A 57671-nucleotide genomic window follows, 5' to 3' on the forward strand; every position below is an offset into this window, starting at 1 on the left:
CTTAACTTCATATATTACTTCGCCTATTTCTTCATGGATTTTATCCACAACAGGCCCAAGTTCTGCCCAATCGAAGCCAACTCGAGCAACACGTTTTTGAATTTTGACAGAGCGAGATAGTGCAGGTAAACCAACGGGTATATTATCCAATACAGAGTGCAGATCTTTATCGCTGCGTTCTTTAGCCTTAATCTGCTCCCAGTTATCTTTTACCTGCTCTGCACTCGCATCGATTAGGGAACCAAATACATGAGGATGGCGAGAGGTCAGTTTATTACAGATTTTGTCTACGACATCGCCAAAATCAAACAAACCAGCTTCTCTACCTAACTGACAATAGAATACTATCTGAAACAGCAGATCACCCAATTCATCGGGCAGCTCATCCATCGCCATTCTCTCTATGGTATCAGCCACTTCATAGGCTTCTTCCAAGGTGAATGGAACGATTGTCTCAAAGCTCTGAGCTTTATCCCAAGGGCAACCCGTATGGGGGTCCCTAAGCTTAGCCATAATATCGAGCAGAGGTTTAATATCATTACTGTGCATAGCTAAACCTTAAAATAGTGTTTTGGAAAATGAAAATGACGACCAAGGTCGTCATTCTTTTTATAATAGTTAGATTATTAAAGCCTTCTAGCTTCGCTCACACCTTCGATTTGAGTAAGCTTAGCCACCACACGAGAAAGCCCATCTAAATTATACAGCTCGAGTTCAAGTTCTATCGTAGCGGTCTGAGTTTTTACATCCGATGTGGAACTCATGGCCATCACATGGGACTTTTCTGCTGCTAAAACTGATGTTAAATCTCTGAGTAAACCCGAGCGATCGTTGGCAATAATGCGTAAGCGGATCTTATAACCGCCAGAGTAATGCTCGCCCCACACCACATCGACGGTTCGCTCAGGGTGGACTCGCATCAACTCTTTCACCTGTTCACAGTCGGCTCTGTGTACCGAGATGCCTCGACCTTTAGTGATAAAACCAAAAATTTCATCACCCGGTACTGGCTGACAGCAACGAGCTATATGACTCATCAGGTTACCTACACCGTTAACCTCTACTTGACCTTTATTCTCTTTCTTAGACTTAATCCCACTCTTCTTGACTAACTCTTCAACAGCCGTTTCATCATCCACTTGGTTAATGCGCATTTGGCTCTGTACATGGTTAACCACTTGATTAAGCCGTACGTCACCGCCTCCGATACTGGCCAGAAGATCATCCATACTCACAAGATTGAAACGCTCGACCGCACTCTGAGCATCTTTAAGCTTAAGTCCCGCTCTAGCTAGCTCAGCCTCTAGCATCTCTTTCCCAGCAACAATGTTTTTATCTCTATCTTGCTGTTTAAACCAATGCTGTATTTTAGAGCGTGCACGTGAAGTGCGGATATAACCTAAATTAGGGTTTAACCAATCACGCTTAGGATTCGGATGTTTAGAGGTAATGATCTCGACGCGCTGACCCGTCTCAACCTGATAGGTAAAGGGAACTATCCGTCCATCGACCTTAGCACCGATACATTTATGTCCCACATGAGAGTGAATATAGTAGGCAAAATCGAGCACACTCGAACCCGATGGTAGATCAACGACCTCACCACTCGGAGTAAAGACATAAACCCGATCTTCAAATACCTGACTGCGCACCTCTTCGACTAAATTACCACTTTCGGCCACATCTTCCTGCCACTGCAGAATTTTACGTAGCCAGTTTATTTTCTCTTCATAACCACTCTGCTTGCCGCCGCTCGCGCCCTCTTTATACTTCCAGTGTGCCGCAACTCCGAGTTCGGCATCTTCATGCATCTGCTCAGTACGTATCTGAATCTCGACCGTTTTACCCTCTGGCCCCACGACAATGGTATGAATTGACTGGTAACCATTAGGTTTAGGATTGGCGACATAATCATCAAACTCACGTGGGATGTGGTACCAAAGTGTATGGACAACACCGAGCGCGCCATAGCAATCTTGCAATCTATCGGTCACGATCCGCACGGCGCGGACATCAAACAACTCATCAAACTTGAGATCTTTGCCCTTCATCTTTTTCCAGATGCTATAGATATGCTTAGGCCGACCATAGACTTTTGCCCTGATCTGATCTTTATCTAGTCGGGTCTGAAGTTGCTCGACAAACTCATCAATAAAGGTCTCACGATCCAATCTTTTACCATCGAGTTGTTTCGCTATCTCTTTATAAATTTTCGGGTGCAAGTAGCGAAAAGAGATATCTTCAAGTTCCCATTTTAGCTGACCAATACCAAGCCTGTTAGCTAGAGGTGCGTAGATATCGGCGATTTCACGCGCCAATAATACCCGCGTCTCCTCATCGGCATTTTTAACTTCTCTAAGCAGGCAAATGCGCTCGGCCAGTTTTATGACCACTGCACGGACATCTTCCACCATAGCCAGTAGCATGCGACGAATATTATCTATTTTAACATCACTGGTTCGGGACTGATTATCGACTTTGAGTGCACCGATGGCATTCATGGTCTCGACACTCATCACTAATTTGGCTAACTCACTACCGAAACTATCCTCTAGCGCCTCTTTAGATATAATCCCTGCCTCGAAGACGACAAACAGCACTGACGCCTGCAGGGTTTCTATATCCATGTTCAGTGGTGCTAAGATCTCAATCATCTCTCTGGCACGTTGGAGTGTTAGCGCTTTGTGCTCTTTGCTTCCAGCAAGCATGATCTCGATACAGCTGATCAGTTCGAGTAGTGTTTGAGCTTCATCCGTGTCACTAATGTAGCGGTTTACCCACTCTTCTAGTTGAAAATTAGGATCGCTAAAGTGCCCTTCTCGAACTGATACCATCTCAATTTCGTCCTTAACTTTGAAACAAAATAATAATATAGCCACCTATCTTCAACATTATGATCTTATTGTCAATTAACAAGAGCTGAATATTATTTATTTAGTTATTTTTTCATCAATTAGGTGAATTAACCTCAACTCAGGCTAATTCAAATAGTGCCATAGCTTCAATATGGTGTGTTTGTGGAAACATATCGATTAAACCTAGCTTTTTCAATTTATAGCCATGCTTAAGTAAAGGTTCACTATCTCTAGCTAAACTTGATGGATCGCAAGAAACATAAACGATAGATTTAGGTTTCATCTTCTTCAACCATTGCAGACTCTCAAACGCCCCAGCTCTTGCAGGATCGAGCAACAACTTATCCACTTTGCCTAACCAGGGCTCTTTTGAGAGATCAGCACTTAAATCCGTGTGGAAAAATGTCACTTCTGGCAAACCACTTTGTTTGGCATTATTTCTGGCCTGAGACACCATTTCAGGTACACCTTCAACGCCAATCACCTCGGCACCGGATTTTGCTAGCGGCAAGCTGAAATTCCCCACACCACAGAAAAGGTCCAGTACTCGTTCATCGGCTTTCACTTCAAGCCATTGGACCGCTTGCTCCACCATAGCCGCATTAATCTCACCATTCACCTGTACAAAACTACCCGGCGTGAAACTCAGCTTAATTTCATGATCTAAGGTATAAAAAGGCAGTTCATTAGGCCCTTCAAGCACAGCAAGCTCACCTTCATTACCTTGAACAATCAGATTTACGCTATGTTCTTTTGCAAACAGAGTCAATTTATCACTATCTTTTTCCGATAGCTCTTTAGTCATTCTGACGACGATAAACTGACCATTATCAACATCTATGAGCTCTACATGCCCTAACGCTCTTCGACCAGACAACTGATTTAAGACCTTAGATAAAGGAAAGATTAACCGAGACAATGAGATCGATAAAACAGAGCACTCAGCAATATCTATCACCTCTTTACTCGACTGGGCTCTAAAACCTAACGTGGTTTTTTTAGTTGCTTGATGGTAATAAGTCGCTAAACGCGCACGACGACGATAAGCCCATTGTTCACCGATGATTGCTGGTACTAAAGTGTCCACTTTGGTATGACTCAATTTCGCCATTAAGCCTACCAGCACTGATTCTTTATGGTCACGTTGCTTGTCTAAGGCAAGATGCTGTAGATCGCAACCACCACATTCTCGATAATGAGCGCATTTAGGCTCAATACGATCCGGTGAGCGACTCTCAATTTTAAGTAGTTTAGCCCTCGAGTGACGCTTCTTCTGCTCAGTCACCTGAACCATCACTTTCTCTTCAGGTAGGGCTCCGGGGATAAAGATAATTTTGCCTTGGTGTTGAGCAATGCCAGCTCCTAGATGATCCAAGCGGGTCACGTCGAGTAACACTTTGGCAGAGAGTTGCTTTGAACTGTTTGGTTTTGCTTTAAAAAACTGTGCCATTCTAGGCCTCTAAATCAATAATAATACTGGCCAAGACTGCATAACTTCTGGCAGTCTAGTGATACAAGTATAAGAATCGGGCAGATCAGCGGACCTAATGAATAAAGCCGACAGCATGACCAAATATAGCCTTAGATCATGGGTGCTCGTATTGGCATTAGCTCCGACCATTCTTATTGGGATCTTATTAGGCAGTTATTTTACCATAAATCGTTTCTATGAACTCGAAGAAACACTCATCGAGCAAGGAAGCAATATTATTGAGCCCTTAGCCATCGCTGCTGAAATAGGTCTCAAAAAGCAAGATTTTGAAACAACCAAAAAATTGATCACTGCAGCTCAACTCAATAAATCCTCTCTAGTCCAGTTTATCGCTATTTTCGACACTGAAAATCGTGTCATCGTCACCTCTCATCACTATAAAGATCATGAATTGATGCGCTACGACAAGTCATTAACGAGCCTGATGAGAACAGAGCTGCAACAAGTGGGTGATAGTTTAATTCTGCGCAGTCCCATTTTCTCATCGGATCACGAGCTAAAACTCAGTACCTTTGATGAAAGGGATCCTCAACACCTTGTCGCCACTAAACTTGGTTATATTGCAATACTGGTCAATAAAGAGAATTCATTGCTTGAGCAGCATAGAGCTGCTGTTGCCGCCTTTATCATCGTCTTGATAGGGGTTCAACTTAACTTACTTTTTACTTTCCGTCTGGTTAAAAATGTAACCCAACCCATCACTGACATGGTGAAGGTGGTGGCCAAAATTAGGGAGGGGAAACTCGATACCCGTGTTGATGGTAATTTGATTGGTGAACTGGATCTCCTTAAGCGCGGTATCAATGCTATGGCGAGTTCGCTGTCTGAATACCATGATGAAATGCAACAAAACATTGACCAAGCGACCTCAGATCTCAGGGAAACCTTAGAGCAAATTGAGATCCAAAACGTTGAATTAGATTTAGCAAAAAAACGGGCACTAGAAGCGAGTCGAATCAAATCTGAATTTCTAGCCAATATGTCTCATGAACTCAGAACCCCACTAAATGGTGTGATCGGCTTCGCTAAACAATTACTTAAGACACCACTGCATTCAAGCCAGCAAGACTACATTAATACCATAGAAAAAAGTGCAACAAATCTATTAGAGATCATCAATGACATCTTAGACTTTTCTAAATTAGAAGCGGGAAAATTAGTCTTAGAGAACTTACCTTTTGCTTTGCGTGAAGTTATCGACGATACCGTAACCTTGTTATCAAATAGCGCGCGCGAGAAGAATATTGAGCTGGTTATTGACATCGAGCCGTCGATCCCTGAAGCCCTTTGCGGTGATGCGATGCGGATCAGTCAGATTCTTACTAACCTCATCGGTAATGCGATCAAATTCACCGATAAAGGCAGTGTTCAGCTCAACCTTAAACTCAGCGAAAGCTCAAAAGAAAGAATACTGCTCCGATGTGAGATAACAGACACTGGTATTGGCATCGATATCAAACAACAAGAGATACTATTTCAAGCTTTTGGACAAGCAGACACCTCAATCTCGCGTCGATTCGGTGGTACCGGTCTTGGCTTGATTATCACCAAGCGCTTAGTAAATCGAATGGGGGGACAGATTAGTTGTCAATCCGAAGCTAACATTGGATCCACCTTTAGTTTTACCTTGCCACTAGAAACAAGCCAATACCCGGTTGGTCAGTTTTTACCTACAAAGAAACTCCTGAACAAAACCGTATTATTAGTAGAGCCTAGAGAGCTGTCTAATAATGCCTTGGCAAGACAGTTCGACCATTGGGGCATGAGAGTCACAAACCTGCATTCATCGACACAGCTCGAAGTACATATAAGGCAAAACTCTACCATATATGATTATGGTGTCGTCAGCTGTAAGGGGTTAAACCCAAATAAAGACTCCTCAGAACAGTTAAAGATAATTAAAGCCTCTTGCCATTACTTAATCTTCCTTTCTGGTACCAATGAACAAAACTTACACATAATATTTGGTTCCGTTGATAAGATTTTCCCCGCACCAGTAGGCACAAATACATTAGCTAAAATACTTATTGATCCTAAGCCTGATACCGATAGCTCATACCAACATGTAGTTCATAGCCAAGCCGAACCCGTCGCCAGAGAGGCATTGAGCGTACTTGCCGTCGATGACAACCCTGCAAACCTTAAGCTAATTGATACGCTACTAAAGGAACTTGTCACTCAAGTTACTGTGATAAACAATGGCAAAGGCGCGGTTAAGGTCGCTCAGGAACGTAGTTTTGATCTTATATTTATGGATATTCAAATGCCAGGCACAGACGGGATCAACGCGACTAAGCAGATACGTCAGCAATCCTTAAACCGCAACACTCCCATTATTGCCGTAACAGCTCATGCTATTGCCGAAGAGAGAGAGCTTATTCAACGAAGTGGAATGGACGGTTACCTGCCCAAACCTATTGATGAAGCTGCACTTAAGAGTGTTATTCATCGTTGGAAGACGCGACCTAAATTTACCCATTTCGATCCCTTTACCCTTAATTGGGAACTGTGTTTAGCACAAGCGAACCAAAAACAAGATTTAGCATTGGATATGCTTAAAATGTTAGTAGCCTCTATTCCTGAAACCACAGAGCTGATAAAAACAGCACTAGAGGAGTTTAATCTGGAGTCGATGCTCTCATCTATACATAAACTCCACGGAGCATGCTGTTATTGCGGCGTACCTACGGCACAGAAGCTTTGCCAGCAGATTGAGTCATATTTAAAAGATGACTCTGCAGTTGCCGATGTCGAACCTGAAATACTTGAGTTACTTGACGAGCTAACTAAGGTAGAATCAGCCGCAATTCAAGTGATATCACAGTTATCAACGGACGTAATAGATGACAACCAAACTAGGCTTCTTTAAACGAGTAAAAGCATTAGATTTTCAGCAGAAAAAAGTGTTTGCTATTGCCTTATGTCAACGCATGCTACCCAACTATAAACTTTTCTCCGAAGTCTGTGAGTTTGGTGACCCTCAGGTATTAGACACGGTACTAAACCTGTTATGGCAATCAAGCTATGATTCAAAGCTAAAACTTAATATTGATATTTACTTAGAAAGACTGGAGCTTATCACCCCAGATCCGGCTAATTTTGATGTATATGGTGTTTATCCTGCCATGGATGCAACCACAGCTTTGATTGCGCTCTTAAGTGCACTTCAAAGTAAAATTGAAGAAGATATTGTCAATATTAGTAAATTGTCATCCAGTACTGTGGCAAATTACATTGAAGCCATCTCAGATGTAGATCTCGATGAAGATGCGTTCGATGACTACATCTTCAATCATGAAGTTATGCTCGATGAGAAAGCACTGCAAGAGAGCTTGTTAACGCTTATTGAAGATAACCCTAAACTCAATGCTGAGTTCATAAAATCCTTGCGCAAAGATATTATCGATGCAGGGGTATCCAATATTGGTATAGGTATGCAAGAAGGCTAACCTTTTAATTATGCGTAAGTTAATTTATCAAGGCTTTATTTTAACGAATGCAAAGGGATTAACTGATACTTGGACGCTTTCAATAAGCGGCCAATGTCGAACGGGTTCCTTGTTTGAGCTTAGAAGACAGATTAATTTCTATCGTGAACTGGGTGTTTTACCGCTAAATAGAATGGCAACCCAGACCCAAGTAGAAACCGTTTCAGTAATCAAACGTCCTCTCTCACGTCGTCACACTGTTAAATAAATAGTCCAAAAAGAGACAAGGTTAACTCCAGTCATGTCTCTTTTTAATTTATCTCCCTAATTGTAGCTAGGACATAGTTCACCTCCCATCTGTTATGGTACTTTAGCTAGGTATGACGCCAACTTGGAACGGTATTTAATGTCACCAATTTTAACCCCTCTGTTTGCTGTGCTCGCCATGATGATATTAGGTTCACTAGTACAGAAACTTAGACTTTTGCCACCCGACACCGATATGGTACTGAACCAATATGTGTATTACGTGGCCTTTCCTGCAATCATGCTTATCGCACTAGCACAAACTCCTATCGATGAGATACTACAATGGGGCTTTATTGCAGGATACAGCTTAGCGATGCTAATCACCTACCTACTGGTTATGCTGGTATCACATATCACCAATAAAGGTCGTGCAGATCTAGCCGCATTAAGAGCACTCAACACCACATTCGGTAATACAGCTTTTATCGGTATCCCATTATTATCCATGCTATTTCCGGGGCAACAATCAGCCCTAGCCGCCGCTGCTATTGCCAGTTTACTCTCGGTGATCGTTTTTGCCTTAGTCCTTGTCGTTATCGAATTATATCAAGAGAAGAGGAAAGGAAAACAAGGTAAGAAACAGTCAGCACTGCTGATTATCATTCTCTCTTTAATCAAGAACCCGGTCGTAATTGGCAGCGCTATCGGTGTACTATTGTCCGCCTTCAAGTTTGAATTATTCGAACCCCTCTCTATTATGTTAAAACAGATAGGCATGACATCCAGCCCTTGTGCGCTCTTTGCTATCGGCATGGTGCTCGCTAAAGCAAGCGGTAGCCAAGACAGCTACAACATGAAATCCAGTGTGTTCAACCAAATTATAGAGCTGAGCTGGATAAACTTTGCTAAATTGTTCATTCAACCCGCACTGGCCTATATTTTATTATCAGCGTTCGGAATTAAGGGGGATTACTTCGTCATGGGAGTATTACTGGCTTCTCTTCCAACGGCAGCGAGTGTGTATCTGTTAGCTGAAAGGTATCAGATTAAAGTGATGATAAGTGCACAAGCAATTATGCTAGGCACAATATTAAGTATTGTAACCTTGCCTTTAATAGATCAATTTTTACATTAAAAATATCGATAGATAACACATTAATATTTAAGTGATTTAAATGCTTAAACAGCAGTATTCACAGGTAACGCAAGGTTATTTTTCACACAACACTTTACTGTATATAAAATCAGTATATACTGTTCATAAACACAGTACCTAAAGTAAGGGTGTCTCATCATGCTTTGCCAACTCAGCATTAATAATTTTGCCATCGTTCGATTTCTTGAACTGGATTTTAAGCCTGGAATGACCAGCATCACGGGTGAAACCGGTGCGGGTAAATCGATTGCAATTGATGCGTTAGGCTTATGTTTGGGCAATCGTGCCGATGCCAGTACAGTTAGATCTGGCGCGACGAAAGCAGAGGTAAGTGCAAGATTTTCATTAGATGATGTTCCCTTAGCTAAACGTTGGCTTGAAGATAATGACCTTGAACTGGATCAAGAGTGTATTCTTAGGCGAACGATCAACAGTGATGGACGCTCAAGAGCCTATATTAATGGTAACCCAGTTCCTCTCGCCCAGATTAAGAATCTCGGTCAACTATTAATTGGAATTCATGGTCAACATGCCCATCATGCCATGCTTAAAAGTGAGCACCAACTTACTTTATTAGATAGCTATGCTAACCACAGGCTGTTACTTGAAACCGTCTCCTCTGGCTATCAACGTTGTAAGTTAATCGAAAAAGAACTAAAGACGCTTCAACAGACTCAACATGAACGCATAGCACGTAAACAATTGTTGCAATATCAAGTTGAAGAACTCAATGAATTTGCACTAAATAAAGGTGAATTTGAAGAGATTGAAGCCGAACATAAAAAACTTGCCAATGGCACGGCGCTTGTTCAAGCCTGTAAAAACCAACTGTTTATCTTACAGGAAAATGATCAAGGCAGTGTTGAGTCACTCATAAACACGGGTATCACTCAAGCTCAAGAACTTGAGTCCTACGATCCTGATTTCAAAAGCATCGTCAATATGCTTAATGATGCACTGATTCAAATTCAGGAAAGTAGCAGTGAAATTGAGCACTACTTAGATAAGTTAGAACTGGATCCAGAGCATTTTGAGCAACTTGAACAAAGACTCTCAAAACTGATGCAGCTATCACGTAAGCATCAAGTTCTACCTTGTGCCCTTTATGATCATCATCAAGAGTTACTGGCAGAACTAAGCTCCTTAGACTCAGATGAAGGTGCTTTAAAACAACTAGAAGAGCAAGTAAAAGCCAACAAAGAAAGCTACTTAACCCATGCAAGAAAGTTAAGTCAAAGCCGGAACCGTTACGCTAAAGAATTAGATAAGAAAGTAACCCAGTCGATACATGAACTCAGTATGCCAAAGGGTAAATTCTGCATCACAGTCTCTTTTAACGAAGAACTGCTCTCACCTAATGGATGCGACAGCATAGAGTTCCAGGTATCAACAAACCCTGGACAACCCATGCAAGCTATCTCTAAAGTTGCATCTGGTGGTGAGCTTTCCCGAATTGGGCTTGGCATTCAAGTGATCACAGCAAAGAAAGTATCGACACCAACCTTGATTTTTGATGAAGTCGATGTGGGAATTTCCGGCCCTACCGCGGCCGTTGTAGGACGTATGCTTCGCACTTTAGGTGATTCAACACAGGTATTTTGTGTCACTCATCTGCCTCAGGTTGCAGGTAACGGTCATCAACATATGTTTGTCAACAAGCACACTAAGGCTGGAAAAACCGAGACATCGATGATCTCTTTAGACAAGTTACAGCGTGTCAAAGAGCTTGCCAGGTTACTCGGTGGAGACGTAATCACCAGTAATACTTTAGCCAATGCTAAAGAGCTTTTACACAGTTAAACTATCTCAGCTCATTCCTCTTAAAGAGCGGGCATGACCTTTGCCCGCTGCGGTTCACTCTTTATCACTTTTCCTTTGCGCTAATTGGATATAGGCAAATCTATGTTCTATATTCTAAGACTAATACTCACTCATACAGTAAGTAAGTGGTTATTAATCAGGAAACTCCACTTAGAGTAAAGAGGCAAGGGATATGAATTATTTACTGAGCACTTGGTCGAGGCTCCTCCCTCGCAAAATGATAAATGATACTAAAACTTCAACTTATGAACGCACTCATTTTTGTCTTGCTCCCCAACAGCTTTCAAACTCTAGAACAGCTTATATCTATACATTACTCATTATCCTAAGCAGTTTGTTTTTTTTACCTACATATAGCGACGCTAACTCAAGTTATTTTGGTCATGCAGCGATTACGACCGATCACAGGGCTTATGGCGTATCCCTGACTCAAAAAGATCCCGCGGTGCAGATCCATGCAGGAATTGATGTTGGCAATGGATTATATGCAGGGACATTTTTATCAACATTCAATTTCATCGATGATTCCAGCCCCTATGATGCGGGTGAAAATCTGGAAACGGATCTGTATGCTGGTTATCGGTATGGATTCAGTAAAGAAGTTGTTCTATCGATGACTTTATATCAATACCTAATCCAAGGTACAAATAAAGGGATTAATTTGGATTTTACTGAACTCATATTCGACCTATATAGTCCATATGGCCAACTATCTTTTAGTCATACCTTAAATGATATTTTGGGCGATTTGAGCCAAGATAAGGCATATCGAGTCGAATATAATAAATCCATTCCAATATGGGACACCAGCCTCACGCTTGATCTTCAGCTTGGCCACTGGAATACTCAAGATGCACTTGGCAAAGCCTACCTATATTATAATCTTGGTTTGAGCATCCCAATAGGACCCATTATGGCTTGTGTCGCTTACAATGGAACAGATAAAGCTGGCAAAGAACTGTTTGGTGAAATAGCTAAAGGCTCCTACTATGCCAAAGTCACCTGGGTCTTCTGAAATAAGCCATTTTGTGGCCAATACTAGGAGCACCATTATTTTAGCTCGACCCTCTTACCTTCACACTGACGAGCTCTAAAATCTAGTGAATGGCCTTAATCGTGATTTTATGTACAGTGTCACTGGGTAACAAAGCTGTGCTCACATTATTTGCATAATCATCAAAACCCGAACGATAATAATCTGATAACGGATGACCAGACTGACCACCAGGTATCATCATGATGCCACTCACCTCCGAACCTGGTTGAACGATAAAACGTTGAGAGGCACCAAATGAACTCTGTTGAACCGCCGGCATAAAAGTATCCCCGAATCCAACTTGACTTGGCATATCTAAAAAGCGACTCAACAATGGCAGTTGTCGGCTAAATGGATGTTTTATTTCTAACTTATTCACCTCGCCCCATTGTAAGTCGGCTAAATCAGCCCTATTGCTGTGTTTAGCCAATAGTGTCATCACCGAGTCTTGATAAATAGAGATAATAAACTCATTCCATGAACTAAATTCAACAGGTAACCAATCAACTGGTTGTTCAACAACCAATTGCCAAATAGCGGGTTCCAAATAGCGTTTAACCACAGATAGACTCAAATTTAGCTCATTGAGCCCAGTTTCAATTGGCGAAAAACTAGTATCAATAAGCTGGTTTCTAAACGTTCTCACCAAGGTATAACCGACAGAGTCTGCACAAGCACACTGCTGCCAGTCTCTCAGATATTGAATATCTTTTGCGAAACGCGTTGGCTGAGTTGAGAGTAAGCTAATTAAGAATTGATGCCAGGGGATAAGAAATCTTGCTTCGTTATCTAACTGTAGCGTTAAAAAGTCTTGTTCATTAAAATCTTCAGCTTCAAATAGCCTGTCTCGAATTTGCTGAGATCTAGCGCCTAGTGCATAACCACCATCACCAAATCGAGTCGATTCATCTGCCGACATAACCCTTGAGTTTGCCGACCATAATCGACTGATGTCAGGGTTAACAACTTGGGGGAAGTTAGCCTCATTCTCTCGCCACATAACGTCTTGAAATTGATAAGGTAGCTGAGCTTTGTTACTCGGATTGGTTCTCGATGGCACTGCACCAGCAGGCTTCCAGCCTGCATTCCCCTGACTGTCGACCAGCAACATATTCTGTACCGGGATCCCTATTTCTGTCGCCAGTGTTAACCCTTGCATAACATTGTCGACCGCTTCTAGTCCCATTAACTCCATGTCCACAGCATAATCATGATGCGCCACCCAAGACAACCCATACGCTTGCCCATTAATTCGCTTAACGGGGCCATATTTCGATATCTCAATCGGAAACTCAACGGTTGAATCTCGCAATTCAATTAATTCTATTTCGGTCGAAATCACCTGCCCATCATCCAATATAATCCAATCAGCGGTATCAATATAAGCATTAGTGAATCCCCAGGCAACCTGACCATTCGTCCCCACCACAATAGCAGGTGTTCCGGGCAAAGAGACGCCAGTCACTTGATTTTGTTTAACCACTTTCCCTATTTGACTCTTGTAGTTCAACTGAGCCCGATACCAGATAATAGGCACCGCAAACGAGAGATGCATATCATCAGATAGCATGCCTTTTCCTGATGTTGTTAAGGATCCTGTTACAGCCCAATTATTACTGCCGACATCAAGATCTTCCTCGATGGATGTAACCTTGGAAGCCATTAAATTCTTAAATGAAAGGTTGGGAATTTCAAACTTGTCGGTGGGGAGTTGACTCCCATCAAGTGCTGCTTGATGGGGACTGTTTTGTGTGACAAAAGCCAACATATCTTTGCCATACAGCTGTTCAATTTGGGTTAACACCATGTCTCTTGTCGGGGTTCTCCCTTGAAGGTCCAAATACATGCTAAAAATAACGAGCAAGCTATCGGCAGGTACCCATGATCTAGGTTTAGAATTTGTCAGTAAATATTCAAATGAATTGAGGTTTTGCTCTGCCAACGCGGCATTAACGCCATTAGCATAAGCCTGCAGCAACATTTTCTGAGCTATTGGCATCCTGGCCACTATCGTCTCAGCCCGTTTTCTAAATTGATGAAAGCGATGTCCCTTATCAACACTAAGCGCCTTGCTGCCAAATATTTCTGATAGTTCACCAGCTGCATTACGTCTTAATAGATCCATCTGAAAGAATCTATCTTGACCATGGGCGAAACCTAACCCATAAGCGATATCTTTACGGCTAGTAGCTGAAATAATCGCTGTGCCTAACGCGTCACGTTCTAAGATCATGTCATTGGAAATATGGGCGCTATTATAATGACCTGAAAGTTTAGGCAAACTCAGGTTCAACCCTATATAAACAGCCGCAATCATGATGAAAATTAACGACAAAGTGTAGGTGAGAAATATTCTAACTATTTTAGCCATTAACTAATGCCATAATTCAACAAACTTTTATTTACTATATAACAAGTTAGTTAAATGTTAAGTCTATTTATAGTCTAAATATTCCCATTCTCCGTTCAAACAGAAATAGGGGAAGCCCATTTCATGCTACATACACTGAGCTAATGCCCCTTTTTTAGTCGCCGCCATGACACAACCACGCTCGCTATCTGATGCTGCTTTGCAATCAGCCATCATAGTTTTACCATCAGGAGCTAGACTTCCCAGCACCTTTTTAGCATGCTTAACAACCTCTGAACACTTACCAGCAGCAACTGGCTCATAATCAGTACACCCACTGAGCATTAATATAGACACGATGCACAAGGTTAAAGGGAGGATCGAAGGGAATGGATTCTTTCTCTGGTCAGTCTTGAACATATTTATTCCTCTAGTTTCTTCATTTCATTGTCACTACAAGATTAGAAGAGATATACCACTTTTGCCTTAATACTAGTAACACCTCAAATTTAAATCATAAGAGCAGTCGACCTGTAGAGTGCTAAATGTTAGATTTAGTCTCCATTAGCGATATCATTTACAGGCCTAATCACTAGATAGAATAAATGGCAAAACCTAATAAGAAAGGCCCAAGCCGAACCGTTGATATTTTCTGTGCAAAATGCAAAGCCCAACTGTTTAAATACCGAAAAGGTGGGAAAGGTGCGCTGGTCAAATGTTTTAAGGAGCGTATCGTTGAAGATTATACTCACACTGCGTGCTTATGCCCCAATTGTGGCCAAGAGTTTGCCAGAGATGCATTAGTGCGAGGAACGCCTGCACTAAAAATGATTGGTGGTAAGGTTACTTTTAAATAGCTATTGGTATAAAACAAAAAGAGCCCTGCTGCTCTTTTTGTCTTGTTATCTGAAAACCTAAGTCAGCTTAACAACCATCTTGCCGCGATTTTTGCCTTCAAACAGTCCGATAAAGGCATCAGGGGGCACTTGCTAACCCTTCATAAACGGTTTGCTCGGCTTTAACAGCCCCTGTTGCTAGCCATTGACCCATAGCTTTTGCAAACTCTGGGTAATGTGCCCAATGCTCAAAAACAATGAAACCTTCAATTCTCAGCTTCTTCATTATGATCATAGCAAGGTTGCTAGGTCCGGGAGTCGGCACTGTATCATTGTACTGAGAGATCATGCCACACACAGCTATTCTGCCATGGTCATTCATATTATCCAGTGCAGCAGAAAGGTGCTCACCACCGACATTCTCAAAGTAAACATCCACACCTTGTGGAGCAGCGGCTTTCAATGCTGCACTTAAGTTCCCCGCCGTTTTATAATTGATCACGGCGTCCACACCTAAGCTTTTCAGGTAAGTCGCTTTTTCATCGGAGCCAACAGAGGCGATCACTTTAGCCCCCATTAACTTACCTAGCTGACATGCCACGCTGCCAACTGCACCGGATGCGGCAGAAACAAATAAGGTTTCCCCCTCTTTTAGCTCGGCGATTCGATTTAACCCAGTCCAAGCAGTCATACCTGGCATGCCTAGTACACCAAGGAAGTGAGATTCACTTAATGGCATTTCAGGGAGCTTAGTGTGATCACTGCCATCAGTCACATAATGGCTTCGCCAACCGAGCATACTGCTTACTTTTTCGCCCACAGAAAAGTCGAAATTACGCGACTCTATTACCTCACCAATGGCACCGCCTTCGAGTACCTCACCAATCGAAAATGGCGCTATATAACTTTCTCTATCTATCATACGACCACGCATGTATGGATCGACTGACATCCATAGGTTTTTAACTAGGAATTCTCCCTCTTTAATCTCAGGGAGTAGAAGAGATGACAGTTTAAAATTGTCATGAGTGGGTAAGCCTTCAGGGCGAGAATCAAGTATTACCTGTTGAGCTTGCATAAAAACCTCTTTTACTTTGCGCGCAAAGTATATTTGTATTAAATAAGAATAAACAAATTGAAGGCGTATTAAGGTGCATAGAAGCTCTATTCAAAATAAAACCACCCAAGTAGATGAAAATGACAACACTCCATCTCTATCGGACAACGTATGCTTTGCCTTGTACACTGCGGGTAACGCACTTGTGCGTGCATACCGTCCTTTGTTAGAACAGTGCGATCTTACGTACCCACAGTACTTAGTGATGCAAGCTTTATAGCTCAATGATGACGCTAGCCTAACGGATCTGTCTAAAGAAACGCGGCTGGATCTTGGCACCTTAACGCCAATCGTTAAACGCCTCGAGACTAAAAACCTGTTTATACGAAGGGTCGACAGTAAAGACGAACGGAAGAAGATCATCAAAGTAACCCCTTCAGGCATCGCGCTTAAACAGGATGCTTTATCTCTAAAACAAGTTCTCTTAAATAGAGTCAGTATCACAGAGCAGGAGATCGATTCTTTACGAAATTTGTGCCTGACGTTAATTGACGATCTAAATCGGCAGTAATCACTTATACTTGGTAAGACCTTTATCATAAAATAGTAAAGGTCAAATATCAGCAACTAAGCACATTGATTTCGTTATATATTACCCTTCCAACACCTTCAACCACCCGATTAATTAACAACAAATCAACAACAAAGTAAAAAATACACTTGCGGTAAAATGAGCCTTAGAGAATACTGCCTATTGGCAATAAACAATACACTAGTAAGCAGTTGAAATTAAATCGTTAAATTATAAGGCAGTGTTAAATGGCTGAACACGGTACAAAGATTACCATGCGTCAAATCATGCTTTTTATCTGTATGTTAACTAGTTTGCCTTTTTCTTCGTATGCAAAGGAGGTTTTACGTATATTTACTTGGGATGGCTACGTCACAGCTCAAGACTTGCTCATCGTCAATAAGCAACTCAAACTGCAGGGATATAATATAGAAGCAAGCGTCATCAGCCCATTTGCTTCCGGCCCCGAACAAATGTTTAACGTACTTAGAGCTGGAAAAACTGACATATCATTCCTGACTCTTAACTATATAAAAATGCAGGAAGAGAAAACATCTAAACTACTTCAAGTGATCGATACTCAGTCTCCTCGAATACCAAACTACAAAAAGCTTAGAACTGAACTTACTCAAATTCCCATGGGAAAGAACGGCAAAGGTATGGTTTACATTCCTTTCGGCGGTGGCGCTTATGGCATTTGGGCTAACATGAACAAGCTTAATAAAGAGGAATTGCCAGTTTCTATAAGCGATCTCTGGAATGAAAAATGGAAAGGTAAACTATCTTTAGCCAAAGGACAAATCCAACCTAATATCGCCCTCGTTATGCTCTCATTGAATAAATCTCCTTACTATATCAATGATCTCATCACCTCAGGAAAAAGACGCGAGGCCATAAAATTTGTCAAGAATACAGCCCAAAAACAGACAAACCTATTATATCAACAAGTTCACTCCTTTTGGGATGGCACACCAAACTATGATCAAGAGCTATTATTAACCTCAAGTTATGGTGTCGAGATTGCGAAACAGAATACGCTAGGGGGTAAATGGGAATATATACATTTTGAAGAGGGAAGCACAGTCTGGCTCGATACGATTAATTTTGCTAAGCATTTAAGTGGCACAAAGCTTGAAGCTGCTGAAATTGTTGCCAACTACTTTATTAGCAAGACAGTTCAGACCCCGACTGGTTAATGAATTAGGCATGGTCTCAGCGACGAACTTAGTCGACACGAATCCACTACTCGATAACGATCCTGATTTCTTTTCTGAACAGATGTTTTGGCAGCCCTATGACAAAACTGCCGATAATATTATGGACAATATGTCAGATACAGCAATGGAAACCATTAACCATTAACCATTAACCATTAACCATTAACCATTAACCATTAACCTAGTAAAAGTAAATGCTTGTTACTTAGCTAGTTCAGTAACGTTTATATATTAGTTATTTCATTGAACTTAAGCTTAATCAATATGTAATGAACAAAGTGAAATACCATACTGCACATCCACATTACTAATAATAACCAAAAACAGTATCAATTAAGCACTTTATTATGATGATAATATAGCAACCATTATAACCACTATCAACAAATGCAAGGACTGAAGCTGTTCATCCCAATGTTTACATCGTCATAAAGTATTAATTGCCTTTTAAACAATCAAACGAAGCCATTAAACTTATTTTAATCAGTATGTTGAAGCTATTTACTATCAACAAGCTAAATACCACTCCACCTTAGCGGCTAATAAAGCTTGTTTCCCATTAAGAATGTGTATAAAACTGTATATTCATTTGCTTATTATTTTTTTGACCACGCAATATTTAAAATGCAACTATTCTTAATATAACCAAACACTAAGGAATCGATATGAGATATACACTTTCATTACTTACCTTCATTATTATGACAATATTAACTGGATGTACCTCAACTGAAAAAAATGAACCCATCGTAAATTTTCTTACTCATGATGGCAAGTTATCTATAATATGGAAAGATCCTAATCAGTATTCAGATATTGAATCAACGACTTGGCTACAATCTAAGTTTGATAAATATTTATTTACAGAACTAACAGACGAACTAGGTAGAGATGTCAATAAGGTCCTAGGTGAAAATCAACAGCTAGATCTCATCATTACCAATGTAGATTTAGCAGGAGATGTTCAATCTACATTTGGCGCATCCGTTAACGACATTCGTGTAGTATCTGATTTGTACCCACCGAAAATCAACTTCGATTACACATTAAGTCAGGATGGTAAAGTTATTATGTCCGGATCAGAGAAAATTCAAAATATGGGTTTTTTATTTGGTATACAACCAATTACCAGCCAACCTTTTCCTTATGAGTCTAAATTATTAACTAAATGGTTTAAAGAAAAAATAAAACCTGAACTTGTAAAATAATCAATATATTAAGTAGACAAGGTAGTTAAATAGCTACCTTGTCTACTTAATTGTTAATATTGATAATCCATTGTTCTAACTCCTGCCAAGCCCTATACCCTTTGCTAACTTATCCCGATACTCTTCAGTAAGGAGCTCGCGTTTGAGCAATAGTTCAGGTTCATACCTATCTACCATCTCATCCAATGTCATTATCGTTTCATCTGTAGAGAGAAAACTCATCTCTCCATAAAGATGAACAGCAACATAGTTCCAGGTTGGCACCGCAGGAAACGAAGCATACCAAGTTGGAGAGATGTAGCTATGCGGTCCCTCAAGAATAATCATCACATTACAAGCATCTTGCTTTCCCAAATGTCGGTTTGCTCTGGAGAAATGTCCATAAAGAGTGCCTAACTCACCCTCTGATTTTTTTAGCATAAAGGGCAGATGGTTTGCTTCTAGTTGCTCCGTTATTAAGATGCCAAAACTAAACTCTTCAATAAACTGATGAATGAGTTCATTGCTCCCCATCTTCATAGTTTCAGGTATGTGCATTAACAGCCCCTACTACTCTCTCCATTTTAACTTGCAGCTCTGACTTAACTTTTAACCACTCCTGCTCAGTAATACTGAAAATAGCCGTACTTCTAACATTCCCATCGGGCAAAATTCTATTATTGCGTAATACGCCTTCAAACTTTGCCCCTATACGCAAAATAGCACTGCGAGATTGCTGATTTTTCTCATGGGTTTTAATCTCAACTCTAATGGCGCCCAACACCTCAAAAGCATGTTTTAACAACAAGAATTTCGCCTGAGTATTAACATGGGTACGTTGAAAATCAGGGATAATAAACGTATGCCCAATTTCAATGTTTCTATCATCACGCCTAATCGAACAATAACGGGTACTGCCTATTATCTTCTGACTAAGATTATCAATGATCACAAATGGAATTTGATCACCAAGTTGCAACCCACGCAGTGCTTTATCAATCCAAGCCCTTGTCGATTCATGGGTTTCACAAGGATTAGGAACTACCCATCTCCACAATCGCTCATGGTTACCAGCAAGATAGAAGCCCTCGAAATCATTTCTAACCAAAGGTTTGAGCGTGATATCCCTAGCATTAAGTGTAATTGGCTGTGGATTAAAGTCAGTAGTTGTTTGCAAGTGAGCTCTCCTATTTCGATTGATATAGGCTATTCTTGCAGCATCTGGTATAAGTTAAACATCCAGATTTCAAATGCAGCCTATACCAGAAATAAAAACTCTTTGCCTCACCTTAGATGCATCTAACAAACCTAAGTTTTTGCAGATTGCGAGAGCTATAAATTCTGCCATAAAGCATGGGCAAGTTAAAGCAAGGGAGGCACTCCCTTCAGCCCGTCAACTTGCTGAGCAATTACAGACGAATCGCCACACCATTATGGCGGCTTATCACGAACTCATTGCACAAGGATGGGTAGAGTCAATTGAACGTCAAGGTTATCGTGTCGTGCCGTCATTTCCGGTGGAGTCCAGCCGCTATACAAAAACTAAGCAAGGCACAGCACAAAGTAAATTTAAGTGGCAGATAAACCCTCGCATTTTTGAAGATAAGAAAACTAAACCAGCCCATGAGTATCACTACAACTTTGCAGGGGGAAATCCTGATATATCGGCCTTCCCCTTCCATGAACTCAAGCCCTTTATGAATGACAGCTTCACTCGGCCTGAGCTTTCCGATTTGTCCTATGGCAATAACAGAGGTAATAGCCAATTTATCTCTCAAGTAGCAATCTACTTGCGTCGAGCACGCTCAATCACAGATAAAGAGATCATTACAGTCAATGGCTCACAAGAGGCGTTATATTTAATCTCTCAGGTTTTATTAAAACCCGGGGCTAAGGTTGCAGTTGAGTCCTTAGGCTACCGGCCAGCATGGAACGCCTTTAAAAGCGCTGGAGCTGAATTAGTCGCCATCAAACAACACTCTAAAGGAATTGATATTGATCATCTAACTCAGTTAGTTAAAGACCATGATATTTCGCTGATCTATCTAACACCCTTGCATCAATACCCTACGACGGTGACTTTACCTATCCATGAAAGAATAAAAATTTACCAACTTGCAGCGACGCATAATGTCGCCATTATTGAAGATGATTACGATCATGAGTTTCATTATTCAAGCCAGCCATTAGTACCTTTAGCTGCCGACGACCCCAAAGGACTGGTTATCTACATCTCTACTTTCTCTAAAATCATGTTTCCCGGTTGCCGTATTGGTTACATGGCAGTGGACAAGTCTTTAGCCGCAGCCATCATCAACTATCGAAGCGTCATGAACCATAAACCCAATGTATTAATGCAAGATGCCATCGGGCGTTGGATGAGAGACGGTGCGTTTGAAAGACATCTAAGACGAACCACTAAAATATACCAGCAGAGACGAGATAATTTAGTCTCTGAGCTTAGAAAATACCAGAAACAAGAATTAGATATCAGCTTTACGATCCCTGCTGGAGGTATGGCTATCTGGGTAGATGTGAAAAAAAACGCTAAACATCTGGAGAACTTTGGTTTAGAAAATGATATCTACTTAGTTTCTGAATCAAGTTTTCATCTCGATAAAGAAAAAGATCAAAATCGTTATATTCGCTTAGGATTTGCTGGAATGACGCCGGAGAAAATGAACCAAGGTCTTGCCATATTATTCAGCTATTTTACCCGCTAAAGCCTATTACTCATTGCAGGCCAATCGAATACCCAAAATCAATGTGACTCTCTTTACTCACTTCCACTTGAATCAAAAGTAACAAATAAGCAACATTAACTTCGTTAGACATTTATTGGTTTTATTGAGTACCAAAACATAAATAGTAGGTCTATCGGTGTTACTTAAATCTAATAAGCCCGAGAGATAAATTTATCTATGATACTCCTTATATCTCCTTCAAAAATGTCAGAAGGAATAGCTAGCATAATAATTAATGGAATATAAATGAAGAAGTTAATCTTAGGCTTGTGTCTTTTTAGCGCCAGTGGTTGCACAGTTTTTCTAGGTCAACCTAGTGAGCATGTAGGTAAATTTGATGACTGGGAACTATGTTCTGAGTTAGCTGATAAAACTTATAAATATCATCCCTCTTGGTCTTGGGCTATCTTGAAGTGGTCAACTAATTTTGGCCACGGACTTGGAATCATTCTGAAATAACCGTTCAGACTCCACTGGAGTCAGCCCACCGTTATACTGATGTGGCCTGACTTGATTATAATATCTCACGATATAATGGCTTATTGCCTTCTTACCATCATAAAATGAAGGGTAACCCGCCCTTGGCATCCATTCTGTTTTAAAACTTCTAAAAAATCGCTCCATTGGGGCATTATCCCAACAGTTACCTCGCCGACTCATGCTTTGTTCTATCTGATATCGCCACAATAGCTGCCTAAATTGTTTGCTAGTGTAATGGCAGCCTTGATCTGAATGATACATAACGCCTTTCGGCTGTTTCCTAACAGCAAATGCCATTGAAAGAGCTTTCTCTGTTAACCCTGTATCAGGCGGTTTAGAGGTGGCCCAGCCGATGACTTTTCGAGAAAACAAGTCAATAACGACTGCAAGATAGAGCCACTGGTTTCCTGCCCAGACGTAAGTGACATCGCCACACCAGACTTGGTTAGGCTCTGTTACTGCAAATTGTCTATTTAATGTATTCGGGATTTCCAAGTGTTCATTTGTTGCTTTCTTATAGCGATGAGCCTTTACCTGACAACTTACTAAATTTAGCTTTCTCACCATCTTATCTGATTTGTAGCGGCTTAGTAATATTCCTCGTTGAGCTAATATGCTTGAAATAGTTCTTGCGCCAGCTGAGCCGCCACTTTCCTTATGTGCTATTTTCACCTCACTCTGAAGTTTAATATCACTCAAGCTTACTTGCTTAGATTTTGAATGCCAATAACGATAACTACTTCGATGAATCCCAAGCACATCACACACCTCTTTAACTGGATAGCTCTGCTTGATATTCTCAACAATTACAAATCTTTGAGAGAGTCTGACACCAAGAGAGCAGTAGCCTTTTTTAGGATGTCGTTCTCTCTTTCCATCCTAATTATTTTTCGTTCTAACTCCCTTATTTTTAACAGTTCAGGCGTCAATGGGGTCGCTTTCGGTTTTCCGCCATTCCGTTCATCTTTGAGTTGACGAACCCACTTATCCATTGTTGATTTACCGACTTCCATAGCGTTAGCAGCTTCTGCAACTGAATAGTTTTGTTCAACAACCAGTAGTGCAGCTTCTAATCTGAATTCGGGAGTAAAGTTACGTTTTAAGCGCTTAGTCATACGATCACCTAAATAATAATGAGGCTATGATATCAACCTCTAACTAGGTGGCCAAATTAACTATGCCACTTCACTTTCAAAATCGCTTGTACCTCATATAAAACAAGAGGTACAAGGCTACACCTAAGCTCTTTGAAATCCAGGATTCAATGGGTATTTAATACCCTCTAGCCAAGGTAAGGATTATTCCCCGTTAAACAAGTCCATGGCACTCGTTGTCATCGCCCGCACTCCAGTGCTGATAGTGAGTGGATAATCAGGAGCAAACTTACTTGAATGCAGTGAAGCAAGACTCTCTCCCGATATCAAACTGGCTTTATACTTTGTAGGTTCTACAGCGCCTAACCAAAATAGGGTAATGGGTAGCCCATCAGCTGTCCGTCCATAGAGACCAAAATCTTCTCCCGCCATAACAGGTGCTGCAGTAACCACATTAGTCTCCCCAAGTTCAGACTCAATACTGGCTCTCACCTTGGCCGTCAACTCAGGATTATTGTAAGTTGAAGGAACAGTTTCATCTTCATGAACATAAACAACGGGCATCAACTCCTCAGGTAATCCCGCACTGATAGCAATCCCCTTAGTTAATCGCTTAATTGCCGCGATCTGTTGTAAACGCACCTCTGGGTTATATGAGCGTAGGGTGAGCTGTAGCTTGACATCATTGGAGATAATATTGTGCTTAGAACCACCATGAATTGAGCCCACGGTGACCACATTGGGTTCAAGTGGCGAGATCTCACGGCTCGATATGGTTTGCAGCGCTAGTACTGTTCGCGCAGCGAGTACCACAGGATCGATAGTTAAATGTGGATAAGCACCGTGACCTCCCTTGCCTTTAATCGTGATATCCACCGAATCTACGTTTGCCAATGCATAACCGGAAACGATACCGACTTTCCCCGCCGGTATTGAGGCACTTACATGTAAACCTAAGATCTTATCTGGTGTAGGAAATTGCTTAAACAACCCTTGCTTGAGCATAGCCTTAGCACCACCACCGACCTCTTCAGCTGGTTGGGCGACTATCATCAAGGTACCTTTCCAATTCGCTTTTTGCTGAACCAACTGCTCAGCGGTGCCAATCAGGCTGGTCATATGAATATCATGACCACAGCCATGCATGACCCCAATGGTTTTACCCATTGCATCAGTGGTTTTAACGGTCGATGCATAGGGTTTACCAGTCTCTTCGATAATCGGCAATCCGTCAATATCGGCACGGATCATCACCACAGGACCCTCGCCATTATAGAAGATCCCCACCACACCATGGCCACCGAAATTGTTTGTCACCTCAAAACCCAGCGTCGATAACTCCTTTGCCATATGCGCAGATGTGGCCTGCTCATGATATGAAAGTTCTGGATTTTGATGCAGATGAAGATACAGCTTCTCCAATTTAGGCATCGCTTGTGCTACAGAATGATTCAGACCCTCCGCTTGTCCATAACAAACTGAAGAGAAACTAGCTGTTAACGCAAAAGAAAGTACAAGGCCGAGGGAGGTTTTTGTTAGTCTCATCAGGTATCTTCTTATTTTAAGTAGTGGTTTTATCGACTAAGACTAAGCTAGCACAGAGGCTCTAGTTTTGTTTATTTAAAAACCGAATTAGAATTGATAATTGATGCCTAGGTAAACATTTGAGAGATCAGAATCAAGCACATTATCAGAGGTATCATGGGCAAGCTCCGTTAATATAGTTTCATAACCAAGACGAATATTAACGCTATCGGTTATGGCCATATTAAAACCTGCCCCCCACATCCAACCTGATGCTGAGTAGTCATCATTTGCAGCAGAAACCTCAGTAGTTGCAACACCTACCTTAATAAACATAGAGTAAACAGGACTGAAAAAATGATTCAATTTTACTGCGAAGGTCGCCGTTCTTGCTTTAATATCTCCCTCATCCGCTAAATTAGCGGTGGTAAAAAACGTGCTTTCAACCGCCAGATCTTTACCAAAACTGTAACCAGCATAACCTCCATAACTGGTTGCAGACTCCTTAAAATAGCCTAAATCAAGCTCACTATAACCACCCATTCCACCAATATAGTAGCCTTGAATATCTGGGGCGGCACTGACTGATGTGGCTTGAAACAGTGTAAAAAGCACTCCTCCTGTTAAGAGTAATTTATTCATATTCACCCCCCTAAATTATTATTAGTCTCTATTTTTCATCACTCTATCATCGATAACAACCTCTTGTGTTAGCCTATCAGAAACTGATTTAATAACAAGCTGGCAACAGTTGAGTTAGTGTTTCATCGGCTTAGTGATTGATCGATGGCCTTCTCAACCTTGCTGGTAGCCCTAAACCTTACAAAGAGTCCTAAACCAAGTAATGCAATGAATGACATAGACCCTCCACCATGACCCTCGCTGCTGCTATTGCCATTATCAATATAATCCCTATCACTACTCTCAAGTGGTAATGCATATAAACTAGCAAAGTCATCAGAGTTAACCGTAGCCACAATATCGGTGTAACCCACCTCATACAGGTCAATCAATACATCATAATAATCTGCCGGATAGCCCGAATTGAGTGTAGTTAACACTTCAAAATCATCTTCAGTTGAATCCCCCACGACAGTAAATATGTCGGTGGTGTAGTAATGCACCCAAGGACCACCATCACGGCTCAGGTACATCTCCGCGTAAACTTCTGCGGGCTGGTTGGGATAGTAACCGTACACATCGGCATCAAAGGTGACGCTAAAGGTTTGATAGAAACCATCATAGTCATTATCTTCAAATAGACGACTACTGGCTTCATAGATAGCAAATTCATTATAAATAGGGTTGGCAAAAGCTGAAGGGACATCTGACTGTGAATTACCTTTTACCTTTTGAAGCTTATACTTAGCCGGAATAAAACCCTTTTTATGGGCATTGATCACCTCCTCACGGGTTTTAAGCCTATTCACCGACTTAATGCCTGTTGTTGAATGAAGTTGATTTAAACGCTGTGCACCCAGTTCAGCTACCGAGCCAATACGACCCGATACTACTGGCATATTCCCAACGGTATTCAACTCTCGTCCAATAGAGTTATGTACCTTAATTGAAGTAAAGCCTGCGGCATCAAACTCTGAACTACTCACTTGTCCCGCAACCATCAAGCTTACAGCCATGAAGCTTAAGCTCCACAGTTTTTTGCTTATATTCCCGTTCACTAACGCTTGTGTTAACTGTTTCATATCTTAAGCCTCATCCAAATCATGAATTGTTACGGCCATTAAAGACGATTTAATGTGAACAGAAGCTGAACGTTAAAAAACAATCAATTGATGAGGTTAGCCTGATGATGGCATTCAGCTTACGTTCATCTGAAGTTAGTAACATTAACCTGATAATTTAATTAGCCACCGCTAATGAACAAGCATTGATAAACAGGTTTAGGGAGTTTCTAAATAGAGTGGGATCTTTTACACTATCTAGATTAACTAGATTAATTTCACTCTCTAAAGGCGGGCACACTGAATGAAGTTAGGCTCTATCTTGCTACTGACAACGACATTAATCTTAAGCTCTCTGGTCTCATTTACCGGGCAAGCATCAAGTGTCTACTTGGTCTCTACAGCAATGAGCACCATGGCAGAACAATCGTCCAAACAAGTTAGTCGTCAACTCAAAGTAAAAAGCCGCGATCATGCCATTCAATTAGTAAGACGCCAATACCAAGGTAAAGTACTCAAGGCTCAATCGAGTCAAGTCAATGGTCATTCAGGTTATAGGATAAAAATGCTCTCCAACCAAGGCGTAGTGTTTTATGTCTCTGTCGATGCCCAAACTGGCAGCGTGCGCAGGAATTAAGCTCAGGGCGAATACGATAACGCGATAATACAGCGAGAGGACCAACCGATGAGAATACTGTTAGTCGAAGATGATATAGAGCTTCAAACAAACCTGAAACAGCACCTAATCGACGCTAACTATACGGTTGATGTCGCCAGTGATGGAGAGATTGGCCTATTTCAAGGCTGTGAATATCGCTACGATGCCGCCATCATAGATGTCGGACTGCCTAAACTCGACGGTATAGCCCTTATCACCACACTGAGAGAGAAAGAGATAGATTTCCCCATCTTGATTTTAACTGCTCGAGATAGTTGGCAAGATAAGGTTGAAGGACTCGACGCTGGCGCCGATGATTACCTAACAAAGCCGTTCCATCCACAAGAGTTAGTTGCCAGACTCAAGGCATTGATCCGACGCTCTGCAGGTAAAGCTAGTCCTTTGATCCACAATGGGCCTTTCAGCATTAATACCAGTAGTTTAGAGGTCAAAAAAAACGAGCAACTGATCACTCTGAGTGGTTCAGAATACAAACTATTTGAGTATTTTATGCTCCACCCCGGTGAAGTAAAATCCAAAACAGTGCTCACCGAACACATTTACGATCAAGACTTTGATCTCGACTCCAACGTGATTGAGGTCTTCATCAGACGATTAAGAAAGAAGCTCGATCCCGATAACCAATACGGACTCATCGAAACCCACCGCGGACAAGGTTACCGTCTGGCTCCTTTAACGCCAATAAAAGACAGCCATGAATAATAAACAGGTGAGCAAGTCACGCTGGTTCTCCCTATTCAACTCCCTTAAAGTCCGACTTGTTATCAGTGCCCTGTTGCTGATTTTAATATTAATGCCCTTGATAGGCTTCACTCTCAATGACGCCTTTAAGCAACAGGTAAAAACCGCAGCCAAAAACGAATTGAGCGCCTATCTCTATTCTGTTTTAGCGGTCACTGAGGTCGATAATAACCAACTGCAGATGCCAGAGCTTTTACTTGAAAACCAGTTTAACGTGATTCAATCCGGCCTCTATGCACTCATCTCAACTCCATTCGCGAATACTTCAAACACGACAAAGGGTGAAGATGGAGGAGAGTTACTTTGGCACTCAGACTCTTTTTTAGGTTTTAGCGAGCCAAATAAACTGCCTCAACCGTCAATAGGCCAACGAGATTTTAGTGAGATAACCTTAGATGACAAACCTCATATCATCTATAGCCTCAGCGTCAGTTTCGAACAGGAAGATGGCGCTTTCCCTATCACGATGCACATCATTAAAGATCAAGCTGACTTTCAAAAACAGATAGATCAATTTAATCGACAGTTATGGAGCTGGCTCTTAGTACTGATGGCTTTATTAGGTATAGCGCAGCTTGCTTGGCTGTTATGGACGTTAAAGCCTTTAGCCAAATTTAAGCAAGAGCTGCAAGATGTTGAAAATGGCAAAGCAATGCAACTGAGCACTGACTATCCAAGCGAACTGCAATCCGTTGCTTATCAACTCAATACCTTGCTTATTACCGAACAAAATCAACGTAAACGATATCGTAATGCCCTGTCCGATCTTGCCCACAGCCTCAAAACACCATTGGCTGTTATTCAGAGCCAAAAAGGACTCGACAGCTCATCAATCGAGCAGGTATCGACCATTAATCGCATCATAGGCCACCAGCTAAAACGCGCACAATCGGCGGCGGGTTCCTCCTGGCATCTTGGTGTTAAAATCGCACCAATATCCGAAAAATTGATCCGCACCTTAGGTAAAATCTATCGCGATCCACAACGCCAAATCAGAGCAGATGTCGATTCTGATGCTATCTTCCGCGGCGATGAAGCCGACTTAACCGAGATCTTGGGTAATCTGCTGGATAACGCCTGCAAAGCTGCCAAGTCGCAAGTTTTACTGACAGTTAGCATCTCAAAGCTGGCATTAAACATCAGCATTGAGGATGACGGCTTAGGCGTGACTGCAGAACAGGAAAGTAAAATATTTGAGCGCGGCACCCGCGCAGATTCCTATGAACAAGGACACGGCATAGGCCTTGCTATCGTGCGGGATCTACTCGATAGTTATACTGGCCAACTCGTTATCTCGCGGTCTGAATCCTTAGGTGGTGCTAAATTTTTGATCATCTTTAACCAGAAAGGTTAGCTCAAGACGCTATAAAAAAGCCAAATCAAGGCTGTACAACAAGCCATAGAGTCGACTTTTACCCCTTCAGCTTATGTTCATCTTCAGTTCTTTATAATGACTTTAACGTCATAAAACGGATCAGGAGAGCTTATGAAATCGCTCATACTACGGATTAATCGCTCGATACTTACCGCGCTTATTAGCAGTCTGGTTGTACTTATCACAAGCACAATACCGCTAGCCAATGCTGCCAGTACACAAGAAATTGAGGAGCTAACGCCATTCAGTGAAGCAGAGCTTGAGCAGATGCTGGCACCCATAGCTTTGTATCCTGATAGTCTATTGACTCATATCTTGATCGCAGCCACTTACCCTATAGAGCTGATACAGGCTGAACGATTACACAGTAAAAATACACTGCTCCCCACAGCCCAATTAATGGAGAAAGCAGAAAAGAAGGATTGGGATCCCAGTGTCACAGCACTGCTCGCCTTTCCCAATGTGTTAGAAAAACTCAGCAGCGATCTAAGCTGGACCCAAGATCTCGGCGATGCCTTCCTTCAAGATGAAGCAAAATTGCTCGCCAGTATTCAGTCACTCAGAGCCCAAGCCGACGAGGCTGATAGTCTGTCTGAGATGGAAAACATGTCAGTCACCCGAGTTAACAACCGGATAGTGATTGAGCCAGTACAAAAAGAGATTGTCTATGTGCCTTATTATGATCCACGTACAGTATATGGAAATTGGCACTGGTATAACTATCCGCCAGTCTACTGGGCACCCTATCCCTATTATGTCGGTCGTCCCAACGGTCAATTTTACTGGAACAGTGGCGTTCAAATCAGCTTTAACTTCTTTTTCAGCGCCTTTCACTGGAGCAACCACAGAGTCGTCGTTATCGATCATCACCGCTCACACCACTACCGTCACAGAGGTCGTATTGTCACCAGTCACGGTTCTCAAAAATGGCATCACAAGCCTCAACACAGACGTGGAGTTGCGTATCGCAGTACCCATGTGAAGCAACGCTATAACAGCCATAGACCTAGTGTCGCGCACAGTAAGCTGCTGCGTCATTCGGAGAGAAGTTCGCTTGCACATAATGGCTTACAGAGCACTAAACACTACGCAAACCAAGACAAGAAGCTCAAGCATTACAACAAGCAAGTATCGCAGCACAGAGAGCAAAAGTTTGCTAACAAGCTTCACAATAGCCATAAGCCAGCTAAACCTAGCCATAAACCAGAAAGAATTAGCGTAAAAAGGACTGACAGTTATCGCGACCAGCAACGTGATATCAAAATCCATCAGCAACGGGACATGAAGAGTCATCAGCCACAAAGGAATGTCCATCTACCCAAGAGCCAACAAGCTCAACGGAGCATGCACAAGCAACAACGAGAAAGTACACAACAAGTGAGAAGCCAGCAGCCCAGACAGGTCAGTCAGGTCAGGCAATCTGCGCAACGTTCTCAGCAAGGCTCACAACAGAGAGCGCAGCATAGATCTCAAGGGCACAGTAAGAGTAGAGATTAGGGACTTGTCAGATAACAAACCTTAGTTAACTTGTCGGATAACAAGTTTCAAATATCTTTAGGTTGGGTTCATTTGGCGGTTTTGGTATTTGGTTGGTTTGCTGGATACCATAACTTATTTTTAATCTATAGCCTGCGGCACGCTTTATGTGTAAACACTCCTATGACACGCCGCAAGCACAATCCCTGTAAGCTCGACGCTGACGAATCCCCCGATGATTTTCTAATAAATTAACTAAATAGGGTGAACTTACACCTTGAGTATGATCTGATGAAGGTGCGAACAAACATCAAACTCAGGAGCTCAAGGTGTAAGTGCTGTCTATCCTACATCAATTTCTGTATGAACACTGTCCTGAAATTCACCTAAAGCGTCTCAACTCTCTCATGCTAGCTTGCCAAGCACTCGTCGATTCAGATGAGCTGACCCTGACTTCATTAGGGCGATTTATCAATAACAGCACAACACACTAAACACTCGATTAAACGTATGGATAGGTTACTTGGGAATCATCACCTGCACGGGGAAAGGATTGCCGTCTACCAATGGTACGCCAAGTGGTTGATTTTCAATAACACTATGCCTGTTGTGTTAGTTGATTGATCTAATATGAAAGAGGGGCGAGAGCTTATCGCGCTTAGAGCCTCAATTGCACTCAAAGGACGCTCAATCACTCTCTATGAGCTAACATTCCCACTCGCTCTTCAAGGTACGCAGCAGGCTCATAACCAGTTTTTGCATGAGTTGAGTAGAGTCATTCCCAAGTCAGTGACTCCGCTCATCGTAACTGATGCTGGATATAGAAACCCTTGGTTTAGATAGGCTGAAAAGCTCGGCTGGTATTGGCTAGGACGCGCTAGAGGGTTAAGTGTTTATCAGCCACACCCCAATGGCCGTCAAATATCATTAAAAGAGCTATACCCGTCAGCTTCAAGCCGAGCCAAGCATGTAGGTCGGGTTGCGCTATCGGTTAAAAAGCCGTTGTTATACCGGTCCATCTTAACACTTAGTCATAATTGCCCAGTCTCTTCGGCATAATGACATCACCCTCTTTGAGTCACTGATAAAGTAATTCCAAGCAATCGAACAAGCATCCACTATATTCTCATAACCTTTGAAACTGCGATTAGCAAGATGATGCTATCTTAACCAGCTCCATACTTGTTCTATCGGATTTAGCTCTGGCGAGTACGGGGGTAACTTGATGATACTCAAATTGTTAAATTCATCCGCGATATCATCGGTGTGCCAGCCTGCACCATCCATAACAACAACCGCGTGTCTACCAGGCTTTGTTCTTTGGGATATCAGTGATAGATGTTGACACATAATATCCTTACTTAGGTATGGCGTAATTAACGCTTCAGTCTCTCCTGTTTGCGGGCAAACAGCGCCAAAGAAATGAACATATTCAAATTGTTGCTGACGCACCGCCCTAGGACGCGTCCCTTTTCTCGCCCACAAACGTGTCGTTGTGTTTTGTTGCCCAAAGCAAGCCTCATCCTGAAACCAAATATCGACCTGTTCAAGTGCTACGCTACCTGGGATGTTAAGGATCGTTTCCAGTTGGAACTTTTTTAAAAGCCGTTTGGGCTTCAGGTGACTGTTTGGGGTGCTTGGAACGGCTGGTTATCCAGCTAAAGTTGAGCTGAGTTAATAGTTTATAAATAGCGTTAGGGTGATAATCAACATCGAAATAGTACTGAATATATTTTCGGATGTCATCGCCTGTCAGTCTGCCACCAGAGTTTTTCATGCTATTTGATTCGATATAGGTGTTAAGTTGTTGCTTTTGCCGTGTTGTAAGATAGCTATCTCTACCTTTATTCTTTTTAGCATCCAAGCCTTTAAGGCCATGAGCAAGATATTTTGCTACCCATGTATTAACACTGCCCCGGGCAACTTTAAGTCTATTGGCGACTTCATTCCGGCGGTGTCCTTCTAAAAATAGAGACACTGCCAACAATCGGATCCTTTTACGGGGTTCCTTTTCAGCTCTAGATAGAGCCAAGAGCTCTTCTGCTGTGTAATTTTTCAAAGAGGGATACTGGTGGTTTGTGGTGTATCTATTAGATCACAACTCATTACTGATTGGTATTATGCGAGCTGGTACTATTTAAAGAGCGCGCTAAAGGGCGCAAAGGACAAAGAAGAACCACAACAGATTGTCATCACACGGCCCAATGGACCTATGAACGAACAGCCAAAGAACCATGGGCACTGTTGACAAACCTAACGATGGAAGCAATGCCCCCTAAGAAGCTGGTCAATCTCTATCGCAAGCGTATGCAGATAGAAGAAACATTTCGAGACTTAAAAAGCCCAGCCTATGGGTTCAGTTTACGCCATAGCCGCACAAGAAGTGCAGCTAGGATGGATATCTTGCTACTAATAGCCTTGCTTGTTCAGCTCGCATTTTGGTGGGTTGGACTTTTTGGTGTGGCAAATAAGTTATACCGACAGTTTCAGGCTAACACAGTGAAAACACGCAGTGTGCTATCCATAGTAAGGATGGGAAAAGAGTTACTGAGGCGAAGGCAATATTACAGAATGACTGGTAGAGACTTCCAAGAAGCGATGAGGCAATTATCAGATTTATCAAGGCTTCATGGTTGCTGGGGAGCTGAATTATGAGGGGATCCTACAGGGCGGGGCATAAACACCTCCTACTGCAACCGATAAATAAAGCTTAGTAGGAGGATGAAAATTGAGTAATTGAGTAATTGAGTAATTGAGTAATTGAGTAATTGATTAAGGGTGGCCTAATTTATCTTTATCACTAAAAGGTTAAGTTTTTAAACTTAAAAAATATTAATTACCATTCTCTATTATTTTATTTTATTGGTTTTAGCTAATAAATAATAAACCAAAAAATAAATATTGAGCCCCGGAATTAACCCTAATATAAATGCAATTGTTTTGTTTTTTGTTTTTTTTGAAGCTAGTACTAAACAAAGAACAGCCACAATTACCATATAAAGTGGAATAATAATAGTTAGTAAATTAACCTCTCCATTTCGAACTTGATCAAGCATAATTGAATTCCTATTTTGGGGATACGGGATTAATGGTAACTTTTCCTGTACCACCAGCGCCTCTAATCACTGTAAATGGAACTCCTTTATCACTCAATTTATTTAGGAATGATTGTAAATTATTAGCATCGGAAAAGTGGTAAGTGCCTTCAAGTGGTTGACCTTTATCCGGAATATTAGTGCCACTTTTAGTATATGTTGATGAACCGGGAACATACTTCAAAACAACATCACCAGTATTTATAGGAGCCATAATAACTCTAATTGACGTACCATCATCGAAATTCAATTGAATTTCTATTCCTACTAAAAAAGAAAGTGAGAACTCACCAACAATATTAGCTACTTCGTTACTCCAATATGTCACAGGATAATTATCATGAACATAATTGTCAAAAAGATGATGATTCCCCGTTTCTCTAGCTACATCCCAAGCTGAAGCTAACCCTGATGAAGCAGGAATATCATAACCACTGCGAGCCTGTCTCATAAGCCCTGTATTGGATAGTTCAAGAAAAATTTGTGCTGTTTCTGCTCCTACATTTATTGTATTAGACCTTATGACTAAGTCAGGTTCATCCCCTCCACTCATTAACCATGAAGCTGATATGTACCATCTGTATACTTTACCAGACTTAGCATTCCCAACTGTAATATAGCCCTTAAAACCTTCATTTGTTTTATCAGCCTCTCCAATAGCGAATGACCTAGCTTTCACATAAAAGTTCGAACTTGACTCACAACTATTACACACCTTTAGAGTTTCGCTTTTGACACTACTAGAAAGTGCCACGCCACATAAAAAAACCGAGAGCATTATAAATGATATTTGTTTCATTCCTTTGAAATCCTTTAAAAAATAACTGTACGCTACTGATTCATAGCATTTAACATCAAACATTACTGTTTGATATGTATACAATTACATACTCTATAGACTTTAACAAGCCTCTGAATTCAATTTCAACAAAGGGGTCGTAACGAATTAGCTAATATTTAAATCGAAGAGATAACCTTCTTGTAAATCAGCAGCTGTAGATGCTACTGCTAGCTTCCAAAACATGGTCGGAAATGTTCCCTCCATTTCTAGGTATTTCCTCCATCCTTGGAGGTCAGACGTGCTTGCGGCAGTTCGCAGAAGTAGCTGCACATACGTCGTTCTTTGACATCCTGCCATCATGACATTAGTGCATTCATACACGGCACCCGCTGGAGGCGATAAGCAGCAATGGAGATACAAGATTTCACTACTCACCTAATACCAAAATAAGCCTAAAACTAAATCAAAAAATGTAATCCTGTTCAAAGTAGATTTACCTCCATCTTTACCTCCGTGTACTCCGTGAAGCGCAGCACTCCGTGGTGAGAACAAGCTTTTGTCTTTTAGCAAAACAAAGTACAACATCACAATCCAACACCAAATGAATCGAATCAGAAAATGCCATCAATCTTCATTCGAAGGTTAGCCAACTTTACTATTTACCTCCTGCCCTATAGGTAATAAACAAAGGGGTCGTAGCTAATTAGCATTTAGAGCGTAATAGATGAGAAAATATAAGGCTATATCCGCGTAACATAAGATAGCTAAATCTCTATCGCCAACAAACTTAGGGGCAGAAAAGATTTACAAAATGCTACCAAGTAAGCCCAAATCGAAGAGAACGATGGACAGGTGTAGATGCGACTGCGAGCTTCCAAAACATGGCAGAAAATGTTCCTGACATTTTTCTGCATTTCCTCCATCCTTGGAGGTCAGACGTGCTTGCGGCGGTTCGCAGAACCTTCTCTAAGAAATAGTGCACATACCACGCTGGAGGCGATAGATAACAATGAAAGTACAACCTTCAACAGTCCAGCTCAATACCAACTCAGCCGAAAGCCAAACCAGAAAATGTAAACAATCTTCATTCGAAGGCTATTTCGATCACGGAGAAGTGCAAAACAAAGTACAACATCACAATCCAACACCAAATGAAACGAATCAGAAAATGCCATCAACCTTCATTCGAAGTTAGCCAACTTTACTATTTACCTCCTGCCCTATAGGTAAAACAGAGGTTAATGGTATTATCTACATCAACCTTGAATGCCTATCGATAACTATGAACGGCCAGCCGACAAGCCTGCAAAAATTGAATGATAAATTGATATTACCCATCATCATAGCCGGAGGCAGTGGGACTCGCTTATGGCCTCTGTCTCGTCAATGCTTTCCAAAACAGTTTCTGACGCTGGATGGCGATCATTCGATGCTACAAACAACGATGCAGCGATTGGCTGGCATAGCGCATCAGCCACCTATGGTGCTTTGTAATGAAGAACATAGGTTTGCAGTTGCTGAGCAGCTCAGGGCCAATCAGCTGCCCCATAGCGGTATTATGCTGGAACCAGTGAGTCGAAATACCGCACCGGCTATCGCTCTTGCCGCTTTTCATGCCATAAAGAATGGACAGGATCCTGTCTTGCTGGTGCTTGCTGCCGATCATGTGATTAGAGATGAGGCCAGTTTCTGCCAAACTGTCCAGTCAGCCAATGACTTTGCACAAGCTGGCAAGCTTGTCACTTTTGGTATAGTGCCCACCTCGCCGCAAGCGGGTTACGGTTACATCAAACGAGGTCATGCATTCGCTCAAGCAACTGATCTTGAAGCATCATCTGCTGGGTTTATTATCGATAAGTTTGTTGAGAAACCCGATATCGATACTGCGCAGGCTTATCTTGAAAGTGGTGAGTATTATTGGAATAGCGGTATTTTCATGTTCAAGGCCAGCGTCTATTTAGCCGAACTACATCGACACAGACCCGATATTTATACCGCTTGCGAGCAAGCGTTAGCTAGCCCTCTTATGGATCTCGACTTTACCCGCATTGATAAGCAAGCTTTCATCGATTGCCCCGCTGAATCTATCGATTATGCCGTCATGGAGCCCTTGTGTAATACCGTGTCACCAAACGACAAGGCCATAGTGGTACCCATGGATTGTGGCTGGAGCGATGTCGGCACTTGGTCTGCGCTATGGGAAGCCTCAAATAAAGACGCTCAGGGCAATGCGATGCGCGGCGATGTCATTGCCCATCGCACCAAAAATAGTTATATCTACGCCCAAGACAAACTCGTCACGACCCTAGGGCTTGAGAATATGGTGGTGGTTGAAACCAAAGACGCCATCTCAATTGCTAAGCAGTCCGAGGTTCAGCACGTTAAAGCGATTGTTGAGCAACTAGATGTCGAGCAACGCCCTGAGCTTAAACAGCATAAGCAGGTCTATCGCCCATGGGGGAAGTACGATGCACTCGATAATGGTGAGCGTTTCTTAGTTAAACGTATCTCGGTTAATCCAGGAGAAAAGCTCTCATTGCAGATGCATCACCACAGAGCTGAGCACTGGATTGTGGTCTCTGGCATAGCCAAAGTCACTAAAGGCGACGAGGAGCTGTTGCTCAATGAGAACCAATCGACCTATATCCCAGTGGGCATAGTCCATGCGCTTGAAAACCCCGGTAAGCAGCCATTAGAGCTCATTGAAATTCAATCAGGGGATTATTTAGGTGAAGACGACATTGTCCGTTTTAAAGACAAATATGGTCGAGACTAGAGGCAGCATAATGAGCTTACTGAACTGTTTTAAAAGCTACGATATCCGTGGCAAGCTAGGCCATGAGCTAAATGATGCCATTGCTTATCGCATCGGCCGCGCTTTTGCAGAGGTCATTAATGCGGATACCGTGGTCATCGGTGGCGATTGCCGCTTAAGCTCAGCGGGTTTAAAACAGGCATTAGCTCAGGGCTTGATGGATAGCGGCGTCAATGTGCTCGACCTTGGCATGACGGGGACTGAAGAGATCTACTTTGCCGCCTCTTACCTAAAACTCAATGGCGGCATTGAGATCACCGCCAGCCACAACCCTATCGACTATAACGGCATGAAGATGGTCACCACAGGCTCACGACCTATCAGCCGCGAAAATGGACTCATCGCGATTCAAGAGCTTGCCGAATCTCAAGTATTTAAGTCAAAATCAGCGATTAAGGGGAGCTATCGAAAGATCAGCGTGATGGCTGAATATATTCAACAGATGCTGAGTTATATTGACTGTCATCAACTCAAAGCAACGCAATCATCGCCCATTAGACTCGTCGTCAACGCAGGGAATGGCACCGCTGGCCCCGTGATTGATAAAATAGAAGCTGAGTTACTCAGACGACATGTACCCATCGAGTTCATCAAGATACACCATCAACCCGATGGTCACTTTCCTCATGGGATCCCGAATCCGCTACTGGTACAAAACCGTCAAACCACTTCAGATGCAGTACTCGAACACCACGCAGACATGGGCATCGCATGGGATGGGATGGGATGGGATGGGGATTTTGACCGCTGCTTTCTGTTCGATGAAAAAGGTCAATTTATCGAGGGTTATTACATCGTCGGACTCTTAGCTGAAGCTTTTTTGCGTAAGGAGCAAGGCGCAACAATCGTTCACGATCCAAGACTCATCTGGAACACGATCGATATTTGTAACGAAAACGCGGGCCAAGCACGTCAATCTAACGCTGGCCATGCTTACATCAAGCAGCTGATGCGTCAGCATGGTGCGGTATATGGCGGTGAGATGAGCGCTCATCATTATTTCCGCGATTTTAACTATTGCAATTCAGGCATGATCCCTTGGCTGTTAATTGTCGAGCTATTATCGAACAATAAGCTCACCCTTTCCCAAGCTGTTGCGGCGCGTATACATGCCTATCCAGCATCCGGGGAGATAAACGCTAAGATTGAAAACCCTGATGAGGTCATAGAAAAAATACGTCGTTATTATGAAAGTGTGGCGATAGAGATAGATGAAACTGATGGGCTCAGCATGATCCTACCCAGTTCTGATGGCTTAGAGTCAGAGTCCTCTGCAACCAAAGGCTTGTGGCGCTTTAACTTGCGATGTTCTAAAACCGAGCCGCTCGTTAGACTCAATGTCGAGTCCAGAGGCGATATTGAATTAATGCAGCGTAAAACCGCGGAGTTAATGGCCTTATACCAATCAGTATAAGAAGTTGATCTACTCAGAGTGTTTTTTGGCAAACTAATTCAAGGCGAATGGATGACATAATGGTTGTTCCCTTGTGAGTTCATTCAACGCAGAAATAGGCAGCCAAAAACACTCCTTACAGGCGAGTTTTAGCGGTTCTGATCCTGTGTTAACGAGCTTAACCGTAGAATAACTATGCTCTTCACTCGTTGCCTTGCCTCAGGACCGCTAAACTCTCGCTGAGCGATCAAATCTTTATACTGATTGGTATTAACAGAGTAAGTTATATCATTAAATGATCAGAGTTAAGCTCTCTATTAAAGCATTATCTGAGCTTGCTATTACTTAGTTCTCTAAACCGATAAACACTCGATTTATGTTACTCAAGTTGGGCGCTTTGCACGATACCATTGGCATCGATGTCAATGGTACATGTATAAAGCCTAAAGCTGTATAAGCTGTCCACCTTGATCAATTTACCAAAGGGAGTTGGTTCAGTACGATACCTTAACAAATTACCTGTATCTAATTGCTTACCAACACTATGCTCAGAAACCCCTTGCACAAAGTTCCCACAAAGAAATACCACCTCTTTTCTAGCTTCATTCCAATAAATTGCAATCGTAACAAGAATCGCAATCCCTATTACAAAAGCCAAAATGGATGTTAAGTACTTCTTCACTTTAGAGATAATAGCCTTTGTCTTGTTGCTGCATCCATTTTCTCAATGGCACAGCGCATCGTTGACCTCGTCATCTTAGTTACATTGTTCTCGATATATTTAATGACATCATCCTCATAATGCTGGGATGTAACTTTTAGCAACCAGCCAATGCTTTTTTGGACAAATTCATCTGTATCATCAATAAGCAAGTCACAGTTGTTAAAGACCAACTGCTTATCTAAATAATATGTCGATTTCCCCATCCCTCTTTTGATGAACTTTACCCAAACGACATTGCTCGCTCGTCGGCACCACGACACCTCAGAGTTTGCCCAATGCTGGGTTTTCTCTATCAAATGGGGACGAGCCAACAGAAACTGATAAATGGTTTTTATACACAGATCATCAACCTGAGCCCAATTATTTGTATAGTGTTCTAACCAGTATTCAAATCGCAACAACAAATCATCATCATAATTCTTTTTGACTAACTTATTCAGAAGACCAAAAGCAACGAGGTTATCCTCATGACACTGCGCAGTCGAAAGGAGATGCTCAGTAATCGCCAATACCTCAATTGCAGTTAACTCCGCGTTATCTGAGTGGGAACCGGAGTAAAAGTCGGAGTGAAAACCAGTAATAATGGACTTAATATCTGCAGCATTTGCCCCAATACAATTTATACCATCAGGAAAGTAGCGGCGACTAGATTCCGCTTTCTCATCAGAGCTTATTTTCCTTAGATCATCTCTTAATCTACTTGTATATCTTTCATACTGGTTCATCGTTTAACCTATGCTTAAGTAACCTTACCGAGGCGAATGCTATGAAGAAAAAACCATTGAGCAGGCAATAAACTCCTGCTGTTAACAGCAGGAGTTTGACCTCAGTACTCTCTGGCTTTAACTAATCCTTTTCATCAAAAAATAGTGCGCAGGACTACCGGGAAACTCAGGGACTTCACCGACTATCTCAAAGCCCAATTTCTGATAAAACAACGGAGCTTGAATTGATAAGGTATCCAATTGGGATATACCAATCAGTATAAGAAAGTGATCTACTCAGAGTATTTTTTGGCAAACTAATTCAAGGCGAATGAATGATGGAATGGTTATTCCCTTGTGAGGTCATTCAACGCAGAAGTAGGCAGCCAAAAACACTCCTTACAGGCGAGTTTTAGTACACCTGATGCAGTGTTAACGAGCTTAAACGTAGAACAACTATGTTTGTCGCTCGTTGCCTTACCTCAGAAGCACTAAACTCTCGCTGAGCGATCACATCTTTATACTGATTGGTATTACACACTCGTCCGATGGCTTGAGTTTCTGCTGATTGCATCAGCTTCCGTCCCAGTCCAGTACCTCGGTATTTCTTATCGACCCAAACAACGCCAATCAAGAAGTTGCCATATATCGTTCGTCCCGACACACCGCCCATTAATGCACCATCATCGTCTCTGGCTATGACTGACAGGGGAAGTGTGACTTCATCCCCCAACTTTTCATGAACAAATGCTCGCACACCTTCAACCAGCTCATCCACCAGCATAGGAGACTCTTCATTAATCACTTGAAAATTCATTTAACTCTCCTCGTTATCACTCTTTAATTGGTCATGCTCTAATTGATTAGACTGCAATTGGCTAGGCCAGAAGTCGGCCAATGGCTCAAAACCTTCCGCTGGTGTTGCAGATGCACGCCAATAAGTGCGGCCATCATCGGTGCGTTTAAGCAACTTATGATTACAAAGCTCACGCCGAATTAAAGCAAAATCCTTAAAATCGAGAGAATCGAGATAGTCGCTTAAAATCCCATTAACTTGCTGCTCACTGTAGCTCTGTAGGTACTGAAATCGACACCAGAAAAACCACAAACTCAGCTGCTGAATAGCATATTTTGCCGGCCAGCTATGCATGATGTAGTCCGACCTCATAAAAGGCTTTAATCGTTTAGGGATAGGAACTGTGAGTTCAGGCTGCGCAGATAACAACTGTTCAGCATGTTGCTGACGCAACTGTTGGAAGTTTTGTAAACCACAAGCCTTGGCTAAGATGTTTAACATCTCTACATGACTGGGAAACGACTCATGTTGTTGCAACTGCTTACGCAGTGATTTAGCCAACGCCGAGATATCGTCGCAGCTAAAAGGAGTTAAATTTTTTGACATAGGATGTACCCGTTTTCTGGGTGCCTAGCTAGAGAATACAACAGCATTCAAGGGTCAGTGATCGCCATTCCAACTAAGGCACACAAAAATTCAGGTTGCCTGATATCTTAAACTTGATATCCATAGTGATCTCAGCAGGTTTAGCGCTACGCTCAATAAAAAGAGCAGTGGCGATGCCTAGGTGAACTGCCGACCCTGAATATTATCTTAACGGGGTTAAGATAAATTGCAACACTCAGAGAGGCAACTTGCCCGATAGCAAGTTACAAATATCTTCATTAATGGGTTCATTGGAGACATTTTGTATTTGAGAGCACAGAATTAAGCTAACCATTAGTAATCAACAATATATAGAGTCTATAGCAAGTGTTCCATACTCTACTTAGCGAGAAAACCAATCGAACAGACTAATATGAAGATACCCCAGTAACGATGGCTGGACTGATTCACTATTCAGTTTCCAAAAGGTAGCCAGCTTCTTTCCATATTTGAATCCCTCCATCAAGGGCAACAGCTCGACTAAAACCTATCTCTCTGAGGGTTGCTGCTGCAAGAGTAGATATTTTCCCATGCTCACAATAAACGACAATCCGTTGTGTAGGATCAGGCAATTGTTTATTCACACAAAGTTCAAGTTGACCTCTTGGAATATTCATCGCATTACAAATGTGCCCTTGTTCAAATGCAGTATTTTCACGCACATCCAAAAGAAGTATATCGGTATAACTAGATTGAATACGATTCTGAACTTCTTCTATAGACATAAAAGAGACTTTCTCAGCGGCTTCGGTAATCAATTGCTCAACGGTCTTGCCACCACTCAGATTAGTTCGTAAGGCTTCCGTTAAATGAATAGGCATATTTAAATTTAATGTTTCCATGAGTTCAATAAACTCACTGCGGCTCTTCTTTTGTAGGCGAGGGTTTTCAGCAATTTCCTTTCCTAAAGTGGAGTGGCCAATTTGCTTATAATCGTGTCTAGGAAATACCTTAAGTTCAGGGTTTAATCTGAGTAAACCATTAAACAGGCTATCATATAGTTGATCAGGACTCCCTGTCGGAAGGTCTGTTCTTCCACAACCGCCAATAAGCAAGGTGTCTCCTGTCAGAACACGATCGGGCAGTAAAATACAGATAGAATCTCCTGTATGACCTGGTGTGTACATGACTTTCAATCTCAATTTCCCTACAATTAAAACCTCACCATCATCAACTCGCATATCGATAAATGGAACTTGAGCACTGCGATGCATAATAATCGGAACACCAATTTTACTCGCGAAACTTTGACTTGCTGAAAAATGGTCGGCATGTGAATGCGTGTCCAAAAGATAGTGAATCCTCAACCCATCTTTAGCTGCAAGAGCTAGATAATGCTCTATTTGACTAATTTCAGGATCTATGATGATTGCAGCACATGTTCCTTTACATCCTATAAGGTAAGACTCGCAACTATGAAGAACCCAGAATGGTCTATCACTTAAAGACGATGAGAGAAGCTGAATCGTAAACTTGCTTTTAGGTAGGGTAGGGATACCGTTGTGGTATATCTGACCTCCATATATGGGGGGGATCAACAAATCTGGCCAGCCATTATTTATCAATAACATAACGGCTCTACAGTCGATTCTCAACACTCTACTTACTCTTAAACCTTATCGAGTCTTCTGAGATGGACTATGAAGCCCATATAAGGTTGAAAATGGTGATTTTAGTGGCGAAATGATGAAATTCAGAGGTGATTATTATCCAGTTATCCGATGAAATATTAAGAATTGTCAGTATTTTTGAGCCATTGCCTGAAATAGAATATCAGTTATCATCTCGAATAATTCTGCCCGTTTCATCAACTAATTCAAGATAGTCCTTCAGGGTGAAATATCCCTTTAGATTAAACAATACGTTGCTATAAGCTTTTTTAATTTAGCTACTTGATACTCTTTTATCGCTTCCCCCTTAGCAAACTTCTGGCTCAACTCTGTGCCGTTAAAACATCGACGCCACTGTTTGACAACCTCTCTGTCAATCTAGTTATTGGCCGATTCAATATCAATCCACAACACCAAATGTAAGTGATTACTCACCACCGCGTAGACGGCCACATCAATAGCAAAAATATTGGCTAGACTGAGTACCTGCTCCTCGATCCATTCACGTCTATGTTTATATGATCTCCCCTTCTCTTTACTACGAGAGATCATCAACTCCTGTCAAGAAAGCACGTCTAACTGTTCACTGAACGCATGGTAATATGAAGTGTCTTCAAGGCTAATCTGGTTTCTTCTAGGGCGAGGCTTGGCTCAATTAACGATCTGTCATTAACCATGGCAGACTCAGCTCTTTAATCACATAAAAATAAACTGTCGATAAAGGGCATCCAGCTCCTGCCTAATCACTTTCGTTTGAGCAAGCTGTCCATCATCCACAGCTTGTAATAGGCTTCTCTCCCGCTGGGTGATTTGCTGACATAAGTCCGTTAAGTTGCCGCAAAACTCTACACTATGAATGGGATATTCATCAGCCATAGCCTGTTGATGGGATACCAACTTACGACTCGATGACACTGGCGTAATATTATTAGCAAGGTTATAAGCTTGCTGGCGTTCACGGCGCTGGGTTGAGTCATCTATTGCCGCTCGTATCGCATCAGTAATACGGTCGGCATATAAAATCGCCTTACCATTTACGTTACGAGCAGCTCGGCCAATAATCTGAATCAGTGCCTGTACTGAACGTAAAAATCCAGCGTGATCAGCATCCAATATCGCCACCAGCGACGCCTCGGGAATATCGAGTCCCTCACGGAGTAAGTTAATCCCAATCAAGACATCAAACTCACCAGCACGCAGTCCGTTGATAATATCGACTCTATCGGTTGTTTTGATGTCTGAATGTAAGTAGCGCACTCTAATTCCCTGTGCTGCCATCACGTCATGTAACGCTTCGGCGCTTTTCTTGGTCAAGGTAGTCACTAACACCCGCTCATCACGAACGACACGCTGTTTTATCTCGGCAGTTAAGTCATTCACACTATCGTGAGACGGGCGTATTTCAATCTCAGGATCGAGCAAGCCTGTAGGACGAATAACTTGCTCTACTACCACGCCTTTCGATTGGGTCAATTCATACTGCCCAGGAGTGGCTGAGACAAAAATGGTCTGAGGTTTTAAATACTCAAACTCTGCAAAACTCAACGGCCTATTACTGCGCGCCGAAGGTAGACGAAAACCAAAATCAATCAGCGTATTTTTACGGCTTTGATCACTGTGATACATCGCCGATATTTGCGGCACCATCACATGGGATTCATCGATAAATAACAGTCCATCTTTGGGCAAATAATCAAACAAGGTGGTGGGCGGTAAGCTGGCATCTCGTTGGTTTAAAAAACCAGCATAATTTTCAATGCCTGAACAGTAACCCTGTTGCTCTATCGACTCAATATCTGACATAGTACGTTCATACAACCTTGCCGCCTCAGTTAAGCGGTTTTCACTATTAAGCTTGGCAACCTGCAGCTCCATCTCCTCAGTGATCTGCTCGACAGCCAGCTTAAGTTGATTTGCAGATGTGGAATACAGGGTTTTCGGTGACATATAATACTCCTCAATATCACCGAATTTTTCACCGCTAAGGGGTGAAATCCAATAGAGTTTATCCACCACATCATCAACAAACTCAACCCGCACCGCTTTATGTTCAGAATCTGCCGGAAAGATATCGATAGTATCACCGCACAATCGATATGTAGCCCGTTCAATGGTACGCTTACAGCTGGTATAGCGTAGTTTATCAAGGCGTTGAAGCAACACTTGTCGTTCAATCACCTCACCAATAGCCAGCTTAATTTGCAGCTCACGATAAGCCATAGGATCGCCGAGTCCATAAACAGATGACACCGATGCAATAACGATCACGTCTCGTCGCTCTATCAAGGCCTTGGTGGTCGATAAACGTAACCGCTCTAAATGTGCATTCACCGCAGAGTCCTTACGAATAAATCGGTCACTACCGGGCAAATACACTTCAGGTTGATAGTAGTCATAATATGAAACAAAAAATTCAACCGCATTTTCCGGGAAAAACCGCTTCATTTCACTGTAGAGCTGAGCTGCTAGAGTCTTATTATGGGCCAAAATAATAGTGGGTCGTTTCAAGCGATGAATAATATTGGCTATGGTGAATGTCTTGCCCGAGCCCGTCACACCTTTGAGAGTTTGATGTGACTCACCCTCCTCTATTCCCTCTATAAGTCTGGCTATAGCTTCGAGCTGATCGCCCGAAGGAGGATAACTTGAATGGAGAATGAAAGAATCTTTAGACATGACGCATATCCTTCTAATCAAATTCCCCATAAGAATATGGAGATGAAGTATGAGGTATGGGACTTCTCAACAATGACTTAATGATACCAGTCATCACCCTATATCATAAGCGTGAACCGAGCCAAGATTATTAATCTTCATTCATCATCACCAATAGAAGGTAATAGTGACTTAGATTGTTCGTCTTTTATTGCTGATTTAGTTCGGGAGCTGTCAGACAGGATGTCTTAAACTCGAAAATGTACCAAGCCTACCTTATCTATAACATGTCGAGACTATGGTGAATGATCAATAAGCCCCTGTCTATTTGCAAAATAGCAGGGGCTTTTAGGTTTTAATAACAATTCAATTATTCAATATAATAGAACGCATCGCCCGCTATGGTGGGAGTTGTCCCAGCAGGAGCTTCCCCCATCCAACAACCTGGGTAATCCGGTGTACCAATAGGACAAGGATCGCCAATATCTAGGAAGAGTCGTCCCCCTACTTGCTCAACATCACCAGGGCTGTAGCCAATAGGTACAATCAAATCACATAGTCTTGGCACAGGAAAATCGCCACCAGATAAGTCAAATACACTGTAAACAGGGCAAGGCGCTGGGATCGGACTGCCTCCATAAGGGAAGATGGTAATGATCCCAGTACCACTGCTGTATCCGCCACCTGGTGGCATTGTGGTTATCAGGCAATTGCCATTAACAAAATCATAGGAGGAAGGCGCTGGACACTCGACCTCATTTTCCAGATAGTAGTCCTGATCTTCCACGAAACCGACCTTTCCGACGGGAACATCAGCCACCTTACAGGACGCTCCAACGATTGTAGGTGAGATAAAAGTATCATCCCACCAGGCTACGCTTTGGGCACAAAGTTCTGGCTCAGGCTCGGCGCAGGGGCCAGTCCATGGAATGATTGGCGCAGGTGTCACCCCATCACGCATGGCGACCAGTTCCGTTTCAAATACCTCCAAGTTGCCTACGGTCAAGCTAGCGTGTTGAGAGTTGCATTTTTCATGATAAATGTCGTCAAAGTCAGCCCCCAAAGCACTTTCCGTGGGCACGAAAGCGTGACGTCCAAGCTCATAGCTCATAGTGCCGATAGCCGCGGCACTGCCGTTGTACCCACTGGCAATATCCACCGATGAGGAACGAAATCCTCCGGGCCTAACATCATCAGCCAAGGCTCCAGAAAAGATGTCGTACTGCCACTCAGTCAAGGTGAGCCCCAGTACTTTGAGCTTACCGTGGAATACCCGTCCATTGTGATCTGTATTGGCTGATAAGTAGAGTCTTTTAATACCCTCTACAGCTGACACATGTGAAAGGTTACCCCGCAGGCCATTGTTAAAATCATCTCCGGTGCCACTGCCGTTGGCCACGCCAACGTTACGGGTTAATAAAGGTAATCCCAGAGAGTGAATTTCGGTATTGAAGCTGCTAAATAGAGCATCCGCAGCATAGATACCTGCGCCACCGTTATAGTGATGTATCAGCAACTGCCGAGCCGATGGGCTATTAACGGCTTCAACAAAATCCCCCAATGTATCACTGTCACCAGGCAGACTGTCGAGGAAAGCCAGCTCGAGCTGCAGCCCGATAGGAATATTGGCACCTTGATATTCGGTATCAAACGCCATAAACAATCTGGCATGATGCTCATCTCCATCTAGCTCTGCATGGCGCAATCCATAATTCACCACCTGCGCCCCCATACTACCGGCGATAATTGCCACATTGGTAGTATCTGGGTCGCTGTCCATCAGCGTCGGCATTATATCCACCATAAAGGTCTTAAAAGCCAGACCATTACGCTGAATATAGTCATTACCCACGTGGTAATCTACGGTCACCACATCATAACCAAGTTCAATAAAACGGCGGATCCCCTCCCCAAACTCATTCCACAATGTAGTGGCATTGCGGTTGTTCAAAATATCAAAGCCATCAACAATCACCAATACACGTTCAAGCTGATGACAGTCGTCGGTATTGCCCGAGGCAGGATAAACTCTGGGATTGAGGCGACCATATACTCCGCCATAGTCTTGTGTTGCAACGGCTTGAGGCAGATCACAGTGAGGTAAAGGCGGCTGATAGGGCAGATCCGCAATACCACAGGGCAGTTCAAGTTTGCCTTCAGCGGCAACCATGCCACCACTAGTATTAATGGTAATGCTGAACGGCACAGACTCCTTACCATTGAGTTCAAATGGCAGTTCAAATGGCATATCGGGTTGCACAGATATCGACTCACCGCTGCCGTCAAATTGGATAGTGGCAGATTCGAAGTGCACAGGGCGTCCCTGAACGGTTTGATTAGTCACCAGCATATCTGACGGTAAAACCAGTTTTTGGCTCTGACACATGCCATCGACATAGTCCGGCAATCCGGCACTGACAAAAGTGCTAGACTGCCAGTAGGCAGCCTGCCCGCGAAGGTGGTAGAGCTTGTCATCTTGTATGATCAACCGGCCATCCTCCAGCGCCTCAGGCTGCAGACTTTCATAGTTCACCAGCGAAATGGCCAACGGCAGCGCCTGAAAGCGCTCATAATTCTGTTGTGCCAATCGTTTCATTTTCCCTAGAGAGGGGATCTGTTCATTATTTTTGGCAGCATAAGAAAACTCTGCATACATATCAGTAAAAGAAACGCTAACGCGCCGTCTATCATCTTTTTCAGGCCTGATATTGCCATCACTTTGTAAAATGGCCTCTCGATGTAGCAGCGCTCCCTTCTCCAACAATATCCCCGATGGCAACTTAGTGTTATCAAGTTCTGAAAACAGTCTCTTCAGATTTTCAGCGATAGTCCCTTCACTACTTAATACTCTGTCCTGCACCAGATCACCATTAACCTCATAGTTATTTGTTACCACGTTCACCTCGGTGGCAATAGCACCAAACCCATACAGTGAGCAACAGACCATATTCAGTACGGCCAATTTACGATTGATCCCTTTCATCTTCCACCTCCCAAAATATCAATAAGTCGACAAGACCATTCAATTTCTTTTTATTGTTGATTTACACGAATGTCTCTAAACCATATCCAAAGGGGCTTTTTAAGTAATGACGTCAAATGCCAATTTTGCTGACGTCTTTGGTTAATAACACTCACACCTCATCAATATCACAGCACAGGTTCTGCACCTCTTCTAAAGGCATTTGGAGTTTCATCTGTCCAGCGTTTAAAGGCGCGCTGAAATGAACTCTGTTCAGCAAAACCAAGCAGTTGGGCAATATAGATGAGTTCAGTATTCGTATTGGTTAGATAGCGAATGGCAAGCTTTTTACGGGCATCGTCCAGCAGATTGCGATAAGTCAGGCTGTACTCCCCCAAGCGCCGCTGCAACGTGCGAACACTCATGCAAAAATACTCAGCAGTTTGCTCAATCTCCGGCAGCCCGAAAGGTAATTGATTTTGAATATATTGAGTTATCGTTTCTAACAAGCTGGCATTGATATGTTTTTCAATAATGTTGTCAGCTTTGTTAATCAAAGATTCATGGACAATGGGGTTATGCTGATTTAACTCAAAACTAAACACTGAATTAGCCACCGCAAGGCCGTTAAACTCACAATTAAAACGAACATCACACTGAAAATAATCCAGATAATCTTGCAGATCTCCCTGGCACTCATGTTGAAAATAAAGCCTCATTAATGGAATTTGCGAATCAGAGACTTTTCTTGCCATTGCAACCCAGCCTGTAAGTACAGCTTCAACCACATGATGACTGCACTGGTAAGCTGGGAGCCATTTCAACCAGCTAAATTCATCACCATATTCATTGATGGGCAAACCGAAATTACCCACCAGACATTGGTATTTTTGCTGTTTCTCCAGCACGACTTGGAAGGTAGGTGCAGTATAGGAAATATAGCCGAGGATCCCCCAACGCTCAGCGTCCATACATTGACCAAACTCAAATCCCAAACAAGTGTTTTGCAGTTTTGAATCTGCGTACCGAATAAGCGCTTCATAAATGTCAATATCGACAACATGATCCATCGATTGTGAAGCGAGATCCCCCCTAAAGTTAAAGTCCCGGTTTAGCTTTAGTCTTTCCAACTCCAGATCTTCGGTGTTCAACCCCTTTAGTCGTAAGAAGCTGACAAAGGAGCGCACGGTATCGGTGGAGATAGTAATAAGGTCAATATCCAAGGCAATCGCCTCCCTGTAACTCAGTAGAATGAACTGGTATATCTGAGTCTATACAAGGTAATCACAGAGGAGTCAGTGAAAAAGAGGGCAATCTAGGGAGAGATGAGGTAAATATCATCAAGCCCCACACAAAAGAGAGGTTAAATCGAACCAAAAATGTAATCAGCTTTCATTCGAAGGCTTACGTCTGCGATTTGAGATACAACTTATCTGAAGTGATATCCTCTATTGAGTTGCAGCCACACAAGACCATGGTGATCTCAAATTCATCTTTGAGTAGTCTCAGCATATGTGCGACGCCTAAAGGACCTGCGGTAGCGAGTGCATACATGATAGGCCTACCGATCAGCACAGCATCGGCGCCTAGGGCGATGGCCTTGAAGATATCGCTACCTCGGCGAATGCCACTGTCAAACAAGATGCTCATCTCAGGGCCTGCAGCTTGGCGAATATTCGCAAGCACTTCAATTGTGGCAGGCACGCCATCTAGAATTCGCCCACCGTGATTGGAAACCACTATGCCATCAACAGCTAAAGATTTAGCTTTCAGGGCATCATCCACTGACAATATTCCTTTAATAATCACAGGCAGATAGGTGTGCTGTTTGATTTTCGCAATCATCTCCCAGGTCGGCGCCGAGTTAAACAAATCCGCTAATAAACCACCCGCCAATCCCTGAACACTCGATGAAGTGTTCACATACTCAGATAGATTAACGGCGCTAATCCCCTCAGGAAGTCTGAAACCCGATCGTTGCTCTCTGTTTCTTAACCCATTGATAGGTGCATCAACCGTGATCACCAACGCACTGAATCCCGCCTTTTCTGCACGTCTTATCAGGTCTAACGTATGATTAAAATTCGGTTGAATATAGAGCTGAAACCATAAAGGTGCGCCTTCACTGTTTTGGGCCACTTGTTCAAGGGAGATACTAGATAAGGTGCTCAATACATATCCCACATCTTGAGCGCTTGCCGCTTTTAGACTGGCTATCTCACCTAATGGATGAGCTAATTGTTGATAAGCCACAGGTCCTAATAACAATGGATGGCACAGTGCTTGGTTTATTACTTTTGTGTGTGTATTGGGCTGCGTGTTAACGGACAGAACCTTGGTCATCAAACCTATCTTATTTAACTCACTACGATTACGCGACAAGGTCAGCTCATCTGCAGAACCAGCATCAATATATTCCCAGCTCGAATGGGGTAAAGCTTGCTTAGCATAGCTTTGGTAGTCATCAACACAGGCGATATCGCTTGGAATATGATTATGCACCTCATGAATCCCATCGTTTGAGTCAACTGATTGTTCTTGAGTTAGGTTTACAATATCAGACATAAATATTATCCATTCTGGCTAACCAGACGCTCCAGTACTTTGATGTTACGCGCTAAATCACGGCGTTCAGGACTTTGTTGCAGTGCTTTATTGAGGTAAGTAATAGCTTGGGAATACAGAGCTTGATCAATCGCAAGTTGAGCATGCCCCACGAGGGCTTGTACACGTACGTCGGCGCTCACCTCGGCCCTCAAGTAATAAAGTTCTGCCCTTCCAAACTCACTTTTAGTGCGGTAATGTTCAGCCAATGCCAATAACAGCTCACCATTGTCAGGGGAGAATTTTATCGCTTGCAGATAATAGCCCAATGCTATATCACTGCTCTGCATTTGAGCGGCAATCTTGCCTTTAACACCATAAAACTGTCCCTTCTCTCTGGCGCTCATGCCTCGGGTCGACACGCGTTTTATCACTTTGTTAGCTTGTGTTAGATAACCATAATGCGCCAACCATTCAATGGATGAAGCCACTTGCTCAAAACTCACTTTTGAAGATTTTAACGCTTGGGTGAGTCGCTTAACCGATTGGTCAACACTTCCCTGTTTAAGGTGGAGTTGCGCACTCAGCAACAAGTTTTCAGCGGTGGTATCTCCTAGCCTCAAGGCCACTTCTAAACTTGACAGTGCTTTATCCAGTTGAGCTAACTCCATGGAAATTTGACTTCTGTGTAGCCATAACGCCTTATCTTTTGGCTGCTTAACCAACAGCTCTTCAACCAGTGCTTGCGCTGGCTGAAAATGCTTCGCCTCCAGTAAAGCAAACATTAAGCCTTGCTGCCATTGGCGACTGTCAGGCTCAAGTAATAGTGCTTGCTGATAACCGTTTATCGCTGACCAAGGGGAGCTATTTTGCAAATTGATATACGCTAACTGACCAAAAAGCTGCGCATCTTGCTGACCTAACACTAGTGCGCGGCGAATATGTTGCTGCGCTTTATCGTAATTTGACTGCTTAATATAGAGGGCGGCTAAGCTGCGATGGGAACGGGCAAGACCAGGTTGCACCTTTATCGCCTGTAAGAAGGCAAACTCGGCCTGCTTCCAGCGGCTCACCGCCATGTTAACTTGCCCTATCACTTGCCATAATGCAGCGCTCTTTTTGTCACTCGAGTGAGCTTCTAACAGTGCAAGCGCCGCTTTATACTCTTTCTTATCCAAGGCTGGTCTGAGCTTTTGCGCTAATGATTGCTCAGAAGGATCAAGTCTGGCTTCCTGTTTTACCGGCAAAGGCGTATTTGATGAAATAAGCCAGATGGGTTTATCCAGCACGAGTTTGACTGTCCCTATATCCATTCCTTTATAACTTCCCGTATAAGAAGTTACCTGCGCATTGGCGTTTGCCAGACTCAAGACGGTAAATAAACAGCAAAGAGAGAGATATATTCTACATTTAACATTCATGATTTTTTAAATTCCACAGGCCAGATAAAACGCGCTCTGACGGGTTGACCATTTTTTATTGGCGAGGAGAAACGGGATTGGCGGATCAACTTCTTGATCACGCCATCGAGCTCAGGATAATGTGTGCCCGTGATAGCCACTAAGGTCAGTGCACCTTGTTCATCGATAAACACATCAAGTTTAACGACTAACTGTTCAATTCCTTTCCGCACTAGGCTGTTTGGGTAAACCGATTTAGCATGAGTTAGTAAAGTCGGTAAACCATCAAGCTCATCAAGACCAAACGCTTGCCAGTCGACACTAAGATCGGTTTGCCAATCTGTTGAGGCATTGAATGTGGGGCTGGCAGGAGGCTGCTTTGCCAAGGGATCAAACTTACTGTTAAGCGTCATCTCGATGGTGGGACCCGATCCCTCAATCGCAAGCTGCATATCCAACACCGATTCCACTTGCTCTTGCTGCTCAGCTGGTGGCGGTGGAGGGGGAAGCGAAACAAGGTGTACTTGCCTCACCTCAACGGTCCTATTATATGACTCACCAAACCATTGATTAATAAATAACAGTGACAAAACACCAGCGAGTAACAGCAAGCTAATAATGAAAGATAACGCCCGATGCCATTTTACTTTCATCATCGAATGGTGGCGATATTGACTGTCGCCGCCCCCGCCAGTTTGCTCTCATCCAATACTTGCACCAACAACTCTGTCGGCACTTGTTTATCAGCTTGTATCACCACAGGTTGTTGACGTTGTACCAGTAATTGACCCACGGTATTTCTCACCCCTGCAACCCCTATATTGTTGCCGTCATACATCACCTCGCCGGCATTCGTTATTGCTAGCATAATCACATTTCGCGCTAGTTTCTGAGTCGATATGGCTTGTGGTTTATCCACTTCAACCCCCGTCTCTTTGACAAAGACCGTGGTGACGATAAAGAAAATCAACAGGATAAAAACCACATCCAGCAGCGGTGAAAGATCAATGTGCTGTTGCTGCTGTTCAAGGCGCTGTTGCAGGCTGGATCGCATTCGCTAGCTCCTCTCTTGTCGATAGGTTCTTCATGTAGCTCAATAACATCCAAGCAGGCACTGCAATGACTAAACCAAGTTGAGTGGTCCACAGTGCGCTGCTAATACCTTCACTCAGGGCACTGGTTGCCGTCAATCCACCGCCATTGGCAAGTGCCGTAAAGGCGTCAAGTAACCCCATGATGGTGCCCAGTAGTCCCAGTAAAGGCAGCGCTGAAATCAACCTTTCTAAGGTGTCACTCCAGGCTTGAACCGTCTCGTTTCCATGTCCCGTCTTCAAACGAACAATGAAATAAGTGAGTTTTTGATAAACAAATAACCCTAAGGCGAGAATGGTCCAAACTATCACGCTATCGAACATCTGTGTTTCCATTACATTAGTCTCCGGATGTAGTTGACTTAGGTGAATCGTCCAGACAATCGCCAATATTAAACATCTGTGTTTCCATTACATTAGTCTCCGGATGTAGTTGACTTAGGTGAATCGCCCAGACAATCACCAATATTAAACATCTGTGTTTCCATTACTTAGGTTCCGGTTGGTTGCAGCTGGCTTAGGTGAATCGCACAGCTCTCTAATTGGCCGTAATAGGTTTTGGCTTTACGTGATAGCAGTGCATGTAACAATAATGCTGGGATCGCCACAATCAGGCCTAACTCAGTCGTGACTAAGGCTTCTGAGATACCGCCGGATACCGCAGAGGCATCGCCTGCGCCAAATAAGGTCATCAATTTAAATGTTTCAATCATGCCGCTAACGGTCCCAAGCAGTCCCAACAAGGGAGCAACCGCAGCTGTAATGGCAATCGCACCAAGCCAATACTCTAAGGTGTGCTTACTTTCCAATAAACTGGCAAACAGCTTATCGTCTCGCTCAGTACCCGAATTCACCTTCAAGGCAATCTCAACTAACTCAGACTGCATACCCTTAACCTTATCGGCAATATGTTGCTGATCACGTAAGCGATCCTCATTTGATTTAATCGCTAAGGTGTTACCAAGTCGCTCCGAAATCGCGGGTTGTATTGGCGGTAAGCGCCACAGCTGAACCGCTTTCGCTAACGAGATAACCAGCGCAAAAATACCAAAAGCTAAAATGGGCAACGCCCAAACACCGCCTTTTTCAACATGTTGAGTCACAGACTCTTGCTGGCCACGTAACTTAACGGCGCGAGTTAAGGTAGGATCTAACGTAATGCTGCCCTCGCCGCTTTGGGCCAACTGGCTGAGTGATTGATAAACCTCGTCACCAAGCACCAGACCCGATTTTTCTATCTCTCCCGATTTAGCCTTGTTTAAGCTGTTGTCTTTAATCAACAAGCCAGCTTTTTGCGCAGCGTTATCGACATACCAACTCACTGGCCCTACATCGAGTGCAAGCACTGCCTGAGTACGACCATCCTCCATGGCAACGTTTGCCTCACGCCATCTAGGCGATAGCCCCCCTCTCAAGTCCGCCAAGTAATCAATTAACTCGCTATCGACCAGCCCATTTTCATCTGACTTAACTAAGGTAAGTCCACTTTGCTGAGCAAAACGCTGCAATAGGTTATTCTGGTAAACACTCTGCTGCTGCCATTGTTTAAGACGTGTTTGCAGTTGATCCAAACTCAAGGTTTTCTCATCAGAGATCCGTCTGGCTAAAGCCGTTTGGTCACGCAATTTAAGCACTCTATTTTCAATTCGACTTAATTGACCACTCAACGCCGCTTTCTCTTTTGCTATATTGGTTTCCGTTCGATTTAACTTGCTCTGAGCCGATTTAATCTCTTTGATAAAGCTGGTATTAACGTCATCAGCCTGACTTACAAAAGGGATCAGGGTAAGTATCATTAACACCAAAATTGTAGACTTATTCATCACTCGCTCCTGCAACTCTATCTAAGGTTTGCGTTTGTTTAGCATCGACCGTTAAACTAAATGGCAGCTCGATAAAATTGGCTTCTTTTTTGTGAGCAATCATCATAAGTGCAGTTTCGATAGTGTCTGGAGTCAACGATTCGTTCACCTGCCAGCGCCAGCCTGTTACTGTTGACACTCCTTCGGCAACACTCTGCGAGTCCAAGGTGACATACCAACCTCTGGATATCCCAAGGTATAACTGTTTCACCAGTCGCACCTCTCCATCCAATGTCTCTATTTGTGTTTCGTAGCTGCTGACTCTCTGTTCAAACTCATTTAACTGCAGGTAAAGACTGAGCAGCAGCTCAAGCTTGCTACTGGTGGTATCGATTGAGTTAACTTTGCTCTTTGCAGGCTCCACACTCACTGAATCTGAGGATTGGATATTAATGTGCTTCTCTTTAATCGCGGCTCGCCAACTCTTTGCCAGTGGAGGCGGTAACTGCTCAATAATGCCTTGTACCTGACTCAGTTCAACATTGACCCATTGGCTCAATGTGGCTTGATCTGACTCCATATTATTTTGCAACGCCAATAGCTCGCTTCGCTTAGCTTCCACTTGAGTTGTTGCACTGTGATCTGCTGATAGCAGATTTTTTAGTTGCAACTCCTCTCGCTTAAGCAATTCCACTCTTTGTTCCAAAACCGGCTTACTCATGATCCAGTGACTACTTAGTGCATTAGATTGCTGTTCTAAATTCAACCACTTCGCGACTAAATCATCAGCTTCCGCCACCACACCTTGAGCAGACACCCCCTGAATTGACAGCAAGAGTAAAGCTAAAGATTGACTGACTAATAGGATATTAGTTTTAGAACTTTTGTAAAAAAAAGAAGAAATTTTCATAAAATAGAACAAATTAAGCGTATTAAACAGGCTGAACTTAATGAGATTGAAACAACATAAAACCCTAGCGATGATACGTTTCACCATCTTTGTTAACTCTCTTTTGTAAATGTTAAAACATTAATTGCTAATGATAATTATTTTCATTAAGATTCGCAACCTTATTTACGTAGACTTAAGTACTAGAAACAGGAAGAGGACCATGAAGAGAGTAATAGAAGAGAGTAAGAGTAAATTCACCAAGAAGTTAATAGTTAAATCAATGGGATTAGCGCTGGTATCGATGGCACTCAGTGCGCAAGCAAATGAAGTTAAGGAGCTAAGCACGACTCATGTCAAAGAAGAGAAAAAAGCGGGATACAAGGTTGAAAAAGCCTCTTCGCCTAAATACACAGGTAGCTTGCTTGATACACCCAAGACCATCAACATAATAACCAGTGAAGTACTTAATGATCAGGGTGTTACTAGCCTAAATGATGCATTGCGTAACGTCACTGGAGTGTCGACATTTGGTGCTGGTGAAGGTGGCGGAGGTAACATCACCACCAATGATAAGATCACCATACGTGGGTTCAATGCCAACGGTAATATCTACATTGATGGCATTCGTGATATTGCAGGTTATTCACGTGACATGTTTAACATTGAACAGCTCGAAGTGACCAAAGGCGCAAACTCAAGCGTAAGCGGCAAA

At 42.7% G+C, this 57671-nt stretch carries 47 protein-coding genes and 5 pseudogenes (2 of these 52 only partly in view); 21 read left to right on the forward strand and 31 right to left on the reverse strand.

Translation table 11 applies throughout. From position 1 onward, the window contains the following. The 3 genes from mazG to rlmD all read right to left on the reverse strand — a co-directional run. Positions 1-549, reverse strand: the 5' portion of a protein-coding gene (gene mazG, locus HWQ47_RS19135; protein WP_269967635.1) for a nucleoside triphosphate pyrophosphohydrolase. 252 nt of this gene lie to the left of the window's left edge; 549 of the gene's 801 nt are visible here — the first part of the coding sequence; it begins with the start codon at positions 547-549; its stop codon lies beyond the left edge, outside the window. A 77-nt stretch (positions 550-626) separates the two neighbouring features. Then, on the reverse strand, positions 627-2834 hold the full coding sequence (gene relA, locus HWQ47_RS19140) for a GTP diphosphokinase (protein WP_269967636.1): 2208 nt from the start codon (positions 2832-2834) through the stop codon (positions 627-629). A 139-nt stretch (positions 2835-2973) separates the two neighbouring features. Next, on the reverse strand, positions 2974-4305 hold the full coding sequence (gene rlmD, locus HWQ47_RS19145; protein ID WP_269967637.1) for a 23S rRNA (uracil(1939)-C(5))-methyltransferase RlmD: 1332 nt from the start codon (positions 4303-4305) through the stop codon (positions 2974-2976). 97 nt (positions 4306-4402) lie between these two features. Here rlmD and barA point away from each other — a divergent pair, with 97 nt between their 5' ends. From barA to HWQ47_RS19175, 6 genes are all read left to right on the forward strand, one after another. Further along, complete coding sequence (gene barA / locus HWQ47_RS19150; RefSeq protein ID WP_269967638.1) at positions 4403-7216, forward strand: two-component sensor histidine kinase BarA; 2814 nt, start codon at positions 4403-4405, stop codon at positions 7214-7216. Next, positions 7191-7796 carry a YjaG family protein gene (locus tag HWQ47_RS19155; protein WP_269967639.1) on the forward strand — a complete coding sequence of 202 codons (606 nt, stop codon included), beginning with the start codon at positions 7191-7193 and terminating at the stop codon, positions 7794-7796. The genes barA and HWQ47_RS19155 overlap by 26 nt, the downstream gene beginning before the upstream one ends. Before the next feature lie 10 nt (positions 7797-7806). Continuing rightward, on the forward strand, positions 7807-8043 hold the full coding sequence (locus HWQ47_RS19160) for a hypothetical protein (RefSeq protein WP_269967640.1): 237 nt from the start codon (positions 7807-7809) through the stop codon (positions 8041-8043). 138 nt (positions 8044-8181) lie between these two features. After that, positions 8182-9159, forward strand: a complete 978-nt coding sequence (locus HWQ47_RS19165; RefSeq protein WP_269967641.1) for an AEC family transporter — start codon at positions 8182-8184, stop codon at positions 9157-9159. A gap of 159 nt (positions 9160-9318) precedes the next feature. Further along, the gene (gene recN, locus HWQ47_RS19170; RefSeq protein WP_269967642.1) at positions 9319-10980 is read left to right on the forward strand and encodes a DNA repair protein RecN; all 1662 of its coding nucleotides are present in this window, start codon (positions 9319-9321) and stop codon (positions 10978-10980) included. A gap of 193 nt (positions 10981-11173) precedes the next feature. After that, on the forward strand, positions 11174-12016 hold the full coding sequence (locus tag HWQ47_RS19175) for a TorF family putative porin (RefSeq protein ID WP_269967643.1): 843 nt from the start codon (positions 11174-11176) through the stop codon (positions 12014-12016). A gap of 82 nt (positions 12017-12098) precedes the next feature. Here HWQ47_RS19175 and HWQ47_RS19180 read toward each other — a convergent pair whose 3' ends face one another. Both HWQ47_RS19180 and HWQ47_RS19185 read right to left on the reverse strand, forming a co-directional pair. Beyond that, positions 12099-14408 carry a penicillin acylase family protein gene (locus HWQ47_RS19180; protein WP_269967644.1) on the reverse strand — a complete coding sequence of 770 codons (2310 nt, stop codon included), beginning with the start codon at positions 14406-14408 and terminating at the stop codon, positions 12099-12101. 126 nt (positions 14409-14534) lie between these two features. Further along, positions 14535-14807, reverse strand: a complete 273-nt coding sequence (locus tag HWQ47_RS19185; RefSeq protein ID WP_269967645.1) for a hypothetical protein — start codon at positions 14805-14807, stop codon at positions 14535-14537. Between the two features lie 185 nt (positions 14808-14992). Here HWQ47_RS19185 and HWQ47_RS19190 point away from each other — a divergent pair, with 185 nt between their 5' ends. Beyond that, a complete protein-coding gene (locus HWQ47_RS19190) occupies positions 14993-15244 on the forward strand; it encodes a hypothetical protein (protein ID WP_269967646.1) in 252 nt (83 codons plus the stop codon). Between the two features lie 57 nt (positions 15245-15301). Here HWQ47_RS19190 and HWQ47_RS19195 read toward each other — a convergent pair. Continuing rightward, positions 15302-16301, reverse strand: a pseudogene (locus HWQ47_RS19195) (NADP-dependent oxidoreductase). A gap of 88 nt (positions 16302-16389) precedes the next feature. Here HWQ47_RS19195 and HWQ47_RS19200 point away from each other — a divergent pair. From HWQ47_RS19200 to HWQ47_RS19215, 4 genes and pseudogenes are all read left to right on the forward strand, one after another. After that, positions 16390-16851 (forward strand): annotated as a pseudogene (locus HWQ47_RS19200) (MarR family winged helix-turn-helix transcriptional regulator). 248 nt (positions 16852-17099) lie between these two features. Continuing rightward, the gene (locus tag HWQ47_RS19205; protein ID WP_269967647.1) at positions 17100-18047 is read left to right on the forward strand and encodes an ABC transporter substrate-binding protein; all 948 of its coding nucleotides are present in this window, start codon (positions 17100-17102) and stop codon (positions 18045-18047) included. 10 nt (positions 18048-18057) lie between these two features. Next, on the forward strand, positions 18058-18213 hold the full coding sequence (locus tag HWQ47_RS19210; RefSeq protein WP_269967648.1) for a hypothetical protein: 156 nt from the start codon (positions 18058-18060) through the stop codon (positions 18211-18213). Between the two features lie 520 nt (positions 18214-18733). Beyond that, complete coding sequence (locus tag HWQ47_RS19215) at positions 18734-19276, forward strand: DUF3016 domain-containing protein (RefSeq protein WP_269967649.1); 543 nt, start codon at positions 18734-18736, stop codon at positions 19274-19276. Positions 19277-19351: 75 nt separating this feature from the next. Here HWQ47_RS19215 and HWQ47_RS19220 read toward each other — a convergent pair whose 3' ends face one another. After that, the gene (locus HWQ47_RS19220) at positions 19352-19813 is read right to left on the reverse strand and encodes an FMN-binding negative transcriptional regulator (RefSeq protein WP_269967650.1); all 462 of its coding nucleotides are present in this window, start codon (positions 19811-19813) and stop codon (positions 19352-19354) included. Then, a complete protein-coding gene (locus HWQ47_RS19225; protein ID WP_269967651.1) occupies positions 19800-20432 on the reverse strand; it encodes a GNAT family N-acetyltransferase in 633 nt (210 codons plus the stop codon). Before HWQ47_RS19225 ends, HWQ47_RS19220 begins: the two co-directional genes overlap by 14 nt. Positions 20433-20505: 73 nt before the next feature. Here HWQ47_RS19225 and pdxR point away from each other — a divergent pair, with 73 nt between their 5' ends. After that, positions 20506-21978: a MocR-like pyridoxine biosynthesis transcription factor PdxR gene (gene pdxR / locus HWQ47_RS19230; protein WP_269967652.1), complete on the forward strand. Its 1473-nt coding sequence runs from the start codon at positions 20506-20508 to the stop codon at positions 21976-21978. A gap of 438 nt (positions 21979-22416) precedes the next feature. On the opposite strand, the gene HWQ47_RS19235 is transcribed toward pdxR, so the two are convergent. The 4 genes from HWQ47_RS19235 to HWQ47_RS19250 form a co-directional block, all read right to left on the reverse strand. Then, positions 22417-23594 (reverse strand): IS3 family transposase gene (locus HWQ47_RS19235; RefSeq protein ID WP_269967653.1). Its coding sequence is split into 2 segments (ribosomal slippage): positions 22417-23327 and positions 23327-23594, totalling 1179 coding nucleotides; the frame shifts between segments, so codons are not numbered across the junction. Positions 23595-23777: 183 nt separating this feature from the next. Beyond that, complete coding sequence (locus HWQ47_RS19240; protein WP_269967654.1) at positions 23778-25118, reverse strand: M20 metallopeptidase family protein; 1341 nt, start codon at positions 25116-25118, stop codon at positions 23778-23780. Positions 25119-25205: 87 nt separating this feature from the next. Further along, positions 25206-25739: an outer membrane protein gene (locus HWQ47_RS19245; RefSeq protein ID WP_269967655.1), complete on the reverse strand. Its 534-nt coding sequence runs from the start codon at positions 25737-25739 to the stop codon at positions 25206-25208. Between the two features lie 122 nt (positions 25740-25861). Then, positions 25862-26800: a choice-of-anchor H family protein gene (locus HWQ47_RS19250; RefSeq protein WP_269967656.1), complete on the reverse strand. Its 939-nt coding sequence runs from the start codon at positions 26798-26800 to the stop codon at positions 25862-25864. A gap of 283 nt (positions 26801-27083) precedes the next feature. Between HWQ47_RS19250 and HWQ47_RS19255 the strand changes: the two genes are divergently transcribed. From HWQ47_RS19255 to HWQ47_RS19275, 5 genes and pseudogenes are all read left to right on the forward strand, one after another. Continuing rightward, entirely contained in the window at positions 27084-27416 is a 333-nt protein-coding gene (locus HWQ47_RS19255) for a PepSY domain-containing protein (protein ID WP_269967657.1), read from the forward strand. A 48-nt stretch (positions 27417-27464) separates the two neighbouring features. Next, entirely contained in the window at positions 27465-28160 is a 696-nt protein-coding gene (locus HWQ47_RS19260; RefSeq protein WP_269967658.1) for a response regulator transcription factor, read from the forward strand. Then, positions 28153-29553 carry an ATP-binding protein gene (locus tag HWQ47_RS19265; RefSeq protein WP_269967659.1) on the forward strand — a complete coding sequence of 467 codons (1401 nt, stop codon included), beginning with the start codon at positions 28153-28155 and terminating at the stop codon, positions 29551-29553. Before HWQ47_RS19260 ends, HWQ47_RS19265 begins: the two co-directional genes overlap by 8 nt. A gap of 132 nt (positions 29554-29685) precedes the next feature. Beyond that, positions 29686-31071 (forward strand): DUF3300 domain-containing protein, encoded by a 1386-nt coding sequence (locus HWQ47_RS19270; RefSeq protein WP_269967660.1) that lies wholly within the window; start codon positions 29686-29688, stop codon positions 31069-31071. Positions 31072-31385: 314 nt separating this feature from the next. Then, positions 31386-32073: pseudogene (locus HWQ47_RS19275) on the forward strand (IS4 family transposase); the annotation flags it as partial. On the opposite strand, the pseudogene HWQ47_RS19280 reads toward HWQ47_RS19275, so the two are convergent. Next, positions 32071-33109: pseudogene (locus tag HWQ47_RS19280) on the reverse strand (IS630 family transposase). The pseudogenes HWQ47_RS19275 and HWQ47_RS19280 sit on opposite strands and share 3 nt — an antisense overlap. 56 nt (positions 33110-33165) lie before the next feature. On the opposite strand from HWQ47_RS19280, the pseudogene HWQ47_RS19285 reads away from it, so the two are divergent. Further along, a pseudogene (locus HWQ47_RS19285) lies at positions 33166-33705 on the forward strand (IS4 family transposase); the annotation flags it as partial. A 194-nt stretch (positions 33706-33899) separates the two neighbouring features. Here the strand turns inward: HWQ47_RS19285 and HWQ47_RS19290 are convergent. Next, positions 33900-34106: a hypothetical protein gene (locus HWQ47_RS19290; RefSeq protein ID WP_269967661.1), complete on the reverse strand. Its 207-nt coding sequence runs from the start codon at positions 34104-34106 to the stop codon at positions 33900-33902. Positions 34107-34116: 10 nt separating this feature from the next. Then, positions 34117-34944, reverse strand: a complete 828-nt coding sequence (locus HWQ47_RS19295; RefSeq protein WP_269967662.1) for a hypothetical protein — start codon at positions 34942-34944, stop codon at positions 34117-34119. Positions 34945-36250: 1306 nt separating this feature from the next. Between HWQ47_RS19295 and HWQ47_RS19300 the strand changes: the two genes are divergently transcribed. Together HWQ47_RS19300 and HWQ47_RS19305 are read left to right on the forward strand one after the other, a co-directional pair. Next, positions 36251-37702: a mannose-1-phosphate guanylyltransferase/mannose-6-phosphate isomerase gene (locus tag HWQ47_RS19300; protein WP_269971796.1), complete on the forward strand. Its 1452-nt coding sequence runs from the start codon at positions 36251-36253 to the stop codon at positions 37700-37702. A gap of 10 nt (positions 37703-37712) precedes the next feature. Beyond that, positions 37713-39155 carry a phosphomannomutase CpsG gene (locus HWQ47_RS19305; RefSeq protein ID WP_269967663.1) on the forward strand — a complete coding sequence of 481 codons (1443 nt, stop codon included), beginning with the start codon at positions 37713-37715 and terminating at the stop codon, positions 39153-39155. A gap of 358 nt (positions 39156-39513) precedes the next feature. On the opposite strand, the gene HWQ47_RS19310 is transcribed toward HWQ47_RS19305, so the two are convergent. The 16 genes from HWQ47_RS19310 to HWQ47_RS19385 form a co-directional block, all read right to left on the reverse strand. After that, a complete protein-coding gene (locus HWQ47_RS19310) occupies positions 39514-39816 on the reverse strand; it encodes a hypothetical protein (RefSeq protein WP_269967664.1) in 303 nt (100 codons plus the stop codon). Further along, positions 39813-40583, reverse strand: a complete 771-nt coding sequence (locus HWQ47_RS19315; protein ID WP_269967665.1) for a DNA alkylation repair protein — start codon at positions 40581-40583, stop codon at positions 39813-39815. Before HWQ47_RS19315 ends, HWQ47_RS19310 begins: the two co-directional genes overlap by 4 nt. Positions 40584-40974: 391 nt before the next feature. Continuing rightward, entirely contained in the window at positions 40975-41379 is a 405-nt protein-coding gene (locus tag HWQ47_RS19320; RefSeq protein ID WP_269967666.1) for a GNAT family N-acetyltransferase, read from the reverse strand. Continuing rightward, entirely contained in the window at positions 41380-41964 is a 585-nt protein-coding gene (locus HWQ47_RS19325) for a DUF2087 domain-containing protein (protein ID WP_269967667.1), read from the reverse strand. Between the two features lie 449 nt (positions 41965-42413). Beyond that, the gene (locus tag HWQ47_RS19330; RefSeq protein ID WP_269967668.1) at positions 42414-43574 is read right to left on the reverse strand and encodes an MBL fold metallo-hydrolase; all 1161 of its coding nucleotides are present in this window, start codon (positions 43572-43574) and stop codon (positions 42414-42416) included. Positions 43575-43991: 417 nt separating this feature from the next. Then, positions 43992-44165, reverse strand: a complete 174-nt coding sequence (locus HWQ47_RS28005; RefSeq protein ID WP_326515480.1) for a hypothetical protein — start codon at positions 44163-44165, stop codon at positions 43992-43994. Positions 44166-44309: 144 nt separating this feature from the next. Beyond that, on the reverse strand, positions 44310-46289 hold the full coding sequence (gene uvrB / locus HWQ47_RS19340; protein ID WP_269967669.1) for an excinuclease ABC subunit UvrB: 1980 nt from the start codon (positions 46287-46289) through the stop codon (positions 44310-44312). Between the two features lie 349 nt (positions 46290-46638). Further along, the gene (locus HWQ47_RS19345; protein WP_269967670.1) at positions 46639-49251 is read right to left on the reverse strand and encodes a hypothetical protein; all 2613 of its coding nucleotides are present in this window, start codon (positions 49249-49251) and stop codon (positions 46639-46641) included. 167 nt (positions 49252-49418) lie between these two features. Further along, on the reverse strand, positions 49419-50453 hold the full coding sequence (locus HWQ47_RS19350) for an AraC family transcriptional regulator (protein WP_269967671.1): 1035 nt from the start codon (positions 50451-50453) through the stop codon (positions 49419-49421). A 181-nt stretch (positions 50454-50634) separates the two neighbouring features. Beyond that, positions 50635-51795: an alpha-hydroxy acid oxidase gene (locus HWQ47_RS19355; protein WP_269967672.1), complete on the reverse strand. Its 1161-nt coding sequence runs from the start codon at positions 51793-51795 to the stop codon at positions 50635-50637. Positions 51796-51800: 5 nt separating this feature from the next. Further along, positions 51801-53195, reverse strand: a complete 1395-nt coding sequence (locus tag HWQ47_RS19360; RefSeq protein ID WP_269967673.1) for a tetratricopeptide repeat protein — start codon at positions 53193-53195, stop codon at positions 51801-51803. Beyond that, complete coding sequence (locus HWQ47_RS19365) at positions 53192-53830, reverse strand: energy transducer TonB (protein ID WP_269967674.1); 639 nt, start codon at positions 53828-53830, stop codon at positions 53192-53194. Before HWQ47_RS19365 ends, HWQ47_RS19360 begins: the two co-directional genes overlap by 4 nt. Then, positions 53827-54228, reverse strand: a complete 402-nt coding sequence (locus HWQ47_RS19370) for an ExbD/TolR family protein (RefSeq protein WP_269967675.1) — start codon at positions 54226-54228, stop codon at positions 53827-53829. The genes HWQ47_RS19365 and HWQ47_RS19370 overlap by 4 nt, the downstream gene beginning before the upstream one ends. After that, positions 54200-54601, reverse strand: coding sequence for a MotA/TolQ/ExbB proton channel family protein (locus HWQ47_RS19375; RefSeq protein ID WP_269967676.1), 402 nt, complete (start codon positions 54599-54601; stop codon positions 54200-54202). The genes HWQ47_RS19370 and HWQ47_RS19375 overlap by 29 nt, the downstream gene beginning before the upstream one ends. Before the next feature lie 155 nt (positions 54602-54756). After that, a complete protein-coding gene (locus HWQ47_RS19380) occupies positions 54757-56088 on the reverse strand; it encodes a MotA/TolQ/ExbB proton channel family protein (protein ID WP_269967677.1) in 1332 nt (443 codons plus the stop codon). Next, on the reverse strand, positions 56081-56977 hold the full coding sequence (locus tag HWQ47_RS19385) for a DUF3450 family protein (RefSeq protein ID WP_269967678.1): 897 nt from the start codon (positions 56975-56977) through the stop codon (positions 56081-56083). Before HWQ47_RS19385 ends, HWQ47_RS19380 begins: the two co-directional genes overlap by 8 nt. 202 nt (positions 56978-57179) lie before the next feature. Between HWQ47_RS19385 and HWQ47_RS19390 the strand changes: the two genes are divergently transcribed. Continuing rightward, positions 57180-57671, forward strand: partial view of a TonB-dependent receptor gene (locus HWQ47_RS19390; protein WP_269967679.1) — the 5' portion only. The gene runs 1737 nt beyond the window's last position; 492 of the gene's 2229 nt are visible here — the first part of the coding sequence; its start codon is at positions 57180-57182; its stop codon lies beyond the right edge, outside the window.

The sequence above is a fragment of the Shewanella sp. MTB7 genome, assembly GCF_027571385.1.
Taxonomy (GTDB): Bacteria; Pseudomonadota; Gammaproteobacteria; order Enterobacterales; family Shewanellaceae; genus Shewanella.

Bases quoted from the DNA above. Each gene is read 5' to 3' on its own strand.
- HWQ47_RS19305 (WP_269967663.1), top strand. From the start codon at position 37,713: ATGAGCTTACTGAACTGTTTTAAAAGCTACGATATCCGTGGCAAGCTA.
- HWQ47_RS19330 (WP_269967668.1), bottom strand. From the start codon at position 43,574: ATGTTATTGATAAATAATGGCTGGCCAGATTTGTTGATCCCCCCCATA.
- HWQ47_RS19175 (WP_269967643.1), top strand. From the start codon at position 11,174: ATGAATTATTTACTGAGCACTTGGTCGAGGCTCCTCCCTCGCAAAATG.
- HWQ47_RS19180 (WP_269967644.1), bottom strand. From the start codon at position 14,408: ATGGCTAAAATAGTTAGAATATTTCTCACCTACACTTTGTCGTTAATT.
- HWQ47_RS19345 (WP_269967670.1), bottom strand. From the start codon at position 49,251: ATGAAAGGGATCAATCGTAAATTGGCCGTACTGAATATGGTCTGTTGC.
- pdxR (WP_269967652.1), top strand. From the start codon at position 20,506: ATGCAGCCTATACCAGAAATAAAAACTCTTTGCCTCACCTTAGATGCA.
- HWQ47_RS19205 (WP_269967647.1), top strand. From the start codon at position 17,100: ATGGCTGAACACGGTACAAAGATTACCATGCGTCAAATCATGCTTTTT.
- HWQ47_RS19370 (WP_269967675.1), bottom strand. From the start codon at position 54,228: ATGCGATCCAGCCTGCAACAGCGCCTTGAACAGCAGCAACAGCACATT.
- HWQ47_RS19380 (WP_269967677.1), bottom strand. From the start codon at position 56,088: ATGAATAAGTCTACAATTTTGGTGTTAATGATACTTACCCTGATCCCT.
- HWQ47_RS19185 (WP_269967645.1), bottom strand. From the start codon at position 14,807: ATGTTCAAGACTGACCAGAGAAAGAATCCATTCCCTTCGATCCTCCCT.
- HWQ47_RS19365 (WP_269967674.1), bottom strand. From the start codon at position 53,830: ATGATGAAAGTAAAATGGCATCGGGCGTTATCTTTCATTATTAGCTTG.
- HWQ47_RS19255 (WP_269967657.1), top strand. From the start codon at position 27,084: ATGAAGTTAGGCTCTATCTTGCTACTGACAACGACATTAATCTTAAGC.
- HWQ47_RS19210 (WP_269967648.1), top strand. From the start codon at position 18,058: ATGGTCTCAGCGACGAACTTAGTCGACACGAATCCACTACTCGATAAC.
- HWQ47_RS19160 (WP_269967640.1), top strand. From the start codon at position 7,807: ATGCGTAAGTTAATTTATCAAGGCTTTATTTTAACGAATGCAAAGGGA.
- HWQ47_RS19215 (WP_269967649.1), top strand. From the start codon at position 18,734: ATGAGATATACACTTTCATTACTTACCTTCATTATTATGACAATATTA.
- HWQ47_RS19385 (WP_269967678.1), bottom strand. From the start codon at position 56,977: ATGAAAATTTCTTCTTTTTTTTACAAAAGTTCTAAAACTAATATCCTA.
- HWQ47_RS19290 (WP_269967661.1), bottom strand. From the start codon at position 34,106: ATGCTTGATCAAGTTCGAAATGGAGAGGTTAATTTACTAACTATTATT.
- HWQ47_RS19375 (WP_269967676.1), bottom strand. From the start codon at position 54,601: ATGGAAACACAGATGTTCGATAGCGTGATAGTTTGGACCATTCTCGCC.
- HWQ47_RS19165 (WP_269967641.1), top strand. From the start codon at position 8,182: ATGTCACCAATTTTAACCCCTCTGTTTGCTGTGCTCGCCATGATGATA.
- HWQ47_RS19190 (WP_269967646.1), top strand. From the start codon at position 14,993: ATGGCAAAACCTAATAAGAAAGGCCCAAGCCGAACCGTTGATATTTTC.
- HWQ47_RS19240 (WP_269967654.1), bottom strand. From the start codon at position 25,118: ATGAGACTAACAAAAACCTCCCTCGGCCTTGTACTTTCTTTTGCGTTA.
- barA (WP_269967638.1), top strand. From the start codon at position 4,403: ATGAATAAAGCCGACAGCATGACCAAATATAGCCTTAGATCATGGGTG.
- recN (WP_269967642.1), top strand. From the start codon at position 9,319: ATGCTTTGCCAACTCAGCATTAATAATTTTGCCATCGTTCGATTTCTT.
- relA (WP_269967636.1), bottom strand. From the start codon at position 2,834: ATGGTATCAGTTCGAGAAGGGCACTTTAGCGATCCTAATTTTCAACTA.
- HWQ47_RS19220 (WP_269967650.1), bottom strand. From the start codon at position 19,813: ATGCACATACCTGAAACTATGAAGATGGGGAGCAATGAACTCATTCAT.
- HWQ47_RS19320 (WP_269967666.1), bottom strand. From the start codon at position 41,379: ATGAATTTTCAAGTGATTAATGAAGAGTCTCCTATGCTGGTGGATGAG.
- HWQ47_RS19155 (WP_269967639.1), top strand. From the start codon at position 7,191: ATGACAACCAAACTAGGCTTCTTTAAACGAGTAAAAGCATTAGATTTT.
- HWQ47_RS19355 (WP_269967672.1), bottom strand. From the start codon at position 51,795: ATGTCTGATATTGTAAACCTAACTCAAGAACAATCAGTTGACTCAAAC.
- HWQ47_RS19260 (WP_269967658.1), top strand. From the start codon at position 27,465: ATGAGAATACTGTTAGTCGAAGATGATATAGAGCTTCAAACAAACCTG.
- HWQ47_RS19270 (WP_269967660.1), top strand. From the start codon at position 29,686: ATGAAATCGCTCATACTACGGATTAATCGCTCGATACTTACCGCGCTT.
- rlmD (WP_269967637.1), bottom strand. From the start codon at position 4,305: ATGGCACAGTTTTTTAAAGCAAAACCAAACAGTTCAAAGCAACTCTCT.
- HWQ47_RS19360 (WP_269967673.1), bottom strand. From the start codon at position 53,195: ATGAATGTTAAATGTAGAATATATCTCTCTCTTTGCTGTTTATTTACC.
- HWQ47_RS28005 (WP_326515480.1), bottom strand. From the start codon at position 44,165: ATGATCTCTCGTAGTAAAGAGAAGGGGAGATCATATAAACATAGACGT.
- uvrB (WP_269967669.1), bottom strand. From the start codon at position 46,289: ATGTCTAAAGATTCTTTCATTCTCCATTCAAGTTATCCTCCTTCGGGC.
- HWQ47_RS19245 (WP_269967655.1), bottom strand. From the start codon at position 25,739: ATGAATAAATTACTCTTAACAGGAGGAGTGCTTTTTACACTGTTTCAA.
- HWQ47_RS19315 (WP_269967665.1), bottom strand. From the start codon at position 40,583: ATGAACCAGTATGAAAGATATACAAGTAGATTAAGAGATGATCTAAGG.
- HWQ47_RS19325 (WP_269967667.1), bottom strand. From the start codon at position 41,964: ATGTCAAAAAATTTAACTCCTTTTAGCTGCGACGATATCTCGGCGTTG.
- HWQ47_RS19295 (WP_269967662.1), bottom strand. From the start codon at position 34,944: ATGAAACAAATATCATTTATAATGCTCTCGGTTTTTTTATGTGGCGTG.
- HWQ47_RS19250 (WP_269967656.1), bottom strand. From the start codon at position 26,800: ATGAAACAGTTAACACAAGCGTTAGTGAACGGGAATATAAGCAAAAAA.
- HWQ47_RS19265 (WP_269967659.1), top strand. From the start codon at position 28,153: ATGAATAATAAACAGGTGAGCAAGTCACGCTGGTTCTCCCTATTCAAC.